This is a genomic window from Methanomicrobia archaeon (assembly GCA_011049045.1).
GTDB lineage: Archaea > Halobacteriota > Syntropharchaeia > Alkanophagales > Methanospirareceae > JACGMN01.
This window is the reverse complement of sequence record DSCO01000041.1, coordinates 1-57,671: the sequence shown is the minus strand read 5'-3', so window position 1 is coordinate 57,671 and position 57,671 is coordinate 1. Positions and strand designations below refer to the sequence as shown.

The 57,671-nt window shown below is 52.7% G+C and carries 49 protein-coding genes and 1 tRNA gene (1 of these 50 running past the window's edge); 25 read left to right on the top strand and 25 right to left on the bottom strand.

Going from position 1 to position 57,671, the window contains the following annotated elements; genetic code table 11:
- Positions 1 to 572 carry the start of an aminotransferase class III-fold pyridoxal phosphate-dependent enzyme gene (locus ENN68_05285; GenBank protein ID HDS45491.1) on the bottom strand. 724 nt of this gene lie to the left of the window's left edge, so only the first 572 of its 1,296 coding nucleotides appear in the window; its start codon is at positions 570 to 572; its stop codon lies beyond the left edge, outside the window.
- 21 nt (positions 573 to 593) lie between these two features.
- Complete coding sequence (locus ENN68_05280) at positions 594 to 2,063, bottom strand: aldehyde dehydrogenase family protein (protein HDS45490.1); 1,470 nt, start codon at positions 2,061 to 2,063, stop codon at positions 594 to 596.
- A 244-nt stretch (positions 2,064 to 2,307) separates the two neighbouring features.
- Here ENN68_05280 and ENN68_05275 point away from each other — a divergent pair, with 244 nt between their 5' ends.
- A complete protein-coding gene (locus ENN68_05275; GenBank protein ID HDS45489.1) occupies positions 2,308 to 3,309 on the top strand; it encodes a hypothetical protein in 1,002 nt (333 codons plus the stop codon).
- Between the two features lie 277 nt (positions 3,310 to 3,586).
- A complete protein-coding gene (locus tag ENN68_05270) occupies positions 3,587 to 4,345 on the top strand; it encodes a hypothetical protein (GenBank protein HDS45488.1) in 759 nt (252 codons plus the stop codon).
- Between the two features lie 98 nt (positions 4,346 to 4,443).
- Here ENN68_05270 and ENN68_05265 read toward each other — a convergent pair whose 3' ends face one another.
- On the bottom strand, positions 4,444 to 4,866 hold the full coding sequence (locus tag ENN68_05265) for a ferritin-like domain-containing protein (GenBank protein ID HDS45487.1): 423 nt from the start codon (positions 4,864 to 4,866) through the stop codon (positions 4,444 to 4,446).
- 305 nt (positions 4,867 to 5,171) lie between these two features.
- Between ENN68_05265 and ENN68_05260 the strand changes: the two genes are divergently transcribed.
- The 3 genes from ENN68_05260 to ENN68_05250 all read left to right on the top strand — a co-directional run bounded on the left by ENN68_05260 (position 5,172) and on the right by ENN68_05250 (position 8,440).
- On the top strand, positions 5,172 to 5,468 hold the full coding sequence (locus ENN68_05260; protein HDS45486.1) for a transcriptional regulator: 297 nt from the start codon (positions 5,172 to 5,174) through the stop codon (positions 5,466 to 5,468).
- A gap of 238 nt (positions 5,469 to 5,706) precedes the next feature.
- The gene (locus tag ENN68_05255; GenBank protein HDS45485.1) at positions 5,707 to 7,011 is read left to right on the top strand and encodes a sodium-dependent transporter; all 1,305 of its coding nucleotides are present in this window, start codon (positions 5,707 to 5,709) and stop codon (positions 7,009 to 7,011) included.
- Positions 7,012 to 7,081: 70 nt separating this feature from the next.
- Positions 7,082 to 8,440: a deoxyribodipyrimidine photo-lyase gene (locus ENN68_05250; protein HDS45484.1), complete on the top strand. Its 1,359-nt coding sequence runs from the start codon at positions 7,082 to 7,084 to the stop codon at positions 8,438 to 8,440.
- Between the two features lie 71 nt (positions 8,441 to 8,511).
- Here the strand turns inward: ENN68_05250 and ENN68_05245 are convergent, their stop codons facing one another.
- The 3 genes from ENN68_05245 to ENN68_05235 form a co-directional block, all read right to left on the bottom strand.
- The gene (locus ENN68_05245) at positions 8,512 to 8,712 is read right to left on the bottom strand and encodes a transcriptional regulator (GenBank protein HDS45483.1); all 201 of its coding nucleotides are present in this window, start codon (positions 8,710 to 8,712) and stop codon (positions 8,512 to 8,514) included.
- A 266-nt stretch (positions 8,713 to 8,978) separates the two neighbouring features.
- A complete protein-coding gene (locus ENN68_05240; protein HDS45482.1) occupies positions 8,979 to 9,866 on the bottom strand; it encodes an A/G-specific adenine glycosylase in 888 nt (295 codons plus the stop codon).
- A 365-nt stretch (positions 9,867 to 10,231) separates the two neighbouring features.
- Positions 10,232 to 10,744: an IS4/IS5 family transposase gene (locus tag ENN68_05235; GenBank protein ID HDS45481.1), complete on the bottom strand. Its 513-nt coding sequence runs from the start codon at positions 10,742 to 10,744 to the stop codon at positions 10,232 to 10,234.
- Positions 10,745 to 11,562: 818 nt separating this feature from the next.
- Here ENN68_05235 and ENN68_05230 point away from each other — a divergent pair.
- A complete protein-coding gene (locus tag ENN68_05230) occupies positions 11,563 to 14,682 on the top strand; it encodes a hypothetical protein (protein ID HDS45480.1) in 3,120 nt (1,039 codons plus the stop codon).
- A gap of 21 nt (positions 14,683 to 14,703) precedes the next feature.
- On the opposite strand, the gene ENN68_05225 is transcribed toward ENN68_05230, so the two are convergent.
- The 4 genes from ENN68_05225 to ENN68_05210 form a co-directional block, all read right to left on the bottom strand.
- A complete protein-coding gene (locus ENN68_05225; GenBank protein ID HDS45479.1) occupies positions 14,704 to 15,462 on the bottom strand; it encodes a hypothetical protein in 759 nt (252 codons plus the stop codon).
- Positions 15,463 to 15,480: 18 nt separating this feature from the next.
- Positions 15,481 to 16,173 carry a hypothetical protein gene (locus tag ENN68_05220; GenBank protein HDS45478.1) on the bottom strand — a complete coding sequence of 231 codons (693 nt, stop codon included), beginning with the start codon at positions 16,171 to 16,173 and terminating at the stop codon, positions 15,481 to 15,483.
- A gap of 154 nt (positions 16,174 to 16,327) precedes the next feature.
- Positions 16,328 to 16,999, bottom strand: a complete 672-nt coding sequence (locus tag ENN68_05215; protein HDS45477.1) for a class I SAM-dependent methyltransferase — start codon at positions 16,997 to 16,999, stop codon at positions 16,328 to 16,330.
- A 50-nt stretch (positions 17,000 to 17,049) separates the two neighbouring features.
- A complete protein-coding gene (locus ENN68_05210; protein ID HDS45476.1) occupies positions 17,050 to 17,436 on the bottom strand; it encodes a hypothetical protein in 387 nt (128 codons plus the stop codon).
- Positions 17,437 to 17,670: 234 nt separating this feature from the next.
- Between ENN68_05210 and ENN68_05205 the strand changes: the two genes are divergently transcribed.
- The 4 genes from ENN68_05205 (at position 17,671) to artA (ending at position 21,270) form a co-directional block, all read left to right on the top strand.
- Entirely contained in the window at positions 17,671 to 17,871 is a 201-nt protein-coding gene (locus tag ENN68_05205; GenBank protein HDS45475.1) for a histone family protein, read from the top strand.
- A gap of 241 nt (positions 17,872 to 18,112) precedes the next feature.
- Positions 18,113 to 19,402 (top strand): Glu-tRNA(Gln) amidotransferase subunit GatD, encoded by a 1,290-nt coding sequence (gatD, locus tag ENN68_05200; protein ID HDS45474.1) that lies wholly within the window; start codon positions 18,113 to 18,115, stop codon positions 19,400 to 19,402.
- Positions 19,399 to 20,427, top strand: a complete 1,029-nt coding sequence (locus ENN68_05195) for a hypothetical protein (GenBank protein HDS45473.1) — start codon at positions 19,399 to 19,401, stop codon at positions 20,425 to 20,427. The genes gatD and ENN68_05195 overlap by 4 nt, the downstream gene beginning before the upstream one ends.
- Before the next feature lie 15 nt (positions 20,428 to 20,442).
- A complete protein-coding gene (artA, locus tag ENN68_05190; GenBank protein HDS45472.1) occupies positions 20,443 to 21,270 on the top strand; it encodes an archaeosortase A in 828 nt (275 codons plus the stop codon).
- Here the strand turns inward: artA and ENN68_05185 are convergent.
- Positions 21,225 to 21,596 (bottom strand): hypothetical protein, encoded by a 372-nt coding sequence (locus ENN68_05185; protein ID HDS45471.1) that lies wholly within the window; start codon positions 21,594 to 21,596, stop codon positions 21,225 to 21,227. The genes artA and ENN68_05185 overlap by 46 nt on opposite strands.
- Positions 21,593 to 23,053, bottom strand: coding sequence for a tRNA guanosine(15) transglycosylase TgtA (tgtA, locus tag ENN68_05180; GenBank protein HDS45470.1), 1,461 nt, complete (start codon positions 23,051 to 23,053; stop codon positions 21,593 to 21,595). Before tgtA ends, ENN68_05185 begins: the two co-directional genes overlap by 4 nt.
- A 110-nt stretch (positions 23,054 to 23,163) precedes the next feature.
- On the opposite strand from tgtA, the gene ENN68_05175 reads away from it, so the two are divergent.
- The gene (locus ENN68_05175) at positions 23,164 to 24,207 is read left to right on the top strand and encodes an isochorismatase (GenBank protein ID HDS45469.1); all 1,044 of its coding nucleotides are present in this window, start codon (positions 23,164 to 23,166) and stop codon (positions 24,205 to 24,207) included.
- A gap of 9 nt (positions 24,208 to 24,216) precedes the next feature.
- On the opposite strand, the gene ENN68_05170 is transcribed toward ENN68_05175, so the two are convergent.
- Entirely contained in the window at positions 24,217 to 25,596 is a 1,380-nt protein-coding gene (locus ENN68_05170) for a nicotinate phosphoribosyltransferase (GenBank protein HDS45468.1), read from the bottom strand.
- Between the two features lie 147 nt (positions 25,597 to 25,743).
- On the opposite strand from ENN68_05170, the gene cca reads away from it, so the two are divergent.
- Positions 25,744 to 27,129: a CCA tRNA nucleotidyltransferase gene (gene cca, locus ENN68_05165; protein ID HDS45467.1), complete on the top strand. Its 1,386-nt coding sequence runs from the start codon at positions 25,744 to 25,746 to the stop codon at positions 27,127 to 27,129.
- Positions 27,130 to 27,169: 40 nt separating this feature from the next.
- Here the strand turns inward: cca and gatA are convergent, their stop codons facing one another.
- A complete protein-coding gene (gatA, locus tag ENN68_05160; protein ID HDS45466.1) occupies positions 27,170 to 28,621 on the bottom strand; it encodes an Asp-tRNA(Asn)/Glu-tRNA(Gln) amidotransferase subunit GatA in 1,452 nt (483 codons plus the stop codon).
- A 90-nt stretch (positions 28,622 to 28,711) separates the two neighbouring features.
- Between gatA and ENN68_05155 the strand changes: the two genes are divergently transcribed.
- From ENN68_05155 to ENN68_05130, 6 genes are all read left to right on the top strand, one after another.
- Positions 28,712 to 30,205 carry a radical SAM protein gene (locus ENN68_05155; protein HDS45465.1) on the top strand — a complete coding sequence of 498 codons (1,494 nt, stop codon included), beginning with the start codon at positions 28,712 to 28,714 and terminating at the stop codon, positions 30,203 to 30,205.
- A 457-nt stretch (positions 30,206 to 30,662) separates the two neighbouring features.
- On the top strand, positions 30,663 to 30,983 hold the full coding sequence (trxA, locus tag ENN68_05150; GenBank protein ID HDS45464.1) for a thioredoxin: 321 nt from the start codon (positions 30,663 to 30,665) through the stop codon (positions 30,981 to 30,983).
- Positions 30,974 to 32,476: a DNA-directed DNA polymerase II small subunit gene (locus tag ENN68_05145; protein ID HDS45463.1), complete on the top strand. Its 1,503-nt coding sequence runs from the start codon at positions 30,974 to 30,976 to the stop codon at positions 32,474 to 32,476. Before trxA ends, ENN68_05145 begins: the two co-directional genes overlap by 10 nt.
- A 17-nt stretch (positions 32,477 to 32,493) precedes the next feature.
- Entirely contained in the window at positions 32,494 to 33,411 is a 918-nt protein-coding gene (gene uppS / locus ENN68_05140) for a di-trans,poly-cis-decaprenylcistransferase (GenBank protein ID HDS45462.1), read from the top strand.
- Positions 33,412 to 33,469: 58 nt separating this feature from the next.
- Entirely contained in the window at positions 33,470 to 34,057 is a 588-nt protein-coding gene (thpR, locus tag ENN68_05135) for an RNA 2',3'-cyclic phosphodiesterase (GenBank protein ID HDS45461.1), read from the top strand.
- A 7-nt stretch (positions 34,058 to 34,064) separates the two neighbouring features.
- Positions 34,065 to 35,453, top strand: coding sequence for an exodeoxyribonuclease VII large subunit (locus ENN68_05130; GenBank protein ID HDS45460.1), 1,389 nt, complete (start codon positions 34,065 to 34,067; stop codon positions 35,451 to 35,453).
- Positions 35,454 to 35,465: 12 nt separating this feature from the next.
- On the opposite strand, the gene ENN68_05125 is transcribed toward ENN68_05130, so the two are convergent.
- Positions 35,466 to 35,765, bottom strand: coding sequence for a hypothetical protein (locus tag ENN68_05125; protein HDS45459.1), 300 nt, complete (start codon positions 35,763 to 35,765; stop codon positions 35,466 to 35,468).
- A gap of 244 nt (positions 35,766 to 36,009) precedes the next feature.
- Between ENN68_05125 and xseB the strand changes: the two genes are divergently transcribed.
- Positions 36,010 to 36,255, top strand: coding sequence for an exodeoxyribonuclease VII small subunit (gene xseB, locus ENN68_05120; protein ID HDS45458.1), 246 nt, complete (start codon positions 36,010 to 36,012; stop codon positions 36,253 to 36,255).
- A 38-nt stretch (positions 36,256 to 36,293) separates the two neighbouring features.
- Here the strand turns inward: xseB and ENN68_05115 are convergent, their stop codons facing one another.
- From ENN68_05115 to mutS, 3 genes are read right to left on the bottom strand one after another with little or no spacing between them, the layout of a single operon-like run.
- Positions 36,294 to 36,857, bottom strand: a complete 564-nt coding sequence (locus ENN68_05115) for a LysR family transcriptional regulator (GenBank protein ID HDS45457.1) — start codon at positions 36,855 to 36,857, stop codon at positions 36,294 to 36,296.
- Between the two features lie 39 nt (positions 36,858 to 36,896).
- A complete protein-coding gene (locus tag ENN68_05110) occupies positions 36,897 to 37,193 on the bottom strand; it encodes a hypothetical protein (protein ID HDS45456.1) in 297 nt (98 codons plus the stop codon).
- Positions 37,178 to 39,781 carry a DNA mismatch repair protein MutS gene (mutS, locus tag ENN68_05105; protein ID HDS45455.1) on the bottom strand — a complete coding sequence of 868 codons (2,604 nt, stop codon included), beginning with the start codon at positions 39,779 to 39,781 and terminating at the stop codon, positions 37,178 to 37,180. The genes ENN68_05110 and mutS overlap by 16 nt, the downstream gene beginning before the upstream one ends.
- A gap of 115 nt (positions 39,782 to 39,896) precedes the next feature.
- On the opposite strand from mutS, the gene ENN68_05100 reads away from it, so the two are divergent.
- Positions 39,897 to 39,971, top strand: a tRNA-Arg gene (locus ENN68_05100).
- Positions 39,972 to 40,010: 39 nt separating this feature from the next.
- Here ENN68_05100 and ENN68_05095 read toward each other — a convergent pair.
- From ENN68_05095 to ENN68_05075, 5 genes are all read right to left on the bottom strand, one after another.
- Positions 40,011 to 44,528, bottom strand: coding sequence for a hypothetical protein (locus ENN68_05095; GenBank protein HDS45454.1), 4,518 nt, complete (start codon positions 44,526 to 44,528; stop codon positions 40,011 to 40,013).
- A gap of 205 nt (positions 44,529 to 44,733) precedes the next feature.
- Positions 44,734 to 45,324 (bottom strand): YbhB/YbcL family Raf kinase inhibitor-like protein, encoded by a 591-nt coding sequence (locus tag ENN68_05090; GenBank protein HDS45453.1) that lies wholly within the window; start codon positions 45,322 to 45,324, stop codon positions 44,734 to 44,736.
- 155 nt (positions 45,325 to 45,479) lie between these two features.
- Complete coding sequence (locus ENN68_05085; protein HDS45452.1) at positions 45,480 to 45,725, bottom strand: hypothetical protein; 246 nt, start codon at positions 45,723 to 45,725, stop codon at positions 45,480 to 45,482.
- An 89-nt stretch (positions 45,726 to 45,814) separates the two neighbouring features.
- On the bottom strand, positions 45,815 to 49,066 hold the full coding sequence (locus tag ENN68_05080) for a restriction endonuclease subunit R (protein HDS45451.1): 3,252 nt from the start codon (positions 49,064 to 49,066) through the stop codon (positions 45,815 to 45,817).
- A 10-nt stretch (positions 49,067 to 49,076) separates the two neighbouring features.
- A complete protein-coding gene (locus tag ENN68_05075; protein HDS45450.1) occupies positions 49,077 to 50,201 on the bottom strand; it encodes an EVE domain-containing protein in 1,125 nt (374 codons plus the stop codon).
- A 519-nt stretch (positions 50,202 to 50,720) separates the two neighbouring features.
- On the opposite strand from ENN68_05075, the gene ENN68_05070 reads away from it, so the two are divergent.
- Both ENN68_05070 and ENN68_05065 read left to right on the top strand, forming a co-directional pair.
- Positions 50,721 to 52,844: a hypothetical protein gene (locus ENN68_05070; protein ID HDS45449.1), complete on the top strand. Its 2,124-nt coding sequence runs from the start codon at positions 50,721 to 50,723 to the stop codon at positions 52,842 to 52,844.
- Between the two features lie 97 nt (positions 52,845 to 52,941).
- On the top strand, positions 52,942 to 53,589 hold the full coding sequence (locus ENN68_05065; GenBank protein ID HDS45448.1) for an SdpI family protein: 648 nt from the start codon (positions 52,942 to 52,944) through the stop codon (positions 53,587 to 53,589).
- A gap of 118 nt (positions 53,590 to 53,707) precedes the next feature.
- Here ENN68_05065 and ENN68_05060 read toward each other — a convergent pair whose 3' ends face one another.
- A complete protein-coding gene (locus ENN68_05060) occupies positions 53,708 to 54,019 on the bottom strand; it encodes a type II toxin-antitoxin system MqsA family antitoxin (protein HDS45447.1) in 312 nt (103 codons plus the stop codon).
- Entirely contained in the window at positions 53,961 to 54,296 is a 336-nt protein-coding gene (locus tag ENN68_05055; protein HDS45446.1) for a DUF4258 domain-containing protein, read from the bottom strand. Before ENN68_05055 ends, ENN68_05060 begins: the two co-directional genes overlap by 59 nt.
- A gap of 105 nt (positions 54,297 to 54,401) precedes the next feature.
- Between ENN68_05055 and ENN68_05050 the strand changes: the two genes are divergently transcribed.
- The 3 genes from ENN68_05050 to ENN68_05040 form a co-directional block, all read left to right on the top strand.
- Positions 54,402 to 54,674: an SdpI family protein gene (locus ENN68_05050; protein ID HDS45445.1), complete on the top strand. Its 273-nt coding sequence runs from the start codon at positions 54,402 to 54,404 to the stop codon at positions 54,672 to 54,674.
- Positions 54,675 to 55,144: 470 nt separating this feature from the next.
- Positions 55,145 to 56,227 carry a glycoside hydrolase family 15 protein gene (locus ENN68_05045; protein HDS45444.1) on the top strand — a complete coding sequence of 361 codons (1,083 nt, stop codon included), beginning with the start codon at positions 55,145 to 55,147 and terminating at the stop codon, positions 56,225 to 56,227.
- A gap of 782 nt (positions 56,228 to 57,009) precedes the next feature.
- A partial coding sequence (locus ENN68_05040; GenBank protein HDS45443.1) for a HEAT repeat domain-containing protein occupies positions 57,010 to 57,671 on the top strand: 662 nt, incomplete at its 3' end.

Sequence of the window (57,671 nt, the reverse complement as noted above, 5' to 3'; positions counted from 1 at the left end):
GCACAGGCAATACCACAGTCCGGATAGTGAAGGTGGAGTGGACATCGGTAGCAATACCCGTAGGGGGCATGAACAACCCTGAGCGTGGGAAAGTGCTCTTTCTGTCTGATCTTCGAGCAGGTCAGTGAGAGCGCACCGAGAGTCCGGCCGTGGAATGCACCGTAAAAGCTCACCAGGCTCTGCCTGCGGGATTTCCAGATCGCCAGTTTGATCGCGGCTTCAACCGACTCGGTGCCGCTGTTACTGAAGAAAACGCGGTCATAGCCGGTCATTTGCTGCAGTTTTTCCGCCAGTTTGACCGGCGGGTCGGCGAAGAAGGTTGAGAAATCAGCGTGAACCATCTTTGCCAACTGTGCCGTGACGGCCGCCGAGACCTCAGGGTTCGAATACCCCACGTTCATCACCGCGGTGCCCGCGCCGAAATCGATATACGTCTGCCCGTCAACATCGGTAACGGTCGCTCCTTGAGCGCGCTCGAGCACCAGCGGATATGGGCGCGTTATACAGGTGGAAATGATCTGACAGTCGCGTTGAATAATCTCCTTCGCGCGGTTGCCGAGCGGTTCAATCATGTAGGTGTTCTCCCTCGCTCCTCAATCGATCTGCGCCTTCTGGAGCTTACCGCTGTAATCGATGTACACCGCTTTCACCTCGGTGAACTCCTTGATGGCGTCGGTGCCTGCTTCTCGGAACCCGTTGCCCGTTCCTTTCACGCCGCCAAACGAGAGATGGACCTCCGCTCCGATGGTGGAAGAGTTGATGTAGGTGATACCGGCTTCGATCTCGTTGATCGCCCTGAACGCACTGGCGATGTCCCGGGTGTAAATGGAAGATGAGAGGCCGTAGCGTGTAGCGTTCGCCACCTCGATGGCTTCGTCTAATCCCGATGTGGAGATCAGGGAGACCACGGGTCCGAATATCTCCTCCTGCGCGATCCGCATCTCGGAGTTCACATCGGTAAAGATGGTGGGCTGGAAGAAGTAGCCTGGCAAACCTGGTGTGGTAGCGTTACCTCCGGTCAGCAGCGTTGCACCTTCGTCCTGACCTATCGGTACATAGTTCTCGATCTTTCGGAGCTGGCGTTCGTTGATCACCGGACCGACATCCGTTTTTGGGTCAAGGCCGTTACCAAGCCGGAGTGCCTGTGTCATTGCCAGGAGTCTCTGGGTGAACTCGTCCTTTACCGACTCGTGCACGATCACCCTGCTGGCTGCGGTACAGCGCTGTCCCGTGGTGCCGAAGGCGCCCCAGACCACGCCTTCCAGGGCAAGATCAAGATCAGCATCGTCCATAATAATAATAGGGTTCTTACCGCCCAATTCCAGTGAGACCCGTTTCATGTCCTGAGCACATTCGCCCATGATCCACTTCCCGGTCGCCAGACTGCCGGTAAAGGAGATGGCTCGAATATCAGGGTGATGAACGAGGGCCGCGCCCACGGTCTCACCGGGTCCAAAGACCAGGTTGATCACCCCGAAAGGCAAGCCTGCTTCTGTCAATATCTCTACCAGCTTGAGGGCTAGCAATGGCGTGTCACTCGCCGGTTTCATGACGATCCCATTCCCGGCAACGAGGGCTGGCATCAGTTTCCAGGCCGGTATGGCCATGGGGAAGTTCCAGGGCGTGATCACACCGATAACGCCGATGGGCTGCAGGACAGTCATGCAAAACTTGTCCTTCAATTCCGAGGTGGTCGTCTCGCCCAGCATCCGCCGCCCCTCACCGGCCGCGTACAACGTGATGTCAATGGCTTCCTGGACGTCACCTCGGGTCTCCGAGAGCACTTTCCCCATCTCCTGCGTCATCAGAACAGCGAGCTCTTCTTTCCGCTCTTCCAGTAGCCGCGCGGCCCGAAAGAGCACCATTGCACGTTTGGGTGCCGGTGTCTCGCTCCAGTGCTCAAATGCTACCCATGCAGCGTCTACTGCACGAGCCACATCGTCGCTGTTCGCAACCTGAAATGAGGCGAGCTTGTCCAGTGTCGCAGGGTTGATATCATCGAACGTCTCATCCGTGGATGAATCAGTCCATTCCCCACCGATAAACAAGTTATATTCGTGCATTACTACTATATATTGCATAAGCTCGTATAAGTGATAAGTGCTTTGGTAATCGGTATCGGTTTTCGTGGAACTGTGCTCAGTCTGGCTTTCAACCGTTAGTTAGCGCTTCTGTCTGGCTCTGGAACGAGGTGCACCAAAACAGAGCACGCACATGTCCCCCCCATCCCACAGCCCTCTGTAGCCGCGCGTGAGCAGCCCGTTTGCCCACGATCTTTTTAACGTCCAAAAGAGGAAATTAGTATACATGCGGTTCGTGAGGGTCTCGCTCTGGTGTGGCCTCGCTTTGCTCTGCATCATTCTGCTGACGGTAGTGCAGGCGCACGTGCCGATCACGACCGGCGATAACGAGGCGATCGAGACTGCTACGCATATTCACGACCCGCTCAAATCCTGGGCGGTTTACGCTGAGCTTCGTGAGGGCGGTGTTGTTAACTATTTCGAGTTCGAAATGGAACAGGGCCAGCGGCTGCGGCTTTCACTCTTCACACCACGTGAAAGTGCCTTTACACCCGGGCTGGTGGTCATGGGATCCGGTATCGAACCACAGGGTACCGTACCCGAGTTTGTTACCGTGCCTGCGGGGTTGGATGCACGGGTGATAGAAGGGCAGCGCCCCGATCAGGGGAGCTACGAGCCCTTCACACCATCGGCGCTCTACGAAGTCGCCGATCTTGATACCACGGTCACAACAGCGGGAACGTATTACGTAGCGGTCTACGAGCCGACAAACGGCGGTCGATACGGACTCGCGGTCGGTTATCGTGAGGAATTCACGCTGGTGGAGTGGATACGCGTGCCCCTGGACGTGATCGGTGTGCGCCGCTGGGAAGGGCAGGCCTGGACCGTTATCCTGGCACCCCTGTTTGCTATCGTTATCCCTGGATTCGCACTCCTCTTCTGGCAGCGACGCACCATGAGGACGCATGACTGGCTCGGGTGCCTTGCTGCATTTCTGTATATCGGAAGCGGTGGCATTACGCTCACGCAGATGGGCATCGCCGTGAGCCTGGCCCCCGTGACCGGTGCGGTCATCATTACCCTTATCCTTGCATTGCTACCTATCACCGTCGGCATGTTACTGCTGCGGCTCGCCCTGCGCGTGCACGCATCCGTAGCGGCAAAAGAGCGGGTCGGTATAGCTATCCTTGGCATCATCGGCCTGTTCATCTGGGCGGGGCTTGTGATTGGCCCGATCCTGGCGCTCCTTACCAGTATTCTACCCGAGAGGAGCACGGTAAATCTGTAGTCAGCTCAACTCGGACCCGAAGCAATACCTGCACCGGACCAAAGCGCTCAAAACCGTTTCGTGCCCGGCACAGTTATCAAGCCTGATGCTGAGTTGCCGTGATCCGGTCCGACTAAAAATGAGGATACCTTTTACATACATGAGGCACATAAGAATGTGTGGTCGCTGGGGTTCACGGTGGGTTGTGTACGGTATTCGTCACGCCGGCCTGCGGCTCACGAGGAACTAACCGATGGTGCTTCCCGAGTGGAGATTCAAGGAGGGTGTCTGAAAGGAGATGACCTTAATGGTGCGCGATGCCGATGATATCGCAAAAGAATTTGAGTCAATAAAGGAGCTGAGCAAGCAGCTTCGACAGTCCATGCCAGATTCGTTGTTCGGACCGACAGAGGAGCTGGGTATCGCGGTTGAGGCCTACAAGATCGCGAAGATGCATTTCGCTCATATCGCCGCTGAGCAGGAGCTTAAGGTGTACCTGCGAGACATCGAGACGAAGGGCAGGGATTATTCTGCGGTGTACAAGCAAAAAGCGCTGTTACGCGATATAGAAGCTGAGTGTGACAAGGGCATCGAGGCGTTGCGCAGTCTGCCTGCCGCGCGATCAGAAGCGGAGCTGGAGCAGCTTGCACGTATTAAGAACCAGCTGGTCGAGCTATCGGGCGCACAATCCGATGTTTACGGTGAACTCCATCTTACAGAGGCGCTCAATGAGTATGAGCGGGGCTCGTATCTCGCATCGGCATTACTTTCCAGTCGCGTGCTCCTCTACGCGGTAGACCTCTTCTGCGGAGACGCCGAGGCTGATCCCGAGCAGTCGACGGACGTGGACGCGGAGATGCAGCGCGGTGAAAACCAGACGACGGATGTGTGCGCATTTTTACGGAGCGCCGGGACGAAGGCGAAGGTGTTCTTCTCCATCGATCTTACGGTCTTACCCTCGTCATCTGACGCGCTCTCATTGCTCAGCGATGCGATCAAACTGCTCAGCTTGCTCAGCAGCCCTAGCGAGCGCGGTGACGTGTCACAAGACGAATAAACAGGCGCAGACGTGCTCTCGGAGACCTATTGCCATCTTCCGTTACCAGTCTCTAACGAGCCAACGGCTGCCACTCACTCACTCACTCACTCACTCACTCACTCATCGATCTGCGCGAGCCGCATCCTGAATTCTTTCCGGTGCCGTTTCTCTTCATCCAGAATGTGCTTCAGGACACCGACCACTTCCGCATCGTCAATGAGCTCTATATGCTGTTTATAGCGCTCAATCGCTTCGGTCTCCAGCGCGATCTGCCGCTCCAATTGGCTTCTCAGATCGTCACCACCGAACTCGAGCTCACTATGCTCCATACTCGGCTTCCCGCCTCGTTTGACGATCAGATCCGCCAGCCACCACATGTGCCGCATCTCATCGACCGAGATGTCCTCAGTTACTCTGCTGGGATCGCACGGCTTGATGACGAACGAGTTCCGGACATAAATCATCGTATTCTCTATCTCGTGGGCAAAATCCTCATTCAAGAGCCTGATGATCTCAGCAATGTCCGTAATTTTTTCCATGCTTCTCAATAGCCCGCCCCGCACTTAAACGTTGCGGCGCCGAGGGCAGCAGCGACTGCGTAGTTGAAGCACGATGGGAGGACCGCAGAACTCAAAAAAAAGCTACGGCCCGCCACCCCTCTCTGAAGCCAGTTGGGAGGATAAAAAAAGTCACGGCCCCTGCAAGGAGCTTGACCTTTATATCTTTCTCCCTGACCCCCTCCTTCTGCGCGCGGATGGCGGTCGCACAGACGTAATGTGAACTTAGCCTATAAAAGTATTTTTTACGCCCTAAAGCTTTTATATGCCACCTCATAGGGTAAGCTATGAATCAACTTGAAGACCAGTTGGTGATGGACGCGCATGTGCTTGTGCATCCGATGCGGTTCAGGATCGTGGAACTCCTCAGGGAAAAAACGATGCATATCAACAGTATCAGTAAGGCGCTGGGCGAAGAGCGGCGGCTCGTCTCTTATCATCTCCAGATTCTGGAGACTTATGGATTCCTGAGCAGTAAATACGAGATCTCGGAGCAGGATAAGTCAAAAGGGAAGGCTATACGGAAATTCTGGGTCACCGACAGAGTGGATGCCGTGCTCGCCGAGCTCAGAGAGAAGCTGTAACCACAAGGGTCGCAGCGCCTTTTCTCGCTTACCGGGCTGCTTTTAGATCTACTACGGCTATCACGCACGGTGTGAGCCCGCGCTTAAGAGCAGCAGTTCCCCACTCCGTTACGCGTGATCCCAATAACGCTGTGCCATCTCCAGGAGGTGCAGGTTATATTAACGGTGAGACCTGTATCCTACCATTGTTCGGTCTTTTCGGTCTAATCGCCGTGCACTAAACGCGGGAGGGATTAAGATGCCACGGGAGCACTGGGGATCGCAACTCGGTTTTTTACTGGCGGCAATAGGATCAGCGCTGGGACTGGGGAATGTCTGGCGGTTCCCGTACGTCGCGGGCCAAAATGGTGGTGGTGCCTTTCTCATTCCGTACATACTTTCACTTCTGCTTTTTGGAATTCCGCTGGCAGTCCTCGAGTTTGCTGTCGGTCGGCATTTCAAACGCTCGATCGTCACCGCGATGCGGTTCATCAGGCGAGAGCTTATCTGGATCGGCATAGGCGCCGTGCTCGTTTCTACCATAGTGCTCAGCTATTATCTGGTGATCACCGGTTGGACACTGGCCTTCTTTCTGTTTGCCGTTACGAACATAGACCTCGTTTTCGAGAACTTCATCCAAACCTATCTCTCGCCTGGTTTCTTCATCATTGTCGTGCTCATCATGGCCATGATCGTCGTGAAAGGCATCCGGGGAGGCATCGAGAGCGCCAACAAGGTGCTGGTTCCCGCGTTCATCCTGCTTCTCGCGTTCATGATCGTCTATGCCCTGATGCTCCCGAATGCACGGGCAGGCATCTCCTTCTACCTCACCCCCGATTTCGCGAAGCTCGCTGATTTCTCGGTATGGATCGCGGCCTTTGGACAGGCATTCTTCTCGCTCGGCGTCGGCTTCGGGATCCTGCTGACCTACGGGAGCTATCTCGAGGAGGATATCAGTTTGATCAGTAATGCAGGGATCATCGCATTAAGCGATCTCCTTATCGCGTTCTCCAGTGGTCTCTTGATTTTCCCGATCGTCTTTTCGTTCGGCTTTGAGCCCACGGCGGGGGTGAGCCTGGCGTTTATCACGCTCCCGCTCATCTTTGCTCAGATCTCTTACGGCGCGGTACTGGCCGCCATCTTCTTCCTGCTGCTCTTTTTCGCCGCTTTGACCTCAGCCATTTCACTCCTCGAGGTCGGGGTGACGGCGCTGGTGGACGAGACCGCCCTGAGCAGATTCAGAGCGACCGCGCTCTTATCCGGAATCGTGCTGGTGCTCGGATTACCCGCTGCCCTGAGTTACTCGGGGTTGAATCTCCAGCTCTTCAATATGCCCGTTCTTGATCTGGTGGATCAATTCTTCGGTACACTGTGTATCATCCTATCCGCTCTGCTTATCGCAATCGCCGTTACCTGGTTCTTCAAGAAACAGGTAATTGAGACCGAGATGAACAGGAACGCTCGCTGGACGCTTGGTGACCTCCTGTTCCCGCTGATCAAATACGTTATTCCGCTCGTCCTGCTCTTAGTCTTCATCGCGGAAATAGCCGCTTATTTCTCCTAGCGCTTCTTATTGAGCGAGCAGTGAAGAGCCCGATGGTAACGATAACCCGGCAAGATCACCACCTGATAACATGAATCCGAATCGTGTACGCCTGTTGAAAGGCGGTGAGGAGGAGAGCCAGGGACCTGTGGTCTACTGGATGAGTCGAGACCAACGAATGCACGATAACTGGGCGCTGCTCTTCGCTCAGGAACTCGCGATACGCCGTAAAGCACCATTGGTCGTGATCTTCTGCCTTGTCCCCCACTTTCTCGACGCTACGATGCGGCAGTATCTGTTCATGATCGCGGGTTTACAGGAGGTGGAGAAGCGTTTAGCAGCGGAGAACATCCCGCTCGTGGTGGTCACCGGTTCACCGGAGATGGAGATCCCCACCTTTGTCAGGAGTAACGACGTTGGCGTTCTGGTATCCGATTTCACGCCCCTCAGAATGAATCGGAATTGGAAGGCGGGGATAGCAGAGAAGATCGAGTGCCCTTTTTACGAGGTTGACACGCACAATATCGTCCCCTGCTGGCTCGCATCGCCAAAGCAGGAGTATGCGGCCCGTACCTTTCGGCCGAAGATAACCCGTGCAGTGCCGGACTTTTTGGAGGAGTTCACCCCGCTCCGCAGGCACCCTCATGAGTGGCAAGAATCACTGAAGACCATCGACTGGAGATATGCCGTAAGAACGTTACGCGTAGATGAGCCTGTATCGGCGGTGAAATGGCTGGAGCCGGGTGAAACAGCCGCGTATCAGGTATTACAGCAGTTTCTGGAGCATAAACTGGGAGCATACCCCGAGCAGCGAAACGATCCGAGCAAGGATGCGCTCTCGAATCTTTCACCGTATCTCCACTTCGGACAGATCGCCGCGCAACGCGTCGCTCTGGAAGTTAACCGGTCAGAAGCGCCCCGTCATGCCCGGGAGACGTTTTTTGAAGAGCTTATCGTGAGACGGGAGCTCGCGGAAAACTACTGCTATTACAATCTCGCCTGCGACTCGCTTGACGGTCTCCCTGAATGGGCGCGGAAAACGTTGCAGGAGCATGCGGAAGATCCACGGGAGTACCTCTATACGCGCGCGGAGCTGGAGCATGCAGAGACACATGATCGCTACTGGAATGCCGCTCAGATGGAGATGGTGCGCTGCGGGAAGATGCACGGCTACCTGCGGATGTACTGGGGGAAGAAGATCCTCGAGTGGAGCAGCACGCCTGAGGCTGCTTTTACCACTGCGCTGTTCCTCAACGATACATACGAGCTGGACGGACGAGACCCGAATGGCATCACCGGTATCGCGTGGTGCTTCGGAACCCATGACCGCCCGTGGCAAGAACGCGCGATTGTCGGGAAGGTGCGGTACATGAGCGCGGCAGGCCTGAAACGGAAATTTGACATGGATGCGTACGTGCAGAAGGTGGAAAGACTGCGTGACAATGCCTGACCGTCCCTCTGCAGAAGCAGGCAGCTATCAGGACTACGTAAAGAGCTAGGGAAAGAAGACCGATACGGTCGTCACATCCGTTTTATCTCCCCGATAACGCCCTTTACCTTATCTGTCGTCCAGTAGACCCGTAGAGCTTTTCCTTTTGATTTTGGGTGCTCGGAGATCTCATGCTTGCTCTCCACGAAGCCGTGTTCCTCGAGCGTATCGAGATGATAAGAGATAAGTCGCCGCTCTTCGCCTAACATCTTGCTGATCTCACTGACGTGCATCGGCCTCTTTGTGAGCTACTCCACGATCCTGAACCGTATCGGATGCACGAGCACATGCGCTGCCTTTACTAAGTTATCTTCCATCTTCATTTTGTAGTAGTAGGTAGGAACACCCCTATATATCACCCTTTCTCAGGTCAAGAATGTTGTTACGCGGTCCAAGAGGCACGATTCCCGCCCACCGCGATCGGTCGCAGCGCTCTGCGCGGCTCTTTTTGTCCGGCAGACTACGCTACGTACGGCGGGCGGTATACTGCAGGTGTACTTCACGCGATATGGAAGTATGAACCGCTCTTCTTCACCAGCCCCTCGTTCTGGAGTTGACCGAGAGCGTGCTCCATACGCTCTGGATCTGCGCCGACGACCTGGATGAGTTCGCGTTCAGATACACGCGATTCGCGCGTCAATGCTCGCAGAAGAGCGCCTCGCAGCTCACGGTTTGAGCCTTTGAACGGCGTCTGCTTCTGGTAGTGCGCGCTGCGTCGACCGGGGTTCTGGTACTGCTGCTTGAGCAGGACGCCGTAGTCCATGAGCGCGTAATACCATCTTCGCGGCTCTTCCGCGTCGAGCGTCTGTTTCACCAGCGGGCGAATCTCAGCATCAGCAATCTCGCTTTGTTCAGCGAAGAAGAAGTGGATGAAGACGGTTCGGATGTTCGTCTCGATGAACACCTGGGGTTGGCTGAACGCGAAGGTGAGAATGGCAGCAGCGGTGTATGGGCCGATTCCCGGGAGCTTGACGAGCTCAGTGGGTTCAGAAGGGAGCGCGCCTGCATAGACCGTAACGACCGTTTCAGCCGTTCGCTTTAGCGCAATGGCACGTCGGTTATAGCCCAGCCCTTGCCACACCTGCAGGATCTCCTGGAGCGGCGCTTGCACCAGCGCGTGGAAATCGGGGAACGCGTTGATGAACGCCTCGTATTTTTCGATAACACGTTCAACCTGCGTCTGCTGGAGCATGATCTCAGAGACGAGGATGTGATAAGGGTCATTCGTCTCGCGCCAGGGAAGCTTGCGACCGTGCTCGCGGAAATAGGCATAGATGAGGGCTTGGAACGCAGTTATAGCTTCTGAAGTGAGCTTGCGCAGCTGCATCGACTCTCTGAAGGAGTCCCGAAACGAGCGCTCCGCCTCTCCGATCTCGTCAGCGTTCATTCATTCTTGTCTCGCTTTGCCCTGCCTTCGTTGTTGTCATTATTAAATCTGGTGCCATGGCCGGCAATTACGCCAAAGTCCGCATCCGATCACACACAAGGCGTCCATAAGGAGAGGAGAAAAAGAGAGGGCTAAATTCGTCGGTTGGGAGGTGAAAAATTCATTCCCTCCCTTTTCCTCCACTAGATGTCAATTGTATGCGCAGCATAAAAAGCTTTCTAAAGAAGCGGCTTCATCCCGAAAGTCGATTCGCTGGAGTGAATACCTACGCCGTGGCCATCATAAGGGATAGGTATTATCATGGAGGAGAGCATACAGAGTAGATGGGGGCGAACGTGGGCTTCGCCTCGTGGCAGAACCTGAAATTACTGGCAGTTCGACCAGAGGGGAATTCCCCACTCCTTCCCCAGCTCGATATAGAGCACGCGTTTAAGGTTATACGCCACTACCTTAATGGCCAGTTCTCTCCGCTTCAGCCAACCTTTAACGCTCTTGATATCGGGACCCCAACAGCGCTTAATACTGGAAAACGCAGCCTCCACCACACTCCTTATGTGGTAGGCATCCAGCCATTCTTCCGGGTGTTCCGTATACGCCCGGAAGGAGATCTGCCATGCCGGATAGCCTTTAGGTCTACCCTTGGCATTTGCCTTGAAAGCAATGAAAGGCCGCCCTTTCTTGTCTGATACTGTCTGACAGTTCACCCGCGAGGAATACGCCTTGTCGGCTGCTGCCTTCCCGAGACGGGGCAAATCACGGATCAATCGTTTGAACTCTCTGGAATCAGAGCCACGCCAATCGGTAATGGTGAACTGGAGAATGATGTTCGTCTCCACATCGATGACGATGTGGAGCTTGAGGTAATCCTTTTCGAGGATTGGCGCCTAATGCGGATGTCGAACCACTTACTGCTCGTCTTGAGGCTGAATCCTGAGCTGTCAACGGCAACATCCATGCCCCGTCGCCGCATCTGGAAGGTCACGAGTCGCGAGAGTGTTCGGATATAAGAGAGTGGCATCTTTGCCATGCTCCTCGCGATCACGCTGTGACCTGGCAGGCGCGGGAGTTGAAGTCGCTTTCCAATGAAGGCATTGGTCTTAAGATATGCCTCAATTCCATCGTACGATCGGTTGGTGAACACTTTCATGAAGAGGCAAATCGCCACCACCTTGGGGTCCCAGCATGGACGTCCGACTGAATTCGGTCCCCAAGGAGGCTTCGCCCTTTCCACCGCGCTTATGATAGAAAGGGCCATGAGGTGGTCCAAATCCCGATTCACAAGATTGGCAAGCCGCGGAGAGACTCGCCTTTTCGGCTTTCCCATACCGGGAATAAATATGTTTAAATAGGTAGCATTTCCACTGCATGCGCCTCAGAACAAAGCAGTGAGTCCATCATTAGGATGGGGCACCGAATTGGAACGTCTCTTCATCCATCTTTTTGGGATGACGCCTAAAGAAGGGGTCGCAATCGCAAACTTTTTAAGGCGATCCACCAATATTATCTGCAATGAACATTCCTTCTGTGGAGCGACAACTCTTCAGGATGAAAAATTCCGGGCTACTTCTGACCTGCGGGTTGGTATTTTTTACTCGACTTTGATCATTACGAGGCTTCACTGAGCTACCCTTCTAGCGGCCTGAAGATCCCTACGCTCAGAGCGCTGTAAGGAGGAACGAGGAAAAAAGGTGGGGGCATGAAGCTGAAAATGCGCAAACCGGTTATCCTGAGTCTCTCACTCGTCGTACTGTTCCTGGTTTGCGGGGTCGCGCCGTACTCTGGCGGTGAGGTATTACCGCATGCAGGGCTGCAGGAACGTGTAAACTCAACGACGGGTGCAGTCGTGGACCCAGGGCCATTATCGGTGGAACCTGCCGCGCCGGATCCCGTTCACAATCTCAACACGTCCGAGGAGTTCCCCTCGATTCAGGAAGCGATTGATGCGCCCAATACAACTGATAGTCACGTAATTGAGGTCGATCCGGGGATTTACACCGAGAACGTGGTGGTGAACAAATCACTAACGATCACATCCTCTACGGGCGATCCCACCAGTACCATTATTCAGGCAGCCACTGCGAGCATTGCCGTCGTTACGGTTACTGCTGATCACGTGACCATCAGTGGATTCACTATGATAGGCGCTGTGGAAACAGATGGTGCTGGTATTTACCTGGTTTCATCGCACAACATCATAATCAAAAATATACTGAGCTCTAATTACTACGGCGTCATCGCCGTGGACTCAGTGGGAAACACTTTACATGGCAATCAAATAGAATCGAATATTAAAAGGGGTATTTACCTGGAATCGAGCGATAACAACATACTTACAAACAATACCGTACTTTTTAATCATTCTAGCGGTGGTATTAGTCTCAGAGGGACCAGCAGTAACAACATAATTACTAATAATATAGCTAAATCAAACACAGGATACGGTATCATCCTGGTCCATTCCAATAACAACAATAGTATCAGGAATAACATAGTGTATAACAACAGCTACTCGGGAATTGACGTTATGGGCACCAGCAGCAGGAACACGATCGAAGATAATGTCGCCACGGCAAATAAGTATTCTGGCATTTCATTGTCGGACTGGGCGAGTAACAATTATCTAAATAATAATATAATTTCTAAAAACAGCTACAATGGAATTGAATTGGTTGATTTTACTAACAATAACACAATCACAAACAACACGGCAAGCTACAACATTTTCAGTGGTATCGGACTGTTCGATTCGAGTGGTGATAATAAGGTATCACAGAACGAATTGTCAGGTAACCGATATGGATTAAGCATGCGTGGGGGGACGTGCAATAATACAATAACGAATAACACCATGGTCAACAATCAGTTCCAGGGTATCTGGTTACTCGGTGTGGGGGACAATACTATAGCGCACAATATCGTCTCAAATAACCTGTATTTTGGTATAGGCGCTTCATTTTCTTCCAATCTATCAATAAGCTCGAACGTCGTTACCGGCAATGAGCAGGGCATAGGATTACTGGAATCCGAGAACATAACAGTAATGGACAACATTGCTGATAAAAACAGGCTCTCAGGTATCTATGTATGGGCATCTGAGAACAACACCTTTTCGAATAATTCGTTGAATTCCAATACCTTTGAGGGCTTTTATCTTTTAGAATCAGGTTATAATTCGGTATTTAATAATTTCATATCAGGAAGTTATTTCGGTGGGTCTTTATATTATTCAGAGAATAACACTATAGCAAACAACCATGCAGAGTCGTGCTATTATACTGAGGTATGGCTCTATTACTCGCCTGCGGATAAAAATAATATAGATCCTAGCGACACCTTTTACGTTCAGGAGGATATATTCTACGGTGCCAGTATGTCTATCTTAGAATCGTCAACGCCATCATTGCAAGCGGTCACGAACGAAACAAATGCAACGTACAATATCAGGGTAAAGAACCTTGGCAATGTCCCGGATGAATTTGAGTTGCTCGTTTCGAGCAGCGACGACCCTGAGATTCTCTTCCTGGACGCCGTCAACGTGACGTTAGGGTCGCGTGATCCGAGCGATATAACGCTGTCCGTTGGTGATTCCAAACCGGGCATATACCGGACTACCGTCGAAGCGCGCTCGGTGAGTGACCCGACCGTGAAGGACAGCGTGGAGACATGGACGATCGTGTGCGGCATCGTCGGCCCAGAACCGGATGCAACCACTACGATCACCGATTCTGCGATCATTAAGTGCTCAGCGGACGGGGCGACTTCTTCTATTAGCGGTTCTGTCATTGATAGATCAGCAATTATTAGCTCCACCATTACCGATTCCACAGTCACCAACTCGGTCATTACGAACAGCGTGGTGGTTGGCACAATCCTGCCTCCCGGGGTTACCCTTACCAACGCGAGGGTGACTGCGGGCAATATTTCAGAGGGCTCTGTCACGATACAGGGCGTCACTTACACCATCGATTCTGACCTGCGGCTTGCTGATCTCATGATCGGCTCAGATTACCGTGACAGCGACCTCGTGGGACTCACGGGTGCACGCACGCTCTACGTGACCGCGGCGGAGTCGGAGGTGGACTTTGATATCAGCGCTAAGCGTGATTATGCCGCCGGGTCGATGCACGTGCAACGCGCTACTCTGCCGCCAGCGGGCGTTCGTGAGCTCACGAACAGTATCGGCGGCTATGTATGGGCGAACGTGAGCGAGAACGTAGCGAATAGCACCGATTGGGTGCTGATCAAGGTATTCTACGACCCGAGTGAGCTGAGAGATCTCGACGAGAGCTCTTTGACGCTTCATTTTTATAATGAAAGCAAAGCAAGTTCCGGTAATCCGTGGGAGGAGCTGCCAGTCGGTGGCGTCAATCGTGAAGAGCAGTACGTCTGGGCGAACACCTCGCACTACAGTGTCTTCTCGGTTTCTGGTTCGATCACCCCGAAGCAAGGTGTTGGCGGAGGTGGTAGCCCCGCGTCGCTCGATGCTGATGGTGATGGGCTTTCCGATCTCCAGGAGTTGATCATGGGAACAGATCAGAACAGTAACGATACTGATGAAGATGGTTATGACGACGGTATAGATCCTTTTCCCCTGGATCCGACACTGCCGTTGCCTCCCACGCCGATGCTAACGCCGGAACCAACGCCAGGTCCACGCACACCACCGACACTACCACCGGCTGCTACCCCGCCGCCACCAGCAGCACCTGCGGAAGAGGAGCGGGGGTTCGAGTTCCCGATTCCCGGATACGAAGCATACGTTGTCCTCGGCTGCTTGATAATCGTGGTATGTGTCGCGCGACGGCGCAGGCGTTGATGCGGAACCAACCACTCTGAGCTAGTGACTGGCAACCGGTACGGTTCTCACGAGCTCTTCGTGGATTCTGCTCGCGTAGCGATAAAAATCAGCAAGGCTGGTATCCGCGAGCGCCCATGTCGCTTCGGAAACCCGGGTGTTTCCCGCATCATACCACTGATCCACGAGCGTGATCACATAGGCGTAGCGCTTTGTCTGCCACTGATGTGCATCGAGCGTCCCGCCTGGATATTCCAACCCATAACGTTCACAGGATGTTCGCATCAGATAGGGATATCCTGCAACGGTGTTGAATTCCTCGAAGTCATAGAAGAAGAGCAGTTCGTTAACGGGATTCACGGTGAACGCTAGCGCATTCTGGGGCTTATCTATAGTGACAATGAACTCGCCCACGACCTGATCGCCGTAGACACCCAGGCGGTCATCGAATCTGAAGCTACCCTCGGGCAATGAGAAGATCACACCGCCACCAATCCTGTCACCGAGCAGGATATGATTTGGGAACATCAGCGAGAACGCGGCAGAACCAACGTGCCACGGCTTCCGCTCGCTCCGCGCGATCGTGGTGAGATTGTAGAGCAGCGGCGGGCCCCATAAATCGTAATTCGAGTTGTCCCCACCGCGCATACAGGTAGTGCGATACGCATCGATCAAGACCCAGGATTGCACGATCTCATCCGGATCCTTGATAGCGTTTGGATAGCGGTATCCCGCCTTCTGGAGATTAACGAGCTCAACGGCATTGATGAAGTAGGGTTTGTCGGCGAAGATGCCGAACATGACCTCTGCTTCTACATCCTAGCCCTGCCCCGCCTCCTTCTGATACGTATCCCAGCTGCGGGTATCAATCAGCAGAAAGCCCTGGGCCGCGTCCTCGTAAACGAATTCGTACTCCAGTCCGTCAGTATCGTAAAGCGCCGTGCTCGCATAGGGGAGTGAATTGTCACCGTCATGATCAGCAAAGCCGAAATCGCAGGCCGTGAGGACATCGATCTTGCTCGAAACGGCATCATTGTAGATCAGGATATCCCGGTCTTGCACCTTATCGAAGATCGTGTAGTAGCTGTGATCAAGGTTGATATTCAACTGGTAATAGGGATTCTCAATGACCAGCCAGCCCTTATCCGGTGCATGCTTGCTCGTGCAGGGCTCCCAGATACGGACGTACCCGCCATCCTCGTGGGTCAGCAGATGGCGGATCTGCGTTGGCGTTATCTGCTCACTTTCAGTGTCCGATCCCAGCTCCGGAGACTCATGATATTGATAGTACCATTCGTGTACCCCAACGTGCACCGCGGCATCAAAGAGGGCAATGGCAACGAAGAAGAGGATGGCGAGGATAAGTGTCAAAACGGGCTTGTTCTTGTACAATCTGGCAAGGCGGGCACGAACAACCCCTTCGAGATCCGAGATCTTTGCAAACTTCTCGTCAATAGTCTCGCATACCCGTCTCAGTCTTTTCAGACGGGGCCTGCTTTCGTCGCTGGCCATTGCACCTCCCCCATAACATAATAAGGTGCTCCTTCCCTTTTAGGATTATCCCCCCGCTTTGCGGGATCTTCAGCGTGAACTGGTCGAGATTGTGGAATCCAATACGCTCGCCGTTTGAGATTGTTGTTCATACTCAACAGTACCTGAGCTTTCCTCATTGTTTCTGCATCACGAAGAAGACAGAAGCGCATCGTTCAGGATTCTTTTTGAACAGCGCTACTTCGCGATACTCCTGCTCAAGCACAGCGAGCGCCTTTACGTCTTCGCTATAGTTCGCACGCAGCTCTGCTATCCGCATCTCTAACGGCTCGTAATAGGTACGCCACCACTCACTGGCAGAGACGTAAAAATGCCCGAGCAGCTCATAGCCGCTTTTGGTGATACGGTTCAGTTTCGTCTCCACGTCACCGAGCTCATCATGAACGACAAGGAACCCGCGGGACTTGAGCAGTCGCCGCCACGCGGCCAGACCGTGTTCAAAGCCAACAACCGCGATCGAGCCCTCGGCCCAGATGATATCGAAGCTCTCGTCCGGGAACTCCAGCTCGAATAGCGAGCAGTTTACGGCCTTCACCCGATCTGAGAAGTTTGCTGCTTCGATCTTCCGCTGTAGATCGTCCAGTGCAGGCTGATTGATATCCAGTCCTATTATAGTTCCGTTACTCACCCGCGCGAGCTCCATCGTCGGCACACCCGTGCCGCAGCCGATATCCAGAATAGCGGGCTGATTATATGCGGGCAGCATCCGGAACGCGCGCCGCGTGTAGCAGAGAAGGTTGGCTCTGAACCGGTCTTTCTGCAGCTCATCCTGCACCTCTGTGGTCATGCGGATTCAGTGATCACCCGACCGCGGCTCGTTCACGTCACGTGTGTGCGTCACTTCACTCTTTGCGCGCCCTTCGCGATCGCTTCCTCGACCGCGGCGAGATCCTTCATCACGAATATCCGCTCCTTCGCGCGATCCTCCGAATGAACGGAATTCTTGAGAATCGGCGCGTATTTCTTGAACCGATCGATCTTCACCGTATACGCGGCGGTGTCCTCGATCGGAACGGGCTCGAACCCCCGCTCCTCCAGATACGCGATTACTTTATCCCGTTCACTAACGTTCTCGAACTCGAACCGGTAGGTCTCGCGATGGTAATACTCAGCCAGCTCTTTGAAGATCTCAGGCTCGCCGAAGAAGTGCTTGAAGCACCACAATTTGCCGATCTTGAAGATATTGATCTTCTCCTTCTTCACCTTCGGTTGCTGAGCGCTCATTTGCATCCTCCTTCCAGTCTACTATTCATCAAGCTAGGATATAACCTCTCGTGATGCGCACACCTCTTCTGCTTCAGGATCGAACGCGGATTTTCGCACGTTGAGCTAGCGGTATATGGTCTCCCCGGATTCGGCACGAGCTAACGCGCCCTTCATCGGATTAAGCCCGGTCGGGTGGTCAAACAACCAAAAAGCTTATATATACCCACCGAGTACCCAGTATCAGTGATAAAAATGGCTATATTACCAAAAGCACCTGTAACCAGGTTGGTTAAGAACGCCGGAGCCGAGCGAGTGAGCGAAGAGGCCGCGGAGGAGATGACGCGGCTGCTCGAGGATTACGGCGCGAAGATCGCGAAGAAGGCCGTGACACTCGCGAAGCATGCCGGTCGGAAGACCGTAAAGGCCGAGGACATCATGCAGGCTGTGGATTAAAAAAGCATACCGAAGAGGGGAGAACGAATCAATACGGCTAATCCCCCTTTTTTATTTTTTGGTTCACGCATGCCGGTATTGAGGATCACTTCAGGTCGCCCCCGGACACGCGGATTTCTTGGCTGAATGAGGGTACTCCTCGATCCGGCCCGAACCAGTGCTTGCTCGTCTTCATCGAGTTGACTACGGGCCGTGCCGTGCTCTGTAACCCTTATATCCTCTCAATCTAGATGGTCTTTTGATGCAGGACGCTGAGGTTGAAGAAGGCGATCGCATACGGGTACGAAAAGATACCGATTCCGGCACCGCCGTCTACGAGGGTGTGTTCATGCCCACGGCATCGAAGAACATCGTCCTCAAGCTTGACAGCGGTTATAACATCGGTATTCGGCCTCAGAACGTTGAGATCAAGCTGGTCAGCAGGGCAGGCGTCCTTCGGGAACATGGCGCAGTCGAAGCGCCAGAAGCGCAAAGAACCGGGCACTTGCCCAAGCTTTCAATCCTCTCGACGGGCGGCACGATCGCCTCGAAGGTCGATTACCGAACCGGTGCCGTTTCGCCGCAATTCACCACTGCGGACATCCTCGAGGCGATTCCGGAGCTGGGGCAGATCGCCACCATTACCGGCAAGGTCGTGTACAGCATACTGAGCGAGAACATGCGAGCCGCGTACTGGCAGCGACTCGCTGCTGAGGTCTACGCTGAGATACAGAACGGCGCGGACGGTATCATCGTGACCCATGGGACCGATACCATGGGCTATACCGCGGCAGCACTGGCATTCATGGTCCAGACGCCCGTGCCAATTGTGCTCGTGGGCTCACAGCGCAGTTCTGACCGCCCGTCCAGTGATGCCTCGATGAACGCGATCTGCGCGGCGAAGGTGGCCACGAGCGATATTGCGGAGGTGGTGGTCGTGATGCACGGGAGCACCTCCGACGATTTCTGTTTCATACACCGCGGCACGAAGGTGCGGAAGATGCACACCTCAGCCCGTACTGCATTCCGATCGATCAATGACGAGCCCATTGGCCGGGTACGGTATAGCACCAGCGATGTGGCAACGGTGCAGATCGAGGCCATCCCGGCGTCTTATGTACGTCGTGGCGAGCGTGAATTAGTGCTCAGAGACGCGCTTGAGGCGCGCTGTGCGCTGATCAAGTTCTTTCCGGGTGAAGATCCCGGGGTGCTCGAGTATTTCGTCGGGCACGGGTACAAAGGCCTCGTTGTTGAGGGTACCGGGTTAGGGCACGTCTCCGCGGAATGGATCCCGGGCATCAGAAGCGCGGTGGAGCGCGGCATTCCAGTTGTAATGACCTCTCAATGTTTATATGGCACTATCTGTGATAGGGTCTATGATACCGGCCGTGATCTGCTCACTGCGGGCATCATAGAGGCTGAGGACATGCTGCCCGAGACGGCGTTGGTGAAGCTGATGTGGGTGCTCGGCCAGACGCAGGATATGGCGTCTGTACGACAGAAGATGCAAGAGAATATTGCCGGTGAGATAAAAGGGAGACGAATGCCATGAATATTTTCGCACTGGATATAGGCGTGGGCACACAGGATATAATGGTCTTTGACACTGACCTCACGAGGGATTTTGAGAGCGCGTACAAGCTCGTGCTCCCGTCACCCACCCGTATCCTGGCTGAAGAAGTTCGGAAGTCTCAGGAAGACGTGGTCATCTTTGGTGATACGATGGGTGGTGGACCCTTTACACGCGCCGTGCTCGATCATCTCAGAGATTATAAGGTGTACATGACCGAGGATGCAGCACGGACACTGCGAGACGATCTGGAGAGCGTCCGTGCATATGGCGTTGAGCTCATATCGGGCGAACAGGAGATCGAGGAATTGAGCGAGACGGCCGCGCCGATAAAAATAACCGATTTCAATCTCCAACTCCTCGCTACCCTTGCGTCCTTTGGCATCGATACCAATTTCGATGTCATCGCGATCGCGGTGCAGGATCACGGGGTCGCACCCGCGGGTCTTACTGATCGGGAGCACAGGTTTCAGATGATCGAGGAGAACGTGGGCGGGGGGCTGGAGTCTTTTGCGTACCTCGATGGCGTACCGGAGAATCTGAGCCGCATGCAGTCGCTCTATCGGTCGCTGAGACGCTGGTATGAGGGGCACATCCTCCTGATGGACACCGGGCCTGCGGCGGTGCTCGGCGCGCTCGAGGACGAACAGGTAAAAGACAAGAGCCGGGTGGTCTGTGTCAATGTCGGCAACGCACATACCATCGCGATCTCCCTCACCGAGGGTCAGATAGCCGGGGTCTTTGAGCACCATACGCACCTGCTGGATAAGCCGAAACTCGAGACCTGCCTTTCCAGACTGTGCGACGGCACGCTAACGTTCCAGGAAGTCTTCGATGACGGCGGGCACGGTGCAGTAGTGCGCGGCGCGAATCAGCCAGAGATTATTTCAGTAACGGGACCAAACCGCCGGAGAATGGCGGGTCTGGGCGTCTTTGCCGCACCGGGGGGTGACATGATGATGACCGGGACGGTGGGCTTGATCAAAGCCGCTTTGAACCGTCTGTAATCAGCTCTGCAGCACATGATCTCCCTGGCCAGTATCCCGTTCATCGCCATCGGGCTCTTCGTACTAGCGCTGCTTTTCAAGAAGCGCGTGGTCGGTGCGCTGGGCTGGCTCGTCTTCTCGGTGTACTGCGCCTCTGAACTCTCGTACTATCTCCTTGAGAAGGCAGAGTACTTTGACGCTGCGATCGCTTTTATTTTCCTCGCCTTTACGCTGCTCTTCGCGGCGCTCATGCTCAAACCGGCATCGCCAGGCGACCGTGAGGAAGCGGCGCTGCACTTCACGGTAACCAAAATCGCGCTGATCACTGCGGCCCTTTACTTTCCGTTCGTTGCCGTTCCCGCACTTGAGACGCTCATCATTGCCCTCACCACGCGGATCACCGTCACGGTGCTCGCGATGCTCGGCGTGAGCGTGTACATGGTCTACCCCTCCAGCATCTACACCACAGCCAGCATGTTCCACGCCGTTTACAAGCCGATAGAGATCATTCTGGCCTGTACGGCCATTCAGAGCATGGTGCTCTTCGCTGGCCTGACCCTCGGGGTAAGGGCACCGCGGAACCGCAAGCTCAAAGCCTTCCTCGCCTCCGTTCCCACCATCTACGTGCTGAACATCGTGCGGAACGTCTTTGTCACCGCGTCGTACTTCGGCTCGTGGTTCGGGCCGCCGCTTCTGAGCTTCGATATCAGCCACGGAATCATTGCACGATTCTACGTCATGATCTCGCTCATCGTTGTAGCCTACGCGGTCTTCGTGTTACTCCCCGAGGCGCTCGACCTCATCGAAAACTTCTTCCGCTATCTGTCCAGACGGCTTACCGCTTCAATACGCATCAGGGGATAATCCCGCTCCTTATCGTAGTTCACGCGCACACGCGCCTCAACCGTCTTATACCGAACCACAACGGTCACGTCCAGCATCTCGCCCCGCAACTCGCCGTATCCGAACTCGTTCGCACGAGCTCGGACCTTTGCGCGATCGATCTTAGCGGTTACGGCACGGACCCAGGGCTGTAGCGATACGCACTGCGCGATCGCGTTTTCCAGCGATTCCGCGGTCTCCACGCTCACCGGCGTGCCGATGAACTGGTGGTAGAGCGCGCCGAGCTTGATGCCCGCTTCAAAGAGCGCGTTATCACGATCGGTTATCGCTTCTGCGTCCTGTTTCATTCCACAACGTGCACCTCCGCATACTTCCGGATCTCGTCAATCAAGGGCTGTCCCTCCCACGCTCGATCGCACCAGAAGACGAACTTCACCTCTCGGTTAAGCTTGAGCAGTTTGAGCACGTTCTGCAAGGCGACCGCCCTGGCTTCGTCGTCCACGGTCTGGGGTAGCTCCGCCTGCCCCACGGGATAGCTTTCCGCCAATTCTACGGGATACGGGCCGAACGGCGGTTTCACGAAGAAGACGTGATCAAACGCGCCTGTGGTGTTCCGCGGTGTTGACGCCGTAGTGATCAAAACCGTGCCGGAGACCGTGAATCGGTTCAGCCGGCTTGCGTACCGCAGCACCTCAGGTCTGCGTGCGGAGCATGCGCTGAGGTAAAAGAACGGGTGCTTTGTCCCCGGATCGTAGCGCTCGATCAGTTCGGCATAGCTGGTCATCCGGAGCAGTCCGTTGAGTAACGCGGGGTACGCGCGGCAACGGCGCTCACAGAGCTCCCAGAGGTTCCGCTCCACGATGCTCTGCTTCACGATCCGCATCTCCTCGAAGGTAACCCAGAGATTATGTGCCGCGAGCAGATCAACCGCTTCCTGAAGCTCGCGGATGGTATATGCGGAGCAAACGGGGCACGAGCAGGGCAGGTGCTGCAGCGCATCTACCTTCCGCGTGCCGTCTGCCGTTATGTACCGTCTGCCTTTTGCGTAAAGCACATAGGCCGCGGAATCGAAGAGGTCGCAGCCCAGCGCGACGGCGAGCGGGAAGATAATGGGATGTCCTGCGCCGAAGAGATGAACCGGTGCATCCAGCGGTAACTGCTGTTTCGCGGCCACGATGATGTTCGCGATCGTGCCAAACGCGTACGATTCCAGCAAGGGCACGACACCGCCGATGGCATAGAGGTCGAAGCCCAGCGCCGCAGCTTCGCGCGCGCTCTCTTCACGCAGATCGAGGAAAGTCGCACCTTGCACGACTCCCGCGAGCAGCTGGTCCGTGCCCTGGAAAATCCTCCGTGCTTCGCGCAGCCGTCTTATGGTCTCTTCTAAATCTGATTTTGCGTGTGCGTGCAGCGCATCAGTCGGTGTGGGAATATCGAGCGGTACACAGACGTCCGACCCGATAAGCTGCTGAAATTCCAGTGTCTCACGGTTGCTCACCTCGACGTCCTGATATTCGTAGAGCTGGTAGGAGCCCGAATCGGTCATGACGGGCAGATCACAGTCTAAGAGCGCATGGAGGCCGTGTTTGACCGCTTCTTCGTGCAACCCGGCGTTACGGTAGATGATGTATGCATTGGTAATGAGCATCTCCGCGCCGTACTTCCGCATGTCCCGGGGCGCGATCGTCGGAATGTTGGGGTTTATCACCGGTAGTATGGTGGGCGTTTCCACGGCGCCATGCGGTGTTTGCAGCCTACCGATCCGTCCCATCAAGTCCTTATGTCGCAGCTCAAACTCGAGCATTCTACTCCGTTCACTTCCCTGCGTAGCAGTACGGTGGCTCTACGGTGATACTAGATACTCAATTCTTTTTCTCGCCTAAAAGACTAGGGCACAGTGAGAGAAACAGGAAGATGGCGCGCCGTGAACTCCCGATTCCACCGCACTATGATCCCGCGACCGTAGGTGAGGTCTGGCAAGTGCCCTATCAGGTGCGTGCCCGGGAAGCGGAGCAGTGGGCGAAACGCTATAAGCTACCCCCTGCGGCCGCGGACAGGTACAAAATCTGCCTCGTGGTGGTCGATGTGCAAAATACTTTCTGCATACCGGCCTTCGAGTTATTCGTCGCCGGACGTTCGGGAACGGGCGCAGTCGATGATAACCGGCGATTGTGCGAATTCATCTACCGGAACCTGGGGTTGATCACCCGGGTCTCGCCGACGATGGACACGCACCAGGCGGTACAGATCTTCCACACCGTCTTCTGGGTCAACGAACGAGGCGAGCACCCTGAACCCTACACGCTCATCTCCGAGGATGATGTGGCGACCGGTCGATGGAAGTTCAACCCGGCGCTCGGGCTCAGCCTCGGGATTGGCGAGCGCTACGCCCGGCAGTACCTCCTGCATTATACCCGGACTTTGCGAGCAGGCGGCAAATATGAGCTCACCATTTGGCCCTTCCACGTGATGCTGGGGAGTATTGGCCATGCGCTTGTCCCTGCGGTGGATGAGGCGATCTTCTTCCACAGCATCGCGCGATACAGTCAACCGAACTTCCGTGTGAAAGGTGATAACCCCTTTACCGAGCACTATTCGGTTCTTGGCCCGGAAGTGATGGAGGACCAGAACCGTAAGGTGATCGCGGCAAAAGATGTCCAGTTCATCGATGAGCTGCTAAAGTTCGATGCGGTCATTATCGCCGGCCAGGCCAAGAGTCACTGCGTCGCCTGGACCATTGCGGATCTTCTGGAAGGCATTCATGGACGTGATCAGAAATTAGCGGAGAATGTTTACCTGCTGGAGGACTGCACCTCGGCAGTCGTCATCCCGGGGGTGATGGACTACACGGCTGATGCGAACGCGGCCTTCCAGCGGTTCGCCGACGCAGGTATGCACATCGTCCGGTCAACCGAGCCGCTGAACCGCTGGCCGGGCATCACTCATCCTGAGCTGTAAGGTATCAGCTCAAGCGCCCGGGGTATATGCCGTGGTCAGCTCCTGTGAGAGCGCGGCGAGCAGGGGGCTGATCTTAACGGGATACTTCGCGGGTGTGAGCTTCTTGTAGCGCGCGGGAAGCCGCAGAAGGTTCTCCGCCACCCGGTTCCGGATCGTTTCCAGTGACTCCCGTCGTAGCACTCGCCCCCTGACCATGTACTGCGCGAGTAGTGTGGTCGCCGGCTCTTCCATCTTCTCCAGCTCCTCGGTAGAGAGCGCAATCAGGTCGTAGGCATATTCGCCCTTCTTCAGTACCCGGTAGACCTGTTTCGGGCCGGGGAGTGTTATCTTCCCGGCACTCAGCTTCATTACGGGTCGATATTCTCCCGCGGGCCCTTCGACCTCCACCAGTTTGTAATTCACGTTCACGACCGGTGCGTCCTGCGAGGTTCCCATCGCGGTACCCACGCCGAAGCTATCAATAGGCGCTCCCTGCGCACGCAACTGCTCGATCTTAAACTCGTCGAGATTACCGCTCGCCATGATCTGGACGTACTCGAGCCCGTTCTGGTCCAGTAACGCTCGCACCGCTCTGCTGAGCGCGGCTAAATCGCCGCTATCCAGTCGCACACCGTGCAGCTGTTTCCCCTGCAGCTCGAGCGCCTTCGCCACGGGCACTGAGCGCCGTGCACCTTCAACCGTATCGTAGGTATCGATGAGCAGGATCGTGCTTCCCGGGAAGACGCGCGCATACGCCTCGAATGCGTCCTGTTCGCGTTCGTGGAACATTATGTAGGAATGCGCCATTGTGCCATAGATCGGAATGCGGTACTTCATGCCCGCAAGGACGTTCGAGGTACCCGCGCAGCCAGCGAGGTACGAAGCGCGGGCGACCTTCATACCCGCGTCGGTCCCGTGCGTCCGCCGCAGCGAGAAATCAACGACCTGCTTGCCCTCCGCGGCATACACAATACGCGCGGCTTTCGAAGCGACCATCGTCGGGAAATTAACCGCGTTCAGCAAATAGGTCTCCGCCAGTTGTGCCTCAATGATCGGCGCGGTCACCCTGAGTAACGGCTCGTTCGGGAAGACGAGAGTTCCTTCGGGGATCGCGTGGAGCGTGCCGGTGAAGCGGAACCTGGCGAGGTACTCGAGGAACTGTTCGGTGAAGAGCCGCTTCGCCTGGAGATACTCGAGGGCCTCCGGGGGGAATCGTGCATGCTCGAGATAGTCGAGTACGCTCTCCAGCCCTGCGGCCACGAGGTACGAGCGGCGCGGGGGCATATCGCGTATGAACAACTCGAATGAGGCACGTTCATCACGCCCCTCTTCGAAATACGCGGCACACATGGTGAGCTGGTAGAGATCGGTGAGGAACGCCATGTTCTTCCAGGTAACGAAATCGTCCATGAGATTGAGAATGATCTTCACGGCTCTTAAGCCTGCTGGTCGCCTCCCCGCTGCCGCACTGCGCAGCGAAAGAATACTTAACTATGCTGAGCACCAACTTGTTCCCTGAGGGGGGCGGCTACAGGCTCAGCCGGTTCATTGTTCGAGATGACGAAGGATGAAACGATACGGGGGATCTGCGCAGCGGCCCTAGAGCGGCTGAGACCTACGGATGATGAGCGCCACCGCGTGAAGACACTCGTCCAGCGCATCATCACGCTGCTTAATGCGCGTGCCGCGGAGCTGGGTCTGGAAGCACGTGCGCTCTCTGTCGGATCGACCGCACGAAATACCTGGCTGCACGGCAACGCGGACATTGACATCTTCATCCTGTTCCCCACGACCCACTCAGAGGAAGAGTTGAAGGAGCAGGGCCTCGCGCTCGCCAGGAGCGTGGCCGATCGTTATGAGGAGCGATACGCGGCGCATCCATACATTCACGCGTATTTTTATGATCCTGCGACCCGGCAGGAGCACGAGGCGGACCTGGTGCCCTGCTTCGCCGTCAAGGATGTGTCGCGGTTGAAGTCCGCGGTGGACCGCACCCCGTTCCATACTCGGTATGTGACGGAGCGAATCGGAGGAATCGAGGATGAAGTACTACTGCTCAAGCAATTCCTGACCTGCCTTGGCATTTACGGTTCAGAACTCCGTCGTCGCGGCTTCGCCGGTTACCTCTGCGAGCTGCTGATCCTGCACTATTCATCCTTTGTCGAGCTATTGAAGAACGCTGCCCAGTGGCACTATGGCGAACGAATCGATCTTGAAGGAAAAGGCACGTATAAAGGTGAAGGGCACGATCCGCTCATCGTGATCGACCCGGTCGATCCCAAGCGTAACGTTGCGGCTGCGGTCTCGGAGTATTCCTTCTCACGGTTGATTGATGCGGCGCGTGAATTCCTAGCGGAACCGGGCCCGGAGTTCTTCCAAGTCCGCAGGGACGAGCCGATGAGCGATGCAGAATTCACGAGAACCATGCGGGAACGCGGTACGGAACTCGTGCTGGTCGTTTTCGAGGCACCCGATGTGGTTGAGGACATTCTCTTCCCGCAGTTGCGTAAGGCAGAAACGTCAATTATCACTTTGATGGTGCGGCACGGATTCCAGATCTACCGGAGCGATGTATACGCCGAGGGCGATAAAGCGTTTCTGCTCTTCGAGCTGCTGGTGTGGGAGCTCCCGCGGATAAAGAAGCATATCGGGCCGCCCGTTACGTCGGCCTATCATGCGGCGAAGTTCAAGGAACAGTACCGGCAATCGCACCGGCTATTTATCGAGGACGGCAGATACGTGGTGGAGGTGGCGCGACGGTATACCGATGCGGTCAGCTTGCTCAGAAGTGAGTTGCGATCGTGCAGCCTGGGGAAACAGGTTCGGGAATCGGTCGATAAAGGGTATGAGGTGCTCAGAACCGAAGAGATCGAGTTCACGCCGGGGATTGGGGCTTTCTTCAGGGAGTACTCTCGGGGGATTTGCTACACCTCTCGCATTTAGTTAGCTCATCGAATGTTCGGCTTGCCAGCGAGATCCTGTTTTACGAGCCGCTCTGCTCATATGCTCCGGCCACCCGCAATATCAGATCTTCCTCGAAATGCCGTCCCACGAGCTGCAGCCCGATCGGCATGTTATTTGAGGATCCACAGGGAATCGAGAGTGAGGGCACACCCGCCAGGTTGATCGAGACGGTATTCACGTCGGCGAGATACAATGAGAGCGGATCCTGTATCCGTTCGCCGAGCTTAAAGGCGACGAACGGCATCGTGGGCATCGCGAGGATATCGTGCGTCTTCAACGCCCCCTCGAATTCGTGTTTGATCAGTGTCCGCACCTTCAACGCCTTAAGGTAATATTTACCGTAGTAGCCCGCGGAGAGCGCGTAGGTGCCGAGGATGATCCGTCGTTTCACCTCCTCGCCAAACCCGTCGCCCCGTATCCGCGAGAAGGTCGTGTGCCAGTCCTCGTCCTTGCCCTCCCGAAGCCCGTACCGGAGCCCGTCAAACCGTGCGAGATTCGAGGACGCCTCGGACATCGCGATGACGTAGTACGCAGCGAGCGCGTACTTCATGCTCCGCATGCTGAGCTCCTCGTAGGTCGCCCCGAGTTCCTCAAGTCGGTGAATCGCGTTCCATACTGCACGTGCGACCTCAGGGTCGCAGCCCTCGAAGAACTCACGGGGCACGCCGATTCGCAGCCCGGTGACCGCCGCTCCAGGTTCAGTACCCGCTTCGTTGAGCCAGGAGCAGTGGTAGTTCGATGCAGCACCTTCCGTTTTGAGTTTCAGCTGGGTGCTGTCCCGCCAATCCCGGGCTGCTATCACGTCCAGGAGCAGTGCGGTATCCTTCACGGTCGTAGCTATCGGCCCGATCTGCTCCAGCGAATTCGCATAGGCAATGAGCCCGTAGCGTGATACGGACCCGTAAGTGGGCTTCAGACCGACGGTCCCGCAGAACGATGCGGGACACCGAATCGAGCCACCGGTATCAGATCCGAGCGCGAGGATCGTCTCACCAGCGGCAACGGCCGCGGCGCTCCCGCCCGACGAGCCACCTGGCACTCGCGTGAGGTCATACGGGTTCTTCGTGGGCCCGTAATAGCTCGTTTCCGTGGACGTGCCCATGCAGAACTCGTCCATATTCGTCTTCCCAAGGATGATCGCGCCTTCGTGCTTCAACGCCTCGATTACGGTCGCGTCGTAGGGCGGAACGTACCCCGTCAGAATTCGCGACGCGCACGTGGTTTGAATACCGGCCGTGGAGATACTGTCCTTGATGGCAATGGGCACACCGAGCAACTTTTTGCGCTGGAAATCCGGTTCTGCACGCCGTTTATCAACTTCACGTGCTTCTTCGAGTGCGCCCTCTCTGGTGAGGGTAATGTAACAGTTCAGCTTGCTCCGCTCGATTCGCTCGTAAATCTCTGCTATGAGCGCTTCGCAAGAGATTTCACCGCTTTTTATACGTGTTATGGCTTCTATCGCGGTTACCATTGCCGTTCTTCACTCGCCCTCCGGGTAGATTTATATACCAATAACCGCACTTCTTTTATAAACTCTCGTTCGTGGATCGGTGACTCATGCATGGAGCCCAAAAAGACGAAATCGCTCTGTCCGCAGTGCCTCAAGGTCATTGATGCGGTGGTTTTTGAGCAGGACGGCAAGATCCTGATGAAGAAACGCTGCCCGGAGCATGGCGAGTTCGATGATGTCTACTGGTCCGACGCTGATCTTTATCACAAGTTCGAGAACTGGCACTTCGAGGCCGATGAGAGCGATGCGGGTATCCAGACTACAATGCTGGAGAAGGGCTGCCCCTTCGATTGCGGGCTCTGCCCGGAGCACAGGAGTTCGACGATGCTCGCACTCATCGATCTCACGAACCGCTGTAACCAGCACTGTCCGACCTGTTTCGCGAATGCTGCGGTTGCCGGGTATCTGTATGAGCCGACGATGGAGCAGCTGGTGGCGATGATGAAGCTGCTCAGGAGTGAGGTACCGCCGTGTCCCGCGATCCAGTTCGCGGGTGGCGAGCCCACAGTGCGTGAGAATTTCGTGGAGATCGTGCGGAAGGCACGAGAGCTCGGCTTCTCGCATATTCAGGTGGCGACGAACGGCATCGCCATGTCCAAGAGCGTCGAGTTCTGCCATGCGTTAAAGGAAGCAGGCTTGCATACCGTCTATTTGCAGTTTGATGGCGTTACCGACGCGCCGTACGAGAAATTACGGGGCATACCGGCGTTGAAGACAAAGCTGCAGGCGATCGATAACTGCTGGGCAGGCGAGATCAAGAGCGTTGTGCTCGTGCCCACCCTTGCCCGGGGCGTTAATGACGACCAGATCGGTGCTATAATGCGGTTCGCGGCAACGAAACTGCATATCATAAAGGGGGTGAACGTGCAGCCGATCGCATTCGAGGGTCGTGTGGATGATGCAGAGCGTAAGCGGCTGAGAATAACAATCCCTGATTTCATACGACTGCTGGAAGAGCAGACCAACGGCGAGATACCGGCAGAGAGCTTCTATCCTGTCCCGTTCGTCCTACCGGTCTCCCATTTCGTGGAAGCCTGGAAGCAGGTGCCGCAGGTCGAATTCACCGTGCATCCGCACTGTGGCGCGGCGACCTACGTATTCGTGGTGGACGGCAAATTCGTGCCTATTACGGACTTCATGGATGTTGAGGGCTTCATGGAGTTCCTGAAAGAGAACGCGGAGGAGACCTCGCGGGGGCGAATTAGGAAGCTCAGGGCAACGGCAGGGCTCTTCCAAGCCTTACGGAAATTCGTTGACAAGGATGAGGCACCCGAGGGATTCGAACCCCTGAAATTGCTCGCTAATATTTTGGGCATCGGCACACGTGAGGCGGTTGCCGAATTCCACCGGCAAGCGCTCTTCATCGGCGCTATGCACTTCATGGACCCTTATAACTACGATATGGACCGTGTCAAGCGCTGCGGCATCCATTACGCCACACCGGACGGCCGGATCATTCCGTTCTGCTCGTACAATGCGATTCACCGGCCCCTGGTCGAGCGCGCATTCTCAAAGCCGTATCATACTCCCGAAGCGAGTAACTAACTGCGAACGCATCAGTTTATCGCCCACCCCTAAAATCGTGCTTGCTGCGGGTCTTTAAATACGATACTATCCTATAGATACGTGCCCCTTTCGAAGAGTAGAGTGACCTCGCAGCACTGCAAAGCATGAGCTCTATGGCAAACAAGGGGCAACAACCACGCCGTATTGCACGGTCCCTGCGGTAGCCCTTTTCACGATGATGGCGATGACCGTAATAAGGAAACCACAATACGGTACATTTTATGCACAAAGCTTATCAACGACCCCGCTCTTTAAATGAAATCGGTAACCACTAAGAACAGTAAGGGGGAAGACCATGGGAGAAGAAAAAGAACGTGTAAGCGCGGCGAGGGGCGATGAGAATCAGGAGATCGAGCGTATACGGGCGAATAAGATGCGGGAGTTGGAAGAGCAGCTGAAGACGACGAAGGAGGGCGGAGCTCAGGCTCAAGCGGTCATTGACCATCCGGTTGAAATAACCGACAGGACATTCGTCGCGTTTGTAAAGCAGCATCCTTTGGTGGTCGTGGATTGCTGGGCACCCTGGTGTGGCCCGTGCCGGATGGTTGCACCGATCCTGGAGCAATTAGCGAAGGAGTACGCCGGCAAGGTGGTCTTCGGTAAGCTGAATGTGGATGAGAATCCGCGCATCGCCACGGAATATGCGATCATGGCAATACCGACTCTCTTCATCTTTAAGAATGGCGAGCCGGTCGATGTTATCCAGGGCGCGATGCCCAAGCCTCATTTTGAAGCGAAACTGAAGGAATGGTTGTAAAACCGTATGAACGGGTGTGTGTGCACGAACTCGATATTGTGAGGCGGTTTGCAGACTGCGGGTTCCAGATACATCCTGAAGCCCTGGCGTTGCTCACCCGCTGTAGACTGAACGCCAAAGGGAGCTGGCACTTCGACCTCGAGACGATCGCGCAAGAGGTAACGAGATCGGTTGACGCTTCGATATGCGTCATCTCGCCCGTCCATGTCTCTGCTTTTATCGAACATAACGGGAAGCAGGTCGAGGAGGAGCTGCCCGCGGAATTGCACACGGAAGCGCCCGTCATACTACGTTCGTATCCCGAGCAGTGCGCAGTTGGCGAGCACAAGACTTTCCTCCCGCACTTCATGGACCGGTATGAGCGGCTGAGCGCGATACTCAAGAAACGGCTGAAATGCACACAGATACGGTTCTTGAAGACCGGGAGGGAGAGTACCGAGGATCTCACCCTGGTGGGCATGGTATCGGCGATCCGGAAAACGGAGAAGGGCAATCTGCGCGTGGATTTGGAAGATCCTACCGGAAGCGTACCGGTAATCGTATCGCCCCGGGAGGAGCTCATGCTCGACGAGGTCATCGGTGTTACGGGTTTCCTGGCTACCAGTGGTTATTTTATCGGGCGTAAGATCTTCTACCCCGATGTGCCGCTGCCGAACTCGGCATTACAAGCCTCGCTCCCGTCGACGGCGGAGCACGAGGAAAGGAATAAAAGTATCCATGCTGTATTCATCTCTGATATGCATGTGGGAAGCACATCCTTCCTGGAAGAGGCGTGGGATCGGTTCGTCGAATGGCTGAAGACGGAAACCGCAGACCAGCACATCCCGTATCTTGTGGTCGCGGGCGATGTGGTAGATGGCATCGGCGTGTATCCGGGCCAGGAGGAAGATTTGATGATCACGGACATCGAGGAGCAATATCGTGTGGCGGCGAGGTATTTCCACCAGTTGCCGGCGCATCTGCACGTTATTATCTCACCGGGCAACCATGATGCGGTACGTGGTGCGGAGCCGCAGCCGCCGTTGCCCGAGTACATCAGAACATTGTTCCCGGCCACGACGAGCTTTGTGAGCAGTCCCGCGTATATTCAACTTGGCGGGCGCCGGGTGCTCGTCTATCACGGGCAATCGTACGACGACCTGGTGAACGCGATCCCGCGGCTGACGTATAGTAAGCCCGCGGATGCGATGGTGGAGATGCTGAAGCGTCGTCATCTCGCGCCGATCTACGGCAATTCCCTCGCCATTGCGCCCCAGGATCATGATTACGGCGTTATCGATTACGTCCCTGATATCTTTCACTGCGGGCATACGCATACAGTAGGGCAGTTCAGATACCGGAACGTGCTGCTCATCAATTCCGGTACCTGGCAGGCGCAGACGCCGTACCAGAAGAAGCGCGACATCACGCCAGTTCCCGGCTGTGCAACGGTCGTAGACCTGAGCTCGATGCGGGTACAAGTGCGGGATTTCGTAGGTCAGGCAGGTGCATGACGATGGCGATCGAAGCGATGCGGAACGGTGGCGAACGTATCAAGAGCGGTGCGATACGACGCGCTTTGAACATTGTTGGCTGGGCACGTGGGCGTGCATACCGAGCATACGAGAAACGGCTGAAGGATGAGATAGCCGCGCGGAAGCTCCCTGAGCATGTCGCGATCATCATGGATGGCAACCGCCGGTATGCGCGCAAGCTTGGGCTCTCGACGGATGAAGGCTATGACTACGGCGCGGGCATCACTGAACGGGTGATCGAGTGGTGCTTTGAGTGCGGTGTGAAGCAACTCACGCTCTACGCCTTCTCAATCGAGAACTTTTCACGTACAGAAGATGAGCTGGAGAAGCTTTTCGAGCTCATGCGGACGGAATTTGATAAGATCTGCGTGGACGAGCGGTTCCACAAGAACGAGGTGCATATGCGCGTGATCGGGAACATTGGTTTGCTGCCAGAATCAGTGATCGCGGCGATACGGCGTGCAGAAGCGTCGACGGAGCGGTATACTAAGTTCAAACTGTTCGTGGCCGTGGCTTATAGCGGCCGTATGGAGATCGTGGATGCAATGCGGATATTAGCGCACCTTGTGAAGCGCGGGCTCCTGGCGCCTGAGGAGATCGATGAAGAGACGATCGCCCGGCATCTGTATATCAGCCAGATAGAGGGAGAGGCCGATGCTGCGAGTTCGGGCGCGAAGACACCGGTGGATCTGATCATTCGCACGGGCGGCGAGCTGCGGATCAGCAATTTCGTACCCTGGCAAGCGCTGGGTAACGAGTGCACGGCATACTTCTGCGCGCCGTTCTGGCCGGAGTTTCGGCGGTTAGACCTCCTGCGAGCGATTCGCACCTACCAGGAGCGAGAGGACGAGCGAAGGCAGCGTTCGAATTCCAGAGTTTCGAAGCTCAAGCGGCTCCTTGGTCGTGACGCGTGACCAGAAGTAGCGAAAATATCCTTTACCTAACGGGTTTTAATAATGAGGTATCGAGGACATGAGAACTTTTATTGCTGTTGATCTCTCAGACGAGATAAGGACACAAATCGAGACACTGCAGCAGGAACTGGGATCGCAGGGGCTGCAAGAGGGCACGCTCAAATTTGTTGATCCGAAGCAGGCGCACCAAACGATCAAATTCCTCGGTGAGGTGCCGGATGAGGCGATTGAGCGGATAAAAGAGGCACTGGCCACGATTCAGCATGAACCGTTTGAGATCCAGCTCCGTGGTGTGGGGTTCTTTCCGCAAGCGGCCCCTGAGAAGGCACGAACTATCCGGGTGATCTGGGTGGGTATAGAAGAGGGCGGAGCGCAGATGAAATCATTGCAGACGGGCGTGGAGGTGGCAATGCACGCGCTGGGCTTTCCACCTGAGCAGCGGTTCAGTGCGCACGTGACCCTGTGCCGTGTTAAGAAGCCGTTCAGGTCAAAGAGCGAGCTCAGCCGGGTCTTGTTGAAGATCACGGAGTTGCGTGCGACGGACCTGGGACCGATGCGAGTAGACTCGTTGAAATTGAAGAAGAGCACCCTCACGCCCAGAGGGCCGATCTATGAAGATCTGTATGTGAAGAGCCTGGTGGGATAGCGAATAGATGGCAAAGCCTCACAAGGTAAGTGGTAACCTGCTGGATTTCCTGTATACGCGTGACGATAAGCCTCAAGCGGTCTGTCATCCGGAGAACGCTCGCGTGCTCGAGCGGGTACTGGAAGTGGACGAGAAGGTGAACTCGGTGGGCGGTGTGAAGGAACCGCGAATCTACACGGTCCAGGAGATTACGGGCCGGATACGCCATATTCTGGAAGACGACAAGGAGCTGCGCGATATTTATGTAAAGGGTGAGCTCTCGAATCTCAGCCAGCCGACCTCCGGCCACCAGTACTTCACGCTCAAGGATGAATATGCTGAGATCCCGTGTGTCATGTTCAAGGATAATAGCCGCGGCCTGAAGTTCGGATTGGAAGACGGGATGAGTGTGATTGCCCGCGGTCGGATAAGCGTGTATGAGAAACGTGGTAAGTATCAGTTGTCTGTGACGGAACTCCAGGAGGCGGGTTTGGGGGCGCTGTATCTGGCATTTGAGCAGCTCAAGAAGCGGCTGAAAGCGGAGGGGCTGTTCGATCCTGCGTACAAGAAGCCGATACCCAGTTTCCCGCGCCGCATCGGGCTGGTCACCTCACCCAGTGGCGCGGCTGTTCGTGATATGCTGAAGGTAACGAAGAAGCGGTTCCCGCACGTTCATATCCTGCTGGCGCCCGTAGCGGTGCAGGGCGAGGGTGCATCGCTTCAGATCGCGCATGCGATCCGTATGATGAACCGGTGCAGTATGGACCGGGAGCGTATCGACGTGCTCATTGTGGGCCGCGGCGGCGGCTCACTGGAAGAGTTGTGGGCCTTTAACGAAGAGTGCGTGGCACGTGCGATCTTCGCATCGAAAATTCCTGTCATCTCCGCAGTAGGGCATGAGACGGACTTCACCATCGCGGATTTCGTCGCGGACAAGCGCGCGGCAACGCCGTCGGAAGCAGCCGAAATCGTCGTCCCGGATGCAAAGGAGCTGGCGCGTAATTTGCGGTCGCTGGAGTTGCAGCTGCGGCAGAACGTTTATAAAGGGCTCGAGTTCTATCGAAAGCGGCTGGAGGCGACGGAGAAGAATCTCCTGTTCCGCACGCCGAAAGAGCGGATCAATCAGCACCGGCAGACGATCGATGAGCTGAAGCGGGCGATGGTAGCGGAGCTGCGGCACCTCACGAGCCTGCACCGTAAGAGCGTGCTGGCATTTGCAGGCAGATTAGAGGCCTTGAGCCCGCTAGCGATCCTCGACCGTGGCTACAGCATCTGCACGAAAGTGCCCGAGGGGACGCTCGTACGGAGCGTAGATGAGCTTGCGGTGGGTGATGCGCTCAAGATCCTCTTTGCGGACGGTGAGGCGGTCTCGGACGTGAAGAGTAAGAAGCGCACAAAGGCGCCAGAACCACCATAACGAGTTTGTGACTCACTCTTGCGAGTCATACCAGTGACTGAGTAATTGTGTCATCGCTTCTGTATCAGTTGCATCGGAATGCTCAGCCAGATCTTTTAGCGGGTCGTACTTATCCACGGAATATCGTTTATTTCTCTTAGCGCGCTTGAGCACGAGGCCTTGCAGGTTAACGGAGAGTGGCTGGCCCGAGGTATTCACGACAGCGTCCTGCTTGACGACGACCCAGGTCTTCCCGCCGTCTGTGGATTGGAGCACACCCTTCAGGTGGATCACATGCTCGTTTTTTATCCGCTCTAACTCTTTCACCGGCATGATTCCTGGCTCTGTTTATCTAACCGGAGACCAATCAGCCCCATCGGTACGTTTATTACTATCCGAAGGGAGATGTATTAAACGTTATGGTGGGTGCGGCACGCATGAAGGTCTTTACCGTATCAATCGTTTCTTTGGTTGGTATCACCCACGCGCCGGCTTTTGCAGGCGGCACGGCTGGAACCGCGAGGGTGCAGCAGTCCAGCGGAACCAAGCGTGCACGCGTGGTAAGGAGAGTGTGGAAATGGTAAAAAAGGAAGCAGGCGAAGCGATCGCATTTGAAGCCGCGCTGAAGCGTCTGGAGGCGATAGTGGAGGCGCTGGGCGCGGGCAATCTCTCACTGGACGCATCGCTGAAGATGTTCCAGGAAGGTATGGAGCTCTGCAAGCTCTGCAACAAGCAGCTGGATGAGGCGGAATACAAGGTGGAGCAGTTGATGGAGAAGGAAGGTGGGGAACTCAGCGTCGAGGGCTTCGAGGTGAACGAGTAACTAGATAGACTAACGGTGCGCGTTCGTTCTTTCGTTCGTCAGTCCCTGGCGATCATGACTTCGGTGGCTTTGATCACCGCTTCCACCTCGTCGCCGATGTCTATATCGAGCTCGTCCACGGCCTCCTTCGTGATCAGTGCTTTGAGCACTGCTGGCGTCTCGATTTCGATACGTATAGAAGCGGCGAGTTCGCCGATCGTGACCCGTTTCACCACACCGGAGAGTTTGTTCCGTGCACTGACCTTGAACTGGAGCGCTTCCCAGAGCTCTTCATCGGCCGAAAGCCCCTCTAAATACCGCTCGTAGCGATCGTATTCGTGTAAGAGTTGCTTGCCCTCTTCGGTCAGCTCAGAACCGCCACCGCCCTGCGCACCCCCCCGGTGTGTCTTCACCACGGGCGTCCCGATAGCGTCCTCGATCTTCCGGATATGCTCCCACGCGGACCGGTAGGGCATTTCGAGCTTATCTGCAGCTTTGCGAATGGACTGCAGCTCCTGAATATCACGGAGCAGTTGTGCCCGGCCCGTGCCCAGAATTGGCTGACCCTGATGCACGATCCACGGCTTGAATCGCGACTCGTACTTCCGCTTTGGTGCTGCCATGATATATAGTGAAAAGATATTCAGGTTTTTTAAACGTTGCTAGACCGGGTATCGTCGCAGCGCTTTCCGCAGCTCTTTCATGTCCTGCTTCAGTTGCTTCAGCTCGGTCCTTAACGTGGGCAGCTGCACACCGTCCGCGAGACTCGCGGGCATCTCCGGTATTGTTATCGTGAGCGCGCCATGGCGGCAGATGTTGTTGCAGACGCCGCAGCAGGTGCAGCCCTGATAATCGATCACCGCCTTCTTGTCAGTGATCGCGATCGCGTTATCGGGACAGGCCGTAACGCAATCGCCGCAGCCCTTGCAGATCTGTATGTCGATTACGGGTATCCACATAGCTTCTTCTGCACCTCATGGAGCAGATTAAGCGCCTCAATGGGCGAGATCTGCTCGATATTGATCGTCTTCAGCTCCTCGAGCACCGGATGCTCCTGCACCATGATCTCTTTCTCCACCAGCGGCGCGGGGGCGCGCTCTTCAGCGCCGGTGCCTGCCCGTTCCGCTTCGTGCTCCATACGCTGCAGCACCTGCCTGGCGGAGCTGATAACAGCAGCGGGCAGCCCGGCGAGCTTCGCAACCTGAATCCCGTAGCTCTTGGAGCCGCGGCCTTCGACCACCTTGCGAATGAAGAATACCTCATCGGCGACCTCCTTGATCGAGACGTTGTAGCAATGCACGCCCTCGAGCAGATCGGCCAGCTCGGTGAGCTCGTAGAAATGTGTAGCGAAGAGCGTCTTCGCCTGGATGCGCTCAGAGACGTATTCCGCGACCGCCCATGCGATACTGACGCCGTCGAGCGTGCTCGTGCCGCGGCCGATCTCATCGAGCACGATCAGGCTGCGTGCGGTCGCATTATTGAGGATATTGGCCGTCTCGCTCATCTCGACCATGAACGAGCTCTGGCCCATCGAGAGGTCGTCGTAGGCACCGACGCGGGTGAAGATACGATCGACGACCCCGATCTTCGCGTCCGCTGCGGGCACGAACGACCCGAGCTGCGCCATCAGCACGATCAACGCGACCTGCCGCATGAAGGTGGACTTGCCGCTCATGTTCGGACCCGTGATAATCATCAGACGGACAGCCCCGCCGATGCGGACGTCATTCGGCACGAACCCTTCCCGTACCTGCTTCTCAACGACCGGGTGCCTACCACCCGTTATGACGATCTCGTCGCTCTCGGTGACGGTGGGGCAGCAGTAGCTGTTCTCGGCCGCGACGTCCGCGAAGGCGACGAGCATATCCAGCTCCGCGATCGCATTTGCCGCTTCCTGGATCTGCTTGGCATGTCGCGCGACCGCTTTCCGCACCTGCTCGAACAGCTCGTACTCGAGCTCCTTTATCCGCTCCTCCGCGCTCAGGGCCTTCGCCTCGTACTCCTTCAGGTCCTCCGTGATGTACCGTTCCGCATCACTCAGCGTCTGCTTCCTGATATAGGACTCAGGCACCTTCTCCGACCAGGTCTTCCGCACCTCGACGTAATACCCGAAGACCTTATTATAGCCCACCTTGAGCGATTTGATCCCGGTACACAGTTTCTCCTGCTCCTCGAAGTCCGCGAGCCACTGCCGGCCTTCGTGCTTGATCGTCCGCAGCTCGTCCAGCTCGGGATTGAACCCCGGCTTGATCACGCCGCCCTCCTTTACGGTGAGCGGCGGCTCCTCCTGGATGCTCTGCTCGATCATCGCAACGACCTCCGAGTAGGCGGGCGACTTCAGGGCACGCAGCGCATCTTTGCTCTTTGCCGCGCGGCACTTCTTCAGGATGCTCTGGAGTGTTTCACCGTGCTGTAACGAGCGCTTGAGCGCGATCATATCGCGTGCATTCGCATTACCGTACGAGATCCGGCTGACGATCCGCTCGATATCGTGGGTCTCCCGGAAGACGTCCTTGAGCGATTCCCGGAGCAGGATGTCGTCATATAATTCACGTACCGCATCCTGCCGCCGCTGTATCTCGGTCGTATCGAGCAGCGGGAACTGCAGGTTCTTCTTCAGCAGCCTCGAGCCCATACCAGTCAGTGTTTTGTCCAACACGCTCACGAGCGTGCCCCGAGCTGTACCGTCGCGGATATTATGAAAGAGCTCGAGGTTGCGTATCGAGACGCTATCGAGCACCATATAGTCAGAGACGAAGAAGGTCTTGAGCGGTTTGATATGCGCGAGCACCCGTTTCTGCGTATCACGGAGATACGCGATGACCGCGCCCGCAGCGGAGATGCCGGCCTTGAGCTCGCCGCAGCCGAAGCCGTCGAGCGAGATGACCCCGAAATGGTTGATCAGGGTGGTAAACGCGGTATTGAACGCGAAATAGTAATCGTCATACCGTGAGATAGTAGCGAGCTCCTGGTCGAGCACGGGCTCGAGCACGAGCGAATCGGGCATGATGATCTCCGCGGGTCGCACACGCTCGATCTCCGTCACCAGTGACGTGTGCGTCTCATCGTCTGTGAATTCGGTAACGGCGAACTCGCCAGTGGAGACGTCCACGATCGCGATCCCAACGAGCCCTTCGAGCAGGTTCACACACATCAGGTAGTTACTGACCCGCTCCTCGAGCAGCGTGTCCTCAATGACCGTCCCGGGCGTAATGAGCCGCACGACCTCGCGCCGTTCGACCTCGCCGCTCGCGGCATCCGTGATCTGCTCGCAGATCGCGACCTTATACCCCTTCTTGATCAGCTGCTTGATGTACGGGGTGACGGCGTGGTACGGCACACCGGCCATGGGCGTTTTCCGGGCCGCGCCCTTGCCACGGCCCGTTGCGGTCAAGGTGATGTTCAGCTCGCGTGCGGCGATTTTAGCGTCCTCACCGAAAGTCTCGTAGAAGTCACCGACCCGGAAGAGCAGGAGCGCGTCGCGGTACTTCGACTTGATCTCGTAGTACTGCTGCATCATCGGGGTCAGCTCAGAGGCGGTGGTCATCGGGACGTTCTCTGAACAAATCACGCTTTTTTCTGCTGATAAAACTTTTCTTTTATTGGCGAAGGCGCTTTTAACATCGGTACGAAGAAAAACGAACGAGAGAGAAAGGAAAAAAGGGCCCGTGGCTTAGCACGGATAAAGCACCGGCCTTCTAAGCCGGGGATCGCGGGTTCGAATCCCGCCGGGTCCGTTATAAGCGGCCAGACCCCTCTTATCAATTCTCCCGTCCTTAATCTGTCCACAGTCTTATCGCGGGTATCCCGTTATCGTACGTGTGACCGTTTGCATCGGTGAACTCAGTGCAATTTATCCAGCCGTTATCGGTGTGTAGTGTTCTAGTATGGATGATCTGCGGGTAGGAACCCGTGCGAATGGTGTAGTTGTAGGTCTCGTTGGCGTAGAGGGTGAATGATTCATCGAATGTTATGGTTTGCCATTCACCGAAATAACCGCTCCAGGTTTTCTCTGCGATTGGTGTGGTCCCCTTCCAAATGTTCACGTATTCGGTATGGCCACCCGTGCCGGGACAGGGGTAGGTATACAGTTTGGAGACGGTAACGTTATAGAAGGGCGTGATGGTGCCGTTGTGGGTGCCGGAGAGGCTTGGGTACGGATAGGCTGAGGGACCGGTGTCGAAGAAAACCTGAACCACTGAGATATTGTATCTCGTTTCTGGACCGGAGGCTAGAATACTGAAATGTCTAACCTTTATGTAATATGTGCCTGACTCGCCACAGTACCAGCTGATTTTCGATGCCAACCCGACGCCACTATCATCATCGTGCTTTAGCTCTGTAGTTCCCGTGGTGTCGTAGAGATAGAGGTAGGTGTCTGATTCAGGTCCAAGGTCAGAGGTTTCGATGGTGTACGAGCTGCCCCCGGGGGCATTAAACTTCAGCCAGTCCTGATCGCCAGGAACGTGAAAATCGTGAGTTTGCTTGGCACCATTAGCAGAAATGTAGTTTGCCAGAGAATAGTTATCATCGGGTTCATACGCATCTGGTACAGGTGGCTCAAACTGGGTATAGTTATAAAAGCTTGTTAGGTCTTGTGCTGAATCAAGCCAGCGCCGCGAGCTTACCCCCACTGGTTGTTGCGAACTAACAGCGAAAGGTTTATCCGGGCTTGATATATCTGCATCATTACTGTCTGCCAACCTCAGACCTATAATATTCTCCTTTTCTACAAGCGATTTTTCTATATTTTTAGAATCGATAGAAGCAGAGAGCGGGTCATCAATTGAAGTTCCGTATAAGTCTGTGTAAAGCGTGAAGTTTCCGGCTATCTTTGAATTGTATATCTTATAGCCGCTGAACTTTAACGTAACGTTGTGTAAACCAGTGCTCAGGTACGTATAGGTGTTTGATTCTAGCCAGTACCCCGCCTTAGTGATATAGCTGTTCAATTCATAGTTCCCAGCAGCTGTTACATTGATCTGTTTTTCAACAACAAGATAATCATAAAGCCCGTTGCTATCCTCATCAAAGCCGTAATCCCTTATGCCGGGCAGGAATACCGCTGGCGGTCGGAAATCGGTGTAATTATAGTGGTCGGTGGTGTATGCGTAGTCCCGGTGATCAAGCTGATACCAGTCGTTTGCGTTATATAAGCCCAAATACCTCAAATCGAATGTGTCGTTCGTCCGGGTCTGCCAGATTTCTGGGCCATCAAATCTTAACCGAACTATCTGATTGCCCGCATTTAGCGTGGTATAGTTACTGACCCTATTAAGGTACCCGCCTGTGCTGTTGTAAAGAGATCCGCTAATCCTGTAATACCCTGACTCGTTTACGGTTACGCCAACATCGATAGCGAGGTAGTCGTAAAAGCTATCATTGTTCGTATCAGAACCGTGATCAGAATAAAACTCATTGAACTGAGCAGGTGGTCGTTCGAACTGCGTATAGCTATAAAAGCTTGTCTGGTCTTCTGCAGAATCAAGCCAGCCCCACGAGCTACCCACGGGTTGTTGCGAACTAACGGCGAGCGGTTTACTATCCCGGGAGATATTTGCATCATTACTTTCTATTAACCACGGTCCGGTATTACCCTCCGTCTCTATAAGTGGTTTTTCGCTATTTTCCGCAATAATTAAGCCAGGAGTTACATAACCGTATAAATCCATGCGAACCGTGAAATTCTCGGTGCTCTTTGAATCGTATATTTTATAGCCTGTAAACTTTAACGTTAGATTGTTTAAACCAGCGTCAAGGTACGTGTAGTTGTATTTTTCGTCTATTCTGTACCCAGTATCATTAATGAGATACCCGTCCAGTTCATAGTTACCAGCAGTTGTTACATTTATCTGTTTCTCAACAACAAGATAATCATACAGTCCATTGCTGTTCTCATCAGAGCCGTAATCCCTTGCGCCTGGCATGAATACCGCGGGCGGGCGGAAATCGGTGTAATTATAATGGTTGGTAGTGTATGCGTAGTACCGGTGATCAATCTCGCCCCGAAACAGTGCGTATAAGCTCAAATACCGTAGATCGAATGTGCCGTTCATTTGGGTCTGCCAAATTCTTGGTCCACTAAACCTTAACTGAACCGTTTGATTGCCAGCATCTAACGTGGTATAATTACTGACCGAATCAACATGATTGCCACTGCTGTTGTACAGCGAGCCACTTATTCTATAATATCCCGAGTTGCTTACGGTTATGCCAACATCGATAGCGAGGTAGTCGCTAAAGCCATCGCTATCCGTATCCAAACCGTGATCAGAATAAATATCATTGAATTGAGCAGGTGGTCGTTCGAACTGCGTATAGCTATAAAAGTTTGTTATGTCCTCAGCTACGTCGAGCCAACACCACGAGCTTACACCAACCGGTTGTTGTGCACCAACGGCGACAGGATTACTTCCCCGGGCGAAATCATCGTTAATCTCTGCTAACTGCGGTTTTATAACAATCTCCGTCTCTCCAAGCGGTTTTTCTATACGTTCTGAATCCATAGAAGCTACTGCGCCAGAAGTTAAGTAGCCGTATAACTCCATGTAAACCGTGAAATTGCCCGTGCTCTTTGAACTGAATATCTTGCAGCCGTCAAATCTTAACGAAATGTTGTGTAATCCCGCGGTCAGGTATGTATAGTTGTAATTTGATTCTATCTCGTACCCAGTGTCATTCATGAGATAGCCGTCCAATCTATAGTCTCCAGAAGTTGTTACATTTATCTGTTTCTCAATAACAAGATAATCATAAAGCCCGTTGCTATCAGTATCGAGACCATAATCTCCAAAAGCTCTGCCTAATTCAGCAGGTGGACGCTGAAAATCTGTATAATTATAATAGTGCGTAATATATGGGTCATCTCTATAATCTAACAAAATCTTACTGTCGTTCAGAAGCCATACATCATCAAGCACGAATGTGCCATTTATCTTATTCCTGCGGATGTCCATTCCATCCAACAAAACAGTGACAGTATGGTCGCCTGCTGTAAGGTAACGGTACGTGCTGTTCTCAGTCACATGAGTTCCATCAAGCGCGTGAAGATCAACTCTTACAGAATAATTTCCGGCAGTAGTGACATTTACGCCGACGTCGATCGCGAGGTAGTCGTAAAGGCCATTGCTATCAGTATCCAGACCGCGATCAGCATATACATCAGTGAATCGAGCAGGCAGAATAGTCTGGTTTATTGAGATATTGTACCTCGTTTCTGGACCGGACACGAACGGGCTGTAGTGTCTCACCAGTATGTAATAGGTGCCTGAATCGCCACAGTACCAGTTGATTTTCGATGCCAACCCGAAGCCACTATCGTCATCATGCCGTATCTCTGTAGTTCCCGCAGTGTCATAGAGATAGAGATCGGTGTCTGATTCAGGTCCAAGGTCCGAGGTTTCAATGGTGTAGGAGCTGCCGCCGGTGGCATTGAACTTCAGCCAGTCCTGATCACCCGGAACGTGAAAATCATGAGCTTGCCGGGTGCCATCAACAGAAATGTAGTTCGCCAGGGAATAGGTATCATCAGGTTCATATGCATCTGGTATCGGCTGCTCGAACTCTGCTGTGATGTCCACATTATCCAGGATATGCCAGTTATTTGCATCTCCTGTTGATGCGCTAAACCCAAAGCCCCCGTACGTGGTGTTAAGTGTTCCTCGCCAGTTGAATAAGGTAGAATTATCCACAGCAATCCGAATTTCAGAATCGTTACTGACAACTCGGACATCATGCCAGAGATTGTCCTCGGTTCGGGGATCATTAACAGAGATTAAATGATTGTTTACATCATCTTTGATGAGTGCAATATGGCTAGAGTAAGAATCCCAGTCATTCGGCCAGTTATCAAATTCGAGTGCATAACCAGAGACTGGTATTCCGTTTCGATTCATAAATCCTAAATAACTGCCATCACTTGGTTCGTAATTAGTTTGTTTGTAGAACATAAATGTTAAGCCATCTCCACCTGAGCCACCACCAGCTCTGTATGTGAACTCAATGGTAAACGGAGAGGTTATACGCCGATTAAGCCACATAACGCCTACCTGTCCATTTATATTCTCTGTAAGGACCACATATTCGTTTACAGGATCTCGATACGCGTCGCCCATATACTTCCACATGCCAGTATCTGCGCTGAAATTATCAAAGAAAAGCAGTTTTGGGTTCTCATTATTTCCGCTAATTTGAGATACTTGCTCAGAACTCCCTGGATCCTCGACTATCTGCTCAGCAAGCGCTCCACCCCAAAAATCGTACAGATAACTATTAAACCCACAACCAGCCCCCAAAATCTCACGCCTGTACTCATGTGACCTCCCAAGGAGTAAGTAGGCACGGGTGGATTATAAGCTTTTCGACCGGTTCAGTAAATAAGGGGCCAGACCCCCCCTTATCAACCCTCCCGACCAACAAAACAGGGCAAGGCCCTCCTTATGGACCTTTTCGGCCAACCATAAAACGGGACCAGTAAACGGGATCAGAATTAAAAATCATTCAAGCGGACTGATCAAGTGTGCGTGTAGCAGTGGTTCGGGCTGCACCACTTAGGCGTGAATAGGAGCCGCTCAGCTCGGCAGTGTCGAGAATATGGCCCTGCATGGCCAGTTCAAGCGCGGCCTTGTTAACGCTCGCGCCCAGATCCAGCTCGGTATCCAGCGCGTATAGTTTGAAGACGTACCGGTGCGGCGTGCCTGATGGTGGACAGGGCCCCCGGTACTGCTGCACGCCGTAATCATTCGTGCCCTGCGTGCCCGGAACAGTATCTTCGTCGATCCACAGGGTCACCGGAATGTTATAGACGATCCAGTGGACCCACGTGCCGCGCGGTGCATCCGGGTCTTCGAGTACGAGCGCCAGGCTCTTCGTTCCCGCCGGTACGTTCTCGATCCTGAGCGCGGGGTTGATATCGTTCCCGTCACACGTGAATCGCACGGGAATCCGCGCACCGTTCACGAACTCGGGACTCGATAACTGCAGCTGCACCGGTGCTGCCGCAGGTGACGGCGTTGTTGTTGGTGTTGGTACACCCTCCTTGTCTCCAACGCAGCCCGCAAGCAGCGCTACACCAACAAGAGCTACCGACATGATCAACCAGTATAGTTTACAGTTCATCGTTTAGGGTTAGTAGACACCTCCCCCCTTTCTCGTCCATAGTGCAGAACACAGGATCGTTTCGTTAGAGAGAATTGTGCGCTGTAAGTTCAAATCGCTTTCGCTGAGTTGCAGCAATCGTAAAAAGTTTATTTTTGCCGCCCGCAGGTTCGCCCGTATTTAATGCCCCATGACGCCCATGAGGCACCCAGTATCGCACCCACAATGAGCAGCGAGACAAGGACAATGACACTGTTCTCAATGAGCGTGAACGCAGCGGCATAGAAGGTCACCCATAAGATGAGAAAGGCGAGCCAGCCCATCACCACAACGATCGAAAGCGAAACACGCCACGCGAATCCGGGCGTTTTCAGCACCGCTTCATCTTCTGCCATACATTACCCTCCGTAGTAAGTAGTGACGTAGAGCGCTTCAGCTTAAAAATTTTGTGGTTGGGCGCTGTCTGGCCCAGCTGCTTTGGTTCCTACCTCAAACAACTCTCTTCAATAACGGCTATTTCGTCCGAAGTGAGATCGTACAGCTTGTAGACCAGCTTATCTATTTGCCGATCTGTTTCCTCGATCTGCTGTTGCAGTGCCGCTTTATCCGGCTCTGTCCTTGCTTTGGACAATTGCTCGTGAAGCCTAAGCATATGCTCCACTAACGTAACCAGTTTCTCGTGTAGGGATTTATCTGCAGGAACTGAGAAGTCGATTGTTCTTATAGGGAAATCTTTAAATATCACATAGCTCGGCTCGTAAAAGTCACCTCTTAATTTTGGGAGAATCGATTTAAAAAGAAAATAAGTAAGATAACTGTTTAGAATTCCTAATAAATACTTATCGGGCTTTGCAATGATAAAGCACTTTTGATTCGTGTACCAATTATTTTCATCCAAAACGAATTCCGGTTTTTTACAGATATTGGGATAAATAATTTTCGGCTTTTCAAACTCAATGTAATAATCCACCGTATCCTGAATTTCATACCACTTATAATCGCCGGGTTTACGGCCTGGCCACTTTTCGCCTTTCCAGTCTTTTGGTTTTGGCATCAGTCGCTCTTTAAATTGGAGAAGGTGCCGTTTTAAAGCAGGATATCGGTCAATATCCACACCACGACGAGTAAATATCAAATACCGCTCGCTTTTCGGTGGCTGATAGCGCTTAATATCCCTACCAACCAAAAAAGGCTTAATCAACTCCTCACTCCTAGGATCTTCCTGAATCAGTTTGTCTCGCGTCGCGGCATCGATCACAAACGCCTCGTTGAGACCCGTTTTTATGCCGTAATAAATTCTCCCGTTGACGTAATCGCCCAGCGGCACTCCTTTGAGACGTATCTTTTTCAGGAGCGCTTGCGTCTTTTCGTCCACTAACGACCAGCCGGAATCGTCTAATCCCGTTCGGTTTACCGCAAATTCGTGCTTGTTAACGTACTCATCAAGGCTGGTAAAATTGAGCGTTTTCACTTCTGTCTTGGCAAAGGTCGGCTTCGGCGTATTCTTCGAGATGCGGATGATGCAGGGGTAGGTCGTTGCCTGGAAGACCGGCAGGTCGCCAAAGTCGATAAGCTCCTCGATACACTGCCGTTTCAGCCATTTTCGCAGCGGCGTGCCGTAGTTCGCACGCATCCATTTGTTCGCGACGATGTACGAGAAGATTCCATTATCATTCAGTGATGAAAGACTTCGCTCGATGAAATAGACGTAAAGATCAGCGACACCGTGATAAACCGTGTATTGATCCTTAAAATGCCTTTTCAGCTCACCAAGTGACTCCTGTCGCACGTATGGCGGATTACCGATGACGACATCAAACCCGCGCTTTTCTTTCGGCTTCTCTAGATCAAAGACCTCGTAGAACTCAAAACCCCAGTGGAACGGGTTTAATCGTAAAAACTCCTCCCTGGTTATTGGTATATTGCGCTCTCGAAATTGTCGATGAAGATTGGCATTAAGCAGTGTGCTTATTCGCTCATCGTATCGATTTATAGACTCACTCAGTTCTTTTGCTTCATCACCTTCAGCCCTTTTGTATTCCTGTATCAAGTCGTTCCTTTCTAGAAGCAGAGTCTCCAATGTGGTTTTCTCTTCATCCAGGAGCCATGCCGTAAGCGTGAGTTCCGAGCCTCTGAACTCGCTTACATCCATGTACCCGATTAAACTGTTCCCGACGCAAAGATTGTAGTCGATATTGGGCAATGCTTCGACTTTATTGGGTTCGTAGGAATCGACAAGCCAGAGCCAGAGTCGTAATTTGGCGATCTCGATGCCGTTCGGATTGATATCCACACCATAAAGATTGTTGATTAAAATCAACTTCTTCAATGCGATGTCTGAGTTTCCCAGCTGTAATTTATCATCTATCCGTCTGTTCAACTCGAAAAGGATATTCGCCGCGGCAAGTAAGAAAGCCCCTGAGCCACAGGCGTTGTCCAAAACTTTTATTTTCAGGATGACCTTGTTCCAAAGCTCTTTCAAGGTCGTAGCTGGGAGAATAAACAACTCTTCGAGGTCTTTCAGTAATTCGGTCTCTCGATAACCTTTTTCGGTCCTGAGGATCTCATTTGCTCTATCCAGTATGAACGGATAGATTGTATGCTCTGAGATGTATTTCGTTACAAACTTGGGCGTGTAATACGCGCCGGTGCCCTTCCTATCTGTGGCAGTCATCGCACGTTCAAAGATATAGCCCAGGATTTCCGGATCAATCGAATAAACGTTGTCTAACTGCTCCTTATGGACGAACCTGAAGCTGTCTAAGAATCTTATTATCTCCCTCAAAATTTCAGCTTTGATTTTATAATCTACATGCTTCTTTTCTACTTCAATATGGGTGAACAGGCTACCATTTAGGTACGGGACATCTTTAAACTGCTCAATAATATCTTCTCGTTGATCGTTCGGCGTATTAAGAACGCTAAAAAATAACTGTCGCAATTTAGGCATGAGTTCGTATTCTTCAGCTTTAGTAAGAAAACTAAGGATATCCTCTCCAATAATTCCTTTCGATTGTAAGAACTTGATGAAAATCAATCGGTTCGTTACAACCTGCGCTATCTGCTCCCGCTCTTCCAAGTCCTTTACGCCGATGACATTGTTTACCAAACAATCCGCTTCAGATATTGTCCTGGTTTTGTTCTCGTGATCCTTGTAGCGACCACCATGTAACAGCGCGTTATACCAGCCGTAGAACTTCTTGCTGATCTCTTCTTCGGTCTTTGGCGAAACGACCTTCTCTTTACCGGCCAGAAAATCCTTGATCTGGTCAAACTGCGTTTCTAATTGCAGATTGCTCACTATTTCGCCATTCTTGTCAATAAAGACCCAGTGCAAGCCGTTTGTCGCCACACCAAAATTATAATTTTCTTTCACTTCGACGAGTCTGAACAGGCCTTGTATTTGATTGACGCCGCTATCTTTGCCTTTTATCAAGTCGGCATTCAGTGGCTTCGCCTCAACAAGGAACTTGCCTCTGTCGCTTTTGATCAGGTAATCTACGCTGCGATGGCTGCCAGGGGTATCAAAGGATTTTTCTGGTAATTTCTCCAAATCTAGCGCCGTGAAAATCTTATCAATCACGAATTCGCGTGTGAATGCCTCAGCCTCTGCTGGTTCTTTCATGAAGTCTGGACGGAGTTTCTCTCCTTCGTTAAACACTCTGTTCTTGCCGTCCAGTGTCAACCGTTCCTTAACATCCTTTATCAGAGAATTAACAAGATTTGTTTTGCTCATTTCTCCTTGGTTATCGCTGTGTTAGCAATCGAAAATCATGCTCGCTTACTCTTCGCGTCGCTTGGACGAACCACGCCCATGCTTTGTCCTCTCGACCTTTAAACGCATCTAACTGGCCCCTTAAGGCTGCGTCAATGATAACAGGGTCATCTAAGTAGAGATGCGCATCTTTAACACGAAATACCCAGGGATACTTATCCGAATGGTGAACCTTGGGGTGCACCTTGTATTCGGGTAGCGAAGCAACCTGAGCGTGAGCAACGACTCCCTTACCTGTCGAATAAAAGCAGATAAGATCTCCTGGCTTTATATTTCGTCGACCAGGCGTACGCTCGCCGAACGCATAAATATGCTCTTCTTTCACAAGGCTTTCGATAACCTCATCGGCAGTTTGCTCTTCATCGCTTCTAACAGGCGTAAGCCAATATGACCGTTCAGCAGGAATTTCTTCTTCTTCTTCTGGTTGTTCTTTTTTATCTTCGGGCGGGGGCGGTCGCTGCGCAACGAGCCGTGCCATCATATCAACAACAGGATCCACATTCGCCAAGGAAGGTTTGAGCACTGCAAGAACGTCTTCGTGGCTAACATCATACTCGTTATACAGGTCGGCGAGCGATAGAAGGGACTCGACAGATATTGTACGGAGCTGATGTGATCTCTTCTCAGCAATGATCGCATGCTCCAGTTGTCTCAGGTCTGCGTCAGGACGTCCAACTACGTAAAGACCCAACGCATGCTCACGATCTGGTATCTGATTATCGGAAATCAAAGCATCTATGTACCCAAGGAGTGGCGCGGTCTTGATGGCGTATGCTTCACTCGTCTTGACTTCAGCAACGATAAAAAAACCGGTGGGCGATTTCCATAGCCCGTCGAATCCAATTTCTCCTGTTATTCCGTGGTATCTACCGAAAACTGAATCGAAGCCGAGAAAAGTAGCTAGATGATTCACCAAATCCTGCAGAGCACGGTTATATTGATCGCCTGAACTTCTCAGGCATTCATATATATAGTCTCGTAGTTGGCCTACATCCTTGACGTTGTCTTTAAGGAATGTTCTGAACCGTTCTTTTGCGTCTCCCTCATCCTTCAACAGGCCTACGAGGTTTAAGATTTGCGCTAAGGTAATACCCATATTCACCACCTATTTGTTGACGACAGAACCCCCCTATAAACCGCTATCGTCTAACTTACCATATAAATGTATCGTTTGATTGAGGTGGTAAAGTTAATGGGTGCTACAGGCAAATCGGCTCGAAAATTATGCCGCACGGGTGGAAAATACAGCTTGTGATGAGTCCAGTAAATCACCAACCCCCAACAATTTGACAACCACCAGGCAACCGAAAAGCTTAAATAAGGACAGAATTTTAATAGCATAGGGGGGTTGGTAAGTGCTTTTGTTAGGGGGTGTGAGTGGAGGTAAATAAAAGCCCAAAGACTGAAAATAAAAACGGACCTTTTGGAAGGGAAATAATCGATGACTAGTCTTTGGAGCGGAATTGGATAATGATCTCCGAGAGAACGGCAATATCTATTAGAAAAATTATGAGAGAAGTAAACAAACCAACGATAGTACCTTCCAAAAAATCTCAAAATAAAAAAACAATTTAATAGAACTATTTTTTAAAATAGAGCATTATTGATTCGTAACATGGCAAGAAAGAAAAGAAAAATCGATGAAGCAAACCTCACTCTAGGAGCAGCTATACCAAATTTATTTGAAATGGACGAAGAACCTAATGTAAAAGAAACAGATAAATGGAGAAAGGAATCCTATGAATTTCCAACTAAACAAAGTAATAATTTTGGATTACAATCACCATTTATAATCCCCAATCACGAGGTGGTTGTTATAGACACGAAAAAGAAATTCAACGACTTGTTCTTCGCTGGTGTAACGGGCATTAAAGGCGTGACCTTCGGTGCGTCCCCAGATTTGATATTGAAGATGTTCAAGGAGAAAAATCTGGAGGAAATAGAAATTATCAACAGCGAAAAATTCCCCCTGAACGTTAAAGTGGAGACAATAGATGAACTAGAAAAGCTGAAAACCGAAGGCAGACTCAAATGTTATTACCCCGAAAAAGGCCATAAGACGATCCATTCCAAAGTGTATTTAATTCGGCGTGACGGTTCTCTCGACTTCGTGGTCGGGAGTGCCAATTTGACTGAAAACGCACAAAACGCCTCGCAACAAAAAAACGCGGTGGTCATATTCCGCGACATCCTCAATTCGCCGTATAAAGATATGTATCTTGATGTTTACGAGGAGCACAAGCAAGGCACCAAGCTATTTTTAGACAGTTTATCGCAAATGATTGCAGAGGAAAACGAAACAGACCGCTTAGAAATAATAAAGCAGTATGTAATTCAGGACGGCGTTAGTATAGACAAAGGAAAGTATTTGGACGCTGTAATTTATGTCTCCGATAACTTGTTAGACCAGGACAAGCTAGTATCCCCGCGAATTGAATATTCATTAGACGGTATAAACCAAATAACCGCAAAAGCCATTAAAAAAAGATATGATAAACTCAAGTCTTTCGATTTTAATAAGCAGGAGAACAAGATCATATTCGACTCGAGTGAATATTACGAGCGGATTTTTAGTGGCGAATTTACGGGCATTCCATTACTAAAGATATATCCAGATAAAAAAGAAGTGAGACTTAGATATGGTAACAACATCGACAACAGGGCACGTTTGCCAGATGATCCGCAGAAGGTATATAATGAGTTGATGCTCTTTGAGCGGTATTTTGAAACCGTTGATACTTATGGTGAAAAGAACGCAGATCCTACTAACAGCAAAATGGCGTTATTTGAGGCTGCGCTATATGTCTTCTGGTGTCCGTTCGCAGGACTGATATACCAATGTTTATCCAAAGAGAACGCGCTCTCGGATAAGGGGCTGCCGTTTGGGTGGTGGTTTGGCCCATCTAACACGGGGAAGACCACCTACGCTAGCTATCTTATGAGTGTGCTAACAGGCAGACCCATTACAAAAATCATCAAGGAGGGTGAGATAAAGGCGAATAAAATTGAAAGCATCAAACAGTATGGCACATCAGCACCACTAGTTATTGACGACGTTGGCGGGCGCTTTATGAATAATATGAAAAACATACTTACAAAATACTGGACAGATAATTACTGGACAGATACCACATATTCCGCTATACCACAACTCATTTTTACAACGAATAAAGTACTCCCGCAACCATGGCTGAATACTAGGATAATGAAGATAGGATTAACAACCCTATTCAATATGAATGATCGAAAAACATTGCAAGAATTTAACAAGATTAAAGACACGATACCCGATGTTTTCCCGTACTTCGCCTACTTGTTTATGGATTCTCTAGAAACAGATATTTTAGATAATGATATACTTTACCATTCGCGTGCTATTTTTGAAGAGCTGTATTCATTCGCGGGTCGTTCCGTTCCAAATTATTTCCCATCAGACCCTCTTTCTAGCGAATTTGATCCCAATAAAAATCGGTGGCTAAGCCTCTTCGATGAAAAAGGTATTGAGTATGAACCGACAGATTACAACGAACTGAAAATAACATTTCCTCTAACTACTGATGACAAGATTATCAATGATTACATTAGGATATTAGATAAAACAATTGATGCGGAACAGAATGTAAAGACAATTACAATTAGAAATTTAGATACGTTCCAGAAATGGGTGGGGCGAGATTTTCCCCCTAAAAACCACCAAAAGAGGTCTATATTTGCTCGTTTCAGGAAGCGTGTTGGATGACAGGAGAGACCGTCCTAGCGCATGAATTTTGAAAGCCACCAGTAAACACCCAGGGACTGCAGGGTTTTATACCGCTGCAGACATGAGTATGTAGACTATGCGAAAAAGCGTACTGGTGGTATGGCTGCTCGTGCTGTTCGCGTTCGCGCTCAGCATCGCAGTCTATCCGCAGATGCCTGAGCAGATAGCCTCGCACTGGAACGCGCGCGGCGAGGTTGACGGCTACATGACGAATTTCTGGGGCCTGTTCTTGCTCCCGCTGCTGCTCGCGGGTGTCGTGCTCCTCTTCCTGACGGTACCGCGTATCGATCCGTTGAGAGCGAACATAGCAGCGTTTCGGCCCTATTACGGCGGCTTTATCGTGGTCTTCTGCCTCTTTATGCTCCTGATACACCTGCAGATCATCCTGTGGAACAGCGGCCTCGAGATCAGTCCCAACCTGACGCTCCGCATCGGCTGCGGGCTGCTCTTCTACTATATCGGGATCATGCTCGAGCACGCGAAGCGGAACTGGTTCATCGGGATCCGGACGCCATGGACGCTGAGCAGCGATACCGTATGGACGCAAACGCATCAGCGCGGCGCGAACCTGTTCAAGCTCGCGGGCGCTATTGCCATACTGGGTGTTTTCGTGCCGGCCTACGCTATCCTCTTCATCATCGTGCCCGTGCTCTTCGTCACGGTATACACCGTTGCCTATTCGTATTGGGTGTATCGTGAGGAGCAGCGGCGTGGACGTCGGTAGATGATGGGCGGTTGGTATTTCTGTAGCCGTGGCCCGCCTGAAGAAAGGGCTCGAAGCGCACTTGCACGTAATTCCTTTACATCGTGCGATCTTGGAGAAAGAAAGTATACTATTTATCTTAAAGTGCAACGGCTTTAAAATCAAGCTCGCCCGCGCGAATTTTTTGCAGTTTGACTTTCTGCTCGCTCACTTCCTTTAAAATTTGATTGACGTGTTCCACAGTATCTATCGAGAAATATCGTTCTCCACACTGCTGGCAAACCAACGCAGGGACTTCTTTTATTACCACTACTTTCCCGTCTGCTTTTTTAATGACTTCAACCTTTTTCTCTTCCAATTCTCCACCGCAAAGGCTACAAGGCTCCATTGTTTCATTTACCTCCTTTATTCCGTAATCTGGAGTTAATCCATCTTTCAGGATTCGGTTCATAGGCCGTTATTATTCTTATATGTTCTTTACATAAAGCCACAAGCACGTGGATAGGTCTTGGACCGACAAAGCCAAGGGTTAAATAACTGGGGCATGGTTTATCATTCCGATAATCCTCGATTATTTCGCCGTTTACGAGGACCGCTACGAGTTCATGCACTTCTATTCCTCGTTCGTCTATCGCATCCCATGCGTGATCTGTGATTAAGACCTTCCGTTCCTTGATTAGCTCTTGGATTCTGGCGTGTGTCATATTCCTCCTAACTTCGTTCCGCACTCAGAACGGATTTCATCAATTGTTCCTTATTGCAGGTCGAACGTTCTGGACGATCCTTTTGGGCTATTTGTACTAACGTAGTACGGTAAAAAGTAGTTACTCTTTATGCCACCCGCACAAGGCGAAAACCGGGGTCGCAATTCCGGGTTCATCGGGATCAGAACGCCATGGACTTTGAGCAGCGATACCGTGTGGATGAAGATACAGCAGCGCGGCGCTAAACTGTTCAAGCTCGCGGGCGCTATTGCCATACTGGGTGTTTTCGTGCCGGCCTACGCTATCCCCTTCATCATCGTGCCTGTGCTCCTCGTGGCAATGTACACCATTGTCTATTCCTATTGGCTGTATCGGGAGGGGCTGCGGCGTGGAGGTATGTGATGGGAAGTCGGCATTTTTCTGTAGCAGTGGCCCGTCCCAAAGAAGCTCGAAGCGCAGTCTATGTCAGATCATATCCTCAGGGAGCTCGTACCGAGGATGCGAACGATGTCATTCCTGGAGATCGATGGCCTGCGCGTGGCTGAAAATTTCCGCTTCGACAGATTCTCCACGATATCAGGTAACAGCTCAGCGGGGATGCCAACGAAAATAGCCTTATCTTTGACGGTCATTGACCTTCACGCACCCACATCACCGAAGCTATAAACAACTTCTCCGGCTACCTCCAGGCTCGTGACGAGCACGTACAGTTCGCAGAAGGCCAGAGCCTAAGGGAAAAGTGCTCAGGATGTATGAAGTCGTGCAAGTGAAAAAGAAGCGGGCCGCCTATTTATATCCACTTGCGAGATAGTATATCTGATAGTAAAAGACACATTAGCAGGGTGCTAAAAAGGGGAATTTCACAAGGAGTAATGAACGAAAAAATAACAAAACTAATAGGAGTGACACAGGATATAATCAGAGACTGCGCATTAGAAAATGGTGGTATTGTAGCTGCTAATTCAACAAAAAATGGATATCCAAAAGCAGCTAAAAACTACTTCTATGTCTGGCCACGTGATGCCGCATTTGCCTGTATTGCCGCGGATGTGCTGGGCCTTGAGAACGTCCAGGAAAATTTCTTCAACTGGTGTTTGAAGCGAGCGGAAGGGTTCACAGAAAACGGCTTGTTCTATGAGAAATACTATCCGAACGGATTAAAAGCGTTACCACAATTCCAACCAGACCAGACCGGTACGGTATTGTTTGCTGTATGGAACCATTATAAAGAGGATATATCTGGGGCATCAAAGTTCCATGAGCTCGTTGAACTCGCCGGCAACGGCATCTGTAACGCGTGGGATAAAGATCACTTCACCCTGGTTACGAATGACCTGTGGGAGGAGCGATATTGCTTTCCTGATCTCAACGAAAACTTTTCGTATTCGCTTGCCGCATGCATCAAAGGTCTCAGATGTGCACATGAAGTGATTCCAGACAGAAAATGGATTGAGACTGCGAATGAAATGAAAAAACGTCTGGATATCCATTTCATGGACTATTTCATCCGATCGTATGGTAAGATATCTGATAGAAGGATCGATGCTTCTGCAATTGGGTTAGTTTATCCGTTTGAGGTGTATGAGGCAGATGATCCGAGAATTGTTGCCACAATAAACGAGATCGAGAAAAGACTGGTTAATAATGGTGGAGTACACCGCTATGAACATGATGAGTATGACGGCTGGATGTATGAACTGCTGCACAGGAAAAAGGGCGCAGGTGCATGGCCGCTTCTGAATTTCTGGATGGTTATTTATTATTCGATTAAAGGCGATAAAGATCGTGCTGAGAACTATTATTACTGGGTATTAGAAAAAATTAACGATGGTGATTGCCGCATACCTGAGCAGCTATTTGAAAATGAACTCCAGGTGTCGGTCTCGCCGTTACTGTGGTCGCATTCCATGTTCGTAGTGGCCTCTAAACAGCTGGATACACTTACCACACCATAACACTTCACGGCAACTACTTTGTAGTGATTTTTATTAGGCGCTCAGCGCAGCGTGGCTTAGGAAACGGGGGTCTTCACCCACTCTTCATGTTTCGCACGATATCGATAATCGCAAGAACTATTCCAACACCCAGTAAACCATACCCGATGAGTCTATTATCACGCCCCAAAAACAATCCTGCCAGGATGAATCCGACTGCAAGATCGGCTAAGGGGGTGAGCCTGTTACCCGGTTTAATCTTATTAACGAAAAGAACAATGAACGCGATAAGAGCCAGGACGACAAGAGCTAGGTAATGTAGATCTGTGCCGGGTTCATGGTAATATCTTTCGATTGTTTTTGATACTATCTATATACTATCGCGGCTCATTCCTTCTTCGCCATAGCGCTAGCTAAATCGAACCAGCATGCTTCAGCATTTATTTAAATTATACGTACGCCTTTCGTAAGGTCTGCTCCTGCTCGTAGATCCGCTTCAGTGCTGTTACTAGGTCTGCATAGCAGTGGTATTCGGACTGCTCTGCTATGCGCTCATACGTGGCAATCGTGCGCTCTACCCGCTCCAGCGCGGGATCGAGCCGCACCCAGTTAAGACGCACCGACTGCTCAGGCCTGTACCCGCCCTCCTCGAGCTTCGTGGTGTATCCTGACTGAAATCTGAACTGAAATCGGAAAGCTTATATATATCGGTGATACAAGTGCAGCTTAAGTCATTAACACACACCTGCAAAGTACGAGGCATACTAACTAACTTTACAAAAGAACATATGAGAGGATAAAATATGGTGGCCGTGTTAACGCCCGATGTGAAAAAACTTGAAGCAAAGGCGGATATTAGTGGCTTGATAAAAGCATTAGAGCACAAAAAAATCGATGTCCGATATAGAGCAGCAGTAGCGCTTGGTAAGTTGGGCGATAAGCGAGCAGTAGAACCACTCATTCGTGCGTTGAAGGATGAAGATGCGTTTTTTCGTGCGAAAGTAGCAGCGGCTCTTGGTGAGCTAGGAGATGAGCGAGCAGTAGAACCACTCACCAGTGCTTTGCAGGACAAAGACGAGTTTTTTCGCGAGAAGGCCGCGGATGCGCTTGGTAAGCTGGGCGATAAGCGCGCAGTAGAACCGCTCATTCGTGCTCTGCAGGATAACAACGAGTTTTTTCGCGAGAAGGCCGCGGATGCGCTTGGTAAGCTGGGCGATAAGCGCGCAGTAGAACCGCTCATTCGTGCTCTGCAGGATAAAGATGAGTATGTTCGAGCGAAAGCAGCCGATGCTCTTGCGGTGATCGGAGAACCAGCAGTAGAACCGCTCGTTCGTGCTCTGCAGGATAAAAATGATGATGTTCGCGCAGGAGCAGCAAAGGCTCTTGAAAGAATGAACTGGATTCCTGAAGACAAAGCGGAAGAAGCTTCTTTTTTACTCGCCAAAAAGGTGTGGCATGATTTAAT

Bases quoted from the DNA above. Each gene is read 5' to 3' on its own strand.
- ENN68_05205 (HDS45475.1), top strand. From the start codon at position 17,671: ATGGCTATATTACCAAAAGCACCTGTAACCAGGTTGGTTAAGAACGCC.
- artA (HDS45472.1), top strand. From the start codon at position 20,443: ATGATCTCCCTGGCCAGTATCCCGTTCATCGCCATCGGGCTCTTCGTA.
- ENN68_05280 (HDS45490.1), bottom strand. From the start codon at position 2,063: ATGCACGAATATAACTTGTTTATCGGTGGGGAATGGACTGATTCATCC.
- ENN68_05065 (HDS45448.1), top strand. From the start codon at position 52,942: ATGCGAAAAAGCGTACTGGTGGTATGGCTGCTCGTGCTGTTCGCGTTC.
- cca (HDS45467.1), top strand. From the start codon at position 25,744: ATGACGAAGGATGAAACGATACGGGGGATCTGCGCAGCGGCCCTAGAG.
- ENN68_05080 (HDS45451.1), bottom strand. From the start codon at position 49,066: ATGAGCAAAACAAATCTTGTTAATTCTCTGATAAAGGATGTTAAGGAA.
- ENN68_05075 (HDS45450.1), bottom strand. From the start codon at position 50,201: ATGGGTATTACCTTAGCGCAAATCTTAAACCTCGTAGGCCTGTTGAAG.
- thpR (HDS45461.1), top strand. From the start codon at position 33,470: ATGAGAACTTTTATTGCTGTTGATCTCTCAGACGAGATAAGGACACAA.
- ENN68_05155 (HDS45465.1), top strand. From the start codon at position 28,712: ATGGAGCCCAAAAAGACGAAATCGCTCTGTCCGCAGTGCCTCAAGGTC.
- ENN68_05090 (HDS45453.1), bottom strand. From the start codon at position 45,324: ATGTCGGTAGCTCTTGTTGGTGTAGCGCTGCTTGCGGGCTGCGTTGGA.
- ENN68_05185 (HDS45471.1), bottom strand. From the start codon at position 21,596: ATGAAACAGGACGCAGAAGCGATAACCGATCGTGATAACGCGCTCTTT.
- ENN68_05070 (HDS45449.1), top strand. From the start codon at position 50,721: ATGGCAAGAAAGAAAAGAAAAATCGATGAAGCAAACCTCACTCTAGGA.
- ENN68_05215 (HDS45477.1), bottom strand. From the start codon at position 16,999: ATGACCACAGAGGTGCAGGATGAGCTGCAGAAAGACCGGTTCAGAGCC.
- ENN68_05255 (HDS45485.1), top strand. From the start codon at position 5,707: ATGCCACGGGAGCACTGGGGATCGCAACTCGGTTTTTTACTGGCGGCA.
- uppS (HDS45462.1), top strand. From the start codon at position 32,494: ATGCGGAACGGTGGCGAACGTATCAAGAGCGGTGCGATACGACGCGCT.
- xseB (HDS45458.1), top strand. From the start codon at position 36,010: ATGGTAAAAAAGGAAGCAGGCGAAGCGATCGCATTTGAAGCCGCGCTG.
- ENN68_05250 (HDS45484.1), top strand. From the start codon at position 7,082: ATGAATCCGAATCGTGTACGCCTGTTGAAAGGCGGTGAGGAGGAGAGC.
- ENN68_05110 (HDS45456.1), bottom strand. From the start codon at position 37,193: ATGTGGATACCCGTAATCGACATACAGATCTGCAAGGGCTGCGGCGAT.
- ENN68_05175 (HDS45469.1), top strand. From the start codon at position 23,164: ATGGCGCGCCGTGAACTCCCGATTCCACCGCACTATGATCCCGCGACC.
- ENN68_05145 (HDS45463.1), top strand. From the start codon at position 30,974: ATGGTTGTAAAACCGTATGAACGGGTGTGTGTGCACGAACTCGATATT.
- ENN68_05270 (HDS45488.1), top strand. From the start codon at position 3,587: ATGACCTTAATGGTGCGCGATGCCGATGATATCGCAAAAGAATTTGAG.
- ENN68_05240 (HDS45482.1), bottom strand. From the start codon at position 9,866: ATGAACGCTGACGAGATCGGAGAGGCGGAGCGCTCGTTTCGGGACTCC.
- ENN68_05195 (HDS45473.1), top strand. From the start codon at position 19,399: ATGAATATTTTCGCACTGGATATAGGCGTGGGCACACAGGATATAATG.
- ENN68_05170 (HDS45468.1), bottom strand. From the start codon at position 25,596: ATGGACGATTTCGTTACCTGGAAGAACATGGCGTTCCTCACCGATCTC.
- ENN68_05260 (HDS45486.1), top strand. From the start codon at position 5,172: ATGAATCAACTTGAAGACCAGTTGGTGATGGACGCGCATGTGCTTGTG.
- ENN68_05265 (HDS45487.1), bottom strand. From the start codon at position 4,866: ATGGAAAAAATTACGGACATTGCTGAGATCATCAGGCTCTTGAATGAG.
- ENN68_05245 (HDS45483.1), bottom strand. From the start codon at position 8,712: ATGCACGTCAGTGAGATCAGCAAGATGTTAGGCGAAGAGCGGCGACTT.
- gatA (HDS45466.1), bottom strand. From the start codon at position 28,621: ATGGTAACCGCGATAGAAGCCATAACACGTATAAAAAGCGGTGAAATC.
- ENN68_05125 (HDS45459.1), bottom strand. From the start codon at position 35,765: ATGCCGGTGAAAGAGTTAGAGCGGATAAAAAACGAGCATGTGATCCAC.
- ENN68_05225 (HDS45479.1), bottom strand. From the start codon at position 15,462: ATGTTCGGCATCTTCGCCGACAAACCCTACTTCATCAATGCCGTTGAG.
- ENN68_05050 (HDS45445.1), top strand. From the start codon at position 54,402: ATGCCACCCGCACAAGGCGAAAACCGGGGTCGCAATTCCGGGTTCATC.
- ENN68_05210 (HDS45476.1), bottom strand. From the start codon at position 17,436: ATGAGCGCTCAGCAACCGAAGGTGAAGAAGGAGAAGATCAATATCTTC.
- ENN68_05230 (HDS45480.1), top strand. From the start codon at position 11,563: ATGAAGCTGAAAATGCGCAAACCGGTTATCCTGAGTCTCTCACTCGTC.
- mutS (HDS45455.1), bottom strand. From the start codon at position 39,781: ATGACCACCGCCTCTGAGCTGACCCCGATGATGCAGCAGTACTACGAG.
- ENN68_05060 (HDS45447.1), bottom strand. From the start codon at position 54,019: ATGAACCGAATCCTGAAAGATGGATTAACTCCAGATTACGGAATAAAG.
- gatD (HDS45474.1), top strand. From the start codon at position 18,113: ATGCAGGACGCTGAGGTTGAAGAAGGCGATCGCATACGGGTACGAAAA.
- ENN68_05085 (HDS45452.1), bottom strand. From the start codon at position 45,725: ATGGCAGAAGATGAAGCGGTGCTGAAAACGCCCGGATTCGCGTGGCGT.
- tgtA (HDS45470.1), bottom strand. From the start codon at position 23,053: ATGCTCGAGTTTGAGCTGCGACATAAGGACTTGATGGGACGGATCGGT.
- ENN68_05115 (HDS45457.1), bottom strand. From the start codon at position 36,857: ATGGCAGCACCAAAGCGGAAGTACGAGTCGCGATTCAAGCCGTGGATC.
- ENN68_05220 (HDS45478.1), bottom strand. From the start codon at position 16,173: ATGGCCAGCGACGAAAGCAGGCCCCGTCTGAAAAGACTGAGACGGGTA.
- ENN68_05045 (HDS45444.1), top strand. From the start codon at position 55,145: ATGAACGAAAAAATAACAAAACTAATAGGAGTGACACAGGATATAATC.
- ENN68_05275 (HDS45489.1), top strand. From the start codon at position 2,308: ATGCGGTTCGTGAGGGTCTCGCTCTGGTGTGGCCTCGCTTTGCTCTGC.
- ENN68_05130 (HDS45460.1), top strand. From the start codon at position 34,065: ATGGCAAAGCCTCACAAGGTAAGTGGTAACCTGCTGGATTTCCTGTAT.